We start from the raw sequence: 56,137 nt of genomic DNA on the forward strand, positions 1-56,137 counted from the left end.
ACTGACCGATCGCTATCGCGGGCAAGCCCGCTCCCACATTTTTAGATCGTGGCAGCCTTCAGGCATTTCAGCGCTTTGAAGTCGCTGCGCACGCCGTCAATTTTCTGCGTCAGCTTCAAGCGTTGTTGCGCGCTACTGTCTGCCATCAGGTCGACCAACAGACTGCGCGCTGCAGCCTCTGTCTGGGCATAAGCAGCGCGATACTCCGGGGTCCACAAGCTCTCCCGATCCACCAGCAACTGCTGCATTTTCTGCGGGAAGTCGGCGCTTGCACGGTGTTGCACGGCGTCGATGAATTGAGCCTGCCACTGCGCACGGTTGCCGATCCATTCCGTGTTCTGGTCTCCCAATGCGAGCGACCACGCCGTCACGCGATTCTGCTGACTGGCGCTGAGCGGGCCCATCCACGTATCCAGGCGCTTGCTCATGCGCTCGGCACGTTCTTGGATCTGCTTGGCCAGTGGCGGCTTCAGGTATTCATCCTGGCGCTTGCGCAGATCCTTGGCCAGCGCCTCGTTCATTTCCTTGACCTGCTGATCGTCCAGGCCCTTGAGCAGTTCGATGGCCGATGGCGTGATCTCACGGGCGACCTCGTCAATAGCCTGCTTGGCTTCGGCGGTACGGGTCTGCAAGGCGGCGTCTGTGACCTGGTTGTTGTCGACCATCTGTTGCAGGCGATCCAGCCAATCCAGATAACCCGGCAGCTGCGTGGTGCAGTGCCAGGCCAGGTGTTCCTTGAGTTTGTCGTTGAACCAGCTCTTTTGCCCGGCGTTCATGTCCAGGTAATCGTTGAGGGTCCAGGGGATGATCACGTCCAGGTTGCGGTAGGCCAGGCCCACGCGATTGCAGCCGGCGAGCATCAGGCTCACGGTCAGCAATACCACCAGTAATTTGAGCCGACGCAGCATGGGCGGGTCCTTCGCGGAATGGGGTGTCACATGTGAACCCGCGCTGGGCGCGACAGTTCAGCCCATTAATAAAACGTCCGCGCGGCCTTCAACGTCAACAGACCATCGCATTGCGAATTATGTCCGGAATACGCCGAGCAATCCCCGCCGCTCAGGCTGGAGTCGCTGTAGATCAGGTTCAGGTCAACGCCCATCCATTCCCGCGAGAATTGCACCGACCAGTCACTGAAGGCGCGGATGGAGCCGCCGTCCACCGAGACTGGAGCGCCCAACTGATGAGTGGTGTATTTCATGCTGACCCCAATGCCGAAAGGTTGGGTGCCGCCGAGGTCGGCAAACAGGGTGCTGTCCTGGCGGTCCGGATCGTTGCTGAAGGAGGCGCCAAAGCGATTGCCCAGCAGGTTCAGGCCGCCGTAGAACTCCTGGCTGTCGAGGGGGCTGAGCTTGGGGTAGCTGTAATGGATCAAGCCCACTTCGTAGCCCAGGGTCTGATCGAAGGGGTGCTTGAAGCCCATGTAGGAATCGACTTCGAGGGTGCTGGCCGAAGACAAGCCCATGTTCGGGGAAAACTGGCCGAAGTAGAGGCCGCTGTCGTGGCTCAGGTCCAACCCGCCATGGAACGAGTCGCTGCCAGGCGACGTTGGCTTGACCAAGCCCTGGGCCATGCTGCGGCTGGGGGTGGTGCCCAATTTCAAATCGAAATCGCCCAATTCGCGCTGAAAGATCTGCGCGTCGGCGAAGGGGCTGGCTACCAGGGCGCCGACCAGGAAAATACAGGGTTTGAGCATGCTTCACTCCATGAAAAGCGAGGAGCAGTGACGAAGGAAATCGGGCAGATGCCCGTGCTAGACGCGTGCAAGCATACCGGCGAATGCCTGTAGGTGAGGGCCGTTCGTCGATTCATGCAAAAATGTGGATGATTGGAGAGGGTATTTCGAGCTCTAGTCCTAGCGCCTTGAGGGCAAGACGCTTAGGGACCAGGTGTGTTGCGCGGTATTACTTTTTACCCAAGCTGATCTGCTTGGATGGGCCGAAAGTCTGGCCGCTCACGCCTTTGGCAATTTGCTGGATTTCGCCGCCGGACTTAAGGAACGCAGCGATCTGGCTGTTGATCGATTCGCTGGTTTCAACGGCTGGAGCTGGCTTTGCTTTGCTGTTGGATGCTTTTACACGCATGGCGGCCACTAACCTGTAGAAAATTAACTTGGCCAGGCATCGTACAGGAAATACTTGACAATTGCTTGGTAAATATCCCCCAGGAATAAGTGCTGCGCACGGAAATAGTAAAGTTTCATTTTTTGAAATAAGCCCCTAACTTACTGTTTTAATTCGAAACCATGGGGCGGTCGAGGGTTGGCGGCTTGAAAAAACTGGCCGATTGATCGGACGAGCGGGGCTGTGCGTTGGGCGATGCTATTGCAAGGCCACCTCAGCCCGCGTTTTTTCAGGCGCCCGCGCGTGGCGGGTCCAACTCGGGTAGAATGCCGCTCACGCAATGAGGGTATTTGGACATGGCTTTAGTCGGGCGCTACAACAGCTTGCAAGTGGTAAAACACACTAACTTCGGTTTGTACCTGGATGGTGCGCAAGACGGTGAAATCCTCTTGCCTAATCGGTATATCCCTAAAGATATTCCCAGCGAAGATGAAGACTGGCTTAACGTTTTCATCTATCTGGACAGCGATGACAAACTCATCGCCACCACTGAAAAACCGAAAGTTCAAGTGGGTGAATTCGCCAGTTTGAAAGTGGTGGAAGTCAACAGTATTGGCGTGTTCCTTGACTGGGGTTTGCCCAAGGATCTGTTGCTGCCTTACTCGGAAGAAAAACGCCAGATGACCGCAGGTGAATACTGCGTGGTGCACGTTTATCTCGACAAACACACCAAGCGCATCACCGCCACTGCGCGCCTGGATCGTTACCTGGACAAAACGCCTGCTAACTACCAGGTGGGCCAGGAAGTCGACCTGCTGGTGGCCGAAGCCACTGATATGGGCTTCAAGGCGATCATCAACAACAAGCATTGGGGCCTGATCCACAAGAACGAAGTGTTCAAGTTCCTGCGCCCGGGCAAGGAAGAAAAAGGCTTTATCAAAGAAATCCGCGCTGACGGCAATATCAGCCTGAGCCTGCAACCGGTCGGACAGGAAGCGGCCTCCAGCCTGAACTCGAAGATCCTCGCCAAGTTGCGTGAAAACAACGGCACCTTGCCGGTCAGCGACAAAAGCGACCCGACGGTGATCAGTAACTTGTTCGGCGTGAGCAAGGGCAACTTCAAGAAAGCCATTGGTGCGCTGTATAAGCAGGGCCAGATCGTGATTCACGCGGATCGAATTGAACTAAGCTGATCGCGCTTTGCTCTTCTGTAGGCGCCGTCCGGTGCCTACAGAGGTTGCATCAATGACCAAGAAAATGCTCTTCGCCTACCTCGGCACTCTGCTCGCGTTCCTGATCCTGGACGGCCTCTGGCTTGGCGTCCTCATGGGACCCACCTACAAATCCCTGCTGGGTCCACTGATGCTGGATCAGCCCCGCCTGTTGCCTGCGACACTCTTCTATCTCCTTTATGTACTGGGTTGCGTAGTGTTCGTGGTCTTGCCCAGCACAAGCTGGCAACGCGCCGCACGCCTTGGCGCCTTGCTTGGTCTGGTTGCCTACGGCACCTATGACCTGAGCAACTGGGCCACGCTGCAAGGTTGGTCCGCGCAATTGGCGATCATGGACATGGCCTGGGGCACCTTTCTGACGGCGGCGTGCTGTACGGTGGGCTACTTGTGTGCACATCGAGTGCACCGTTGATTGTGTACAGGATTGATGTGCACCGTAGCTGAGCGCGGTCCCCGCTTATAGACCTGTATCAATCTCTTTGGAACACCGTATCAAAGGGATTGCGCTCAATTGGCACGCATTCTGCTGACTGTCTCGTATACAAACCATGCCGCCTCCCGTATGCACCCCGTGACGGAAGCGCAGGCCGGTATTTCGAGGAGCCCAGCGATGACCGAACAATTGCCCAAAGGCTACAGCCCGCGCCTGTACAACAAGGACTTGGGCCCACTGCCGCAAAAGTGGACCTGGTACAACATCTTCGCCTTCTGGATGAGCGACGTGCACAGCGTTGGCGGTTATGTGTTCGCCGCCAGCCTGTTCGCCCTGGGGCTGGCCAGTTGGCAGGTGTTGATCGCCTTGCTCGCCGGTATTTGCATTGTTCAGTTGATCGCTAACTTGGTGGCCAGGCCGAGCCAGCAGGCCGCTGTGCCGTATCCCGTGATTTGTCGGCTGGCGTTTGGCGTGTTTGGCGCGAATATCCCCGCAGTGATTCGTGGCTTGATCGCCGTGGCCTGGTATGGGATTCAGACGTATTTGGCATCAAGTGCGTTGATCATCGTGGTGCTGCGCTTCTTCCCGCAGATGGCGGTGTATGCCGAACCGCACTTTGCAGGCCTGTCGTACCTCGGCTGGTTTGGATTCCTGAGCCTGTGGTTGCTCCAGGCGGCCGTGTTCTGGGCTGGTATGGAGTCTATCCGCCGCTTTATCGATTGGGCGGGGCCGGTGGTGTATGCGGTGATGTTTGCCCTGGCCGGCTGGATCGTGTGGAAGGCGGGCTGGTCGAATATCAGCTTCACCCTGTCAGAGAAATCCCTGTCGGGTTGGCAGGCGTTTGGCCAGGTGATCGTGGCCACCGCGCTGGTGGTGTCGTACTTCTCCGGGCCCACCCTGAATTTCGGTGACTTCAGCCGCTACTGTCGCAGCATGCAGGACGTACGACGCGGCAACTTCTGGGGGCTGCCGGTGAATTTCCTGGCGTTTTCCCTGGTCACCGTAGTCATCGTCTCGGGCACCTTGCCGGTGTTCGGCGAAATGCTGCATGACCCGATTGCCACGGTTTCGCGCATCGATAACAGCATGGCGGTGTTGCTCGGTGCCTTTGCCTTTGTCACCGCGACCATTGGTATCAATATCGTCGCCAACTTCGTTTCCCCGGCGTTTGACTTCGCCAACGTCGCGCCGAGCAAAATCAGTTGGCGTGCCGGCGGGATGATCGCCGCCGTGGCGTCGATCTTTATCACGCCGTGGAATCTGTTCAATAACCCGCTGATGATCCACTACACCCTGGATATCCTCGCCGCGTTTATCGGGCCACTGTTCGGGATTCTGTTGGTGGATTTCTACCTGATCAAAAAACAAAAGATCGACGTGGATGCACTGTTTGATGACAGCCCCAGCGGGCGCTACTACTTCGACGGTGGCGTGAACTGGACGGCGGTCAAAGCGCTTGTGCCCGCGACGCTGGTGGGTGTCGCGATCACCTTTACCCCGGCGTTGCAGTTTATGGCCAACTTCGCCTGGTTTACCGGCTGCTTCCTGGGTGGGCTGTTTTTCCTGGTGCTGGCTCGGCGTGAGCAGATTCATGTGCCTGCGCCGCTGGTTGTCGGCTGAGCAGCACCGAGCCCGCTATTAAAAGGCCCGCGCCGGCAATCACCAGCGCGGGTTGCAACCCGCCGCTGAGGTGGCTGCTGACCGACGCCAGCAACGGGCCGCTCAGTTGGCCGATGGCAAAGCTGGCGGTCAGCAGCCCGGTACTGCGCTGGTAGCCGTGGGGCGCGACGTCCCGCAGGCGGGCCATTACCAACTGCATGCAGGCCAGGAACGGCCCGCCACACAGCAGCACGCCCAGCGCTAAACCCCAGCCATTGCCGAACAAACAGGCGAATACGCCGGCCGCTTGCAGCCACAGCGTGGTCATCAGCCAACGGCGCGTGGTGTGCGGGTCCTTGCGGCGCAGACTCGCCACTCCCACGCCAATCGTTGCGGCCAGGCCAAAGCACGGCCAGAACAGATCGGCCTGCCAGGCGCCCTTGAACTGCGCGCTGGCCATCTGCGACAGGAAGGTTGCCGGAATGATGTAGCCAAGGCCGAACAGCACGTAGATCCAGCACAAATGCGCGATGCTGCCGTTGCTGCCTCCCTCGGTGTGGCTGGCAACCGCTGCGCCATCGGCATAAGGCCTGGGCAGGAAAGGCAGGATTGCCAACAACATCACCAACGCCACCACGCCATACACCAGCCATAACGTCGCCGAGTTTTGCCCCTGCAGGTTGGAGCCCAGCGCCAATAACCCGGTCAACAGAATCCCCAACCCTGGCCCGGCGAATACCAAGGCGCCCAGGCGCGGACGCCCGGCCGCAATCGCCAATGGTTGGCTGAGGCTGGTGATCATCACCAGGGCCCAGGCACTCGCGACACCGGTACCAAAGCGCAGTAATAGGTGCGGCCAGAACCCATGAGCCCAATACGACGCCAGCGTCAGCAACACACACAGCCATAAGCCGCCATACAAGCGCCCGCGCACGTGGTGGTGGCTGCGCGCAAAGATCGAATTCACCGCGCCGACGAAGTAGCCCAGGTAGTTGGCGGCAGCGATCAGGCCGGCGCCGGTCAGGTCGATCTGCCCTTCACTGAGCAGGTGCGGCATTTGTGGGGTGAGGGCGAAGCGGCCAATGCCCATCGCCATCATCAGGGCGACGAAGCTGGCAAGTAAGCGTATCAAGGGAGACATGGTCAAGTTTCCTGCGGGTAAGCGAATACCCTCAGGCTAAAGCTGATTGACTTTCTGTAAAATTGAATAATAGTGAGCAACTTGTTCAGTTTTGGAGAAAGTTATGGAGTTCAGTCAATTGCGCATTTTCCAGGCCGTGGCCGAAGAGGGCTCCATCACCCGCGCCGCCGAGCGTCTGCATCGGGTGCCGTCGAATCTGTCGACCCGGCTCAAGCAGATGGAGGAACAGCTCGGCGTCGAGCTGTTCGTACGTGAACGCCAACGCTTGCAGCTTTCTCCTGCAGGCAAGGTGTTGCTGGACTACAGCACCCGCCTGCTGGCGCTGCACGACGAAGCCCATGGCGCCGTGCAAGGCGGGCAACCGGCTGGGGATTTTGTGTTGGGCAGCATGTACAGCACGGCAGCGGTTCACTTGCCCAAGCTGCTGGCGCGCTATCACAAGGCTTATCCGATGGTGAACCTGCAAGTGCAATCGGCGCCCAGCGGTGAGTTGCTCGAAGGCTTGATCACCGGTCGTCTGGATGCTGCATTCGTGGACGGCCCCATCACCATCGCGTCCCTGGACGGAGTCGCCCTGTGCGAGGAACGATTGGTACTGATATGCGAGGCCGATCACCCGTCGGTGCGCGGGCCGCAGGATGTGGCCGGGCGTTCAGTGTTCACCTTCCGCCGCAGTTGCGCTTATCGCACTCGTCTGGAAACCTGGTTTTCCCACGAGCGTGTGGCCATGGGGCGGGCAATCGAGATTGAATCCTATCAAGGCATGCTCGCCTGCGTGATTGCTGGCTCCGGGGTGGCGTTGATGTCCGAGTCCATGCTCGACAGCCTGCCAGGCAAGGAAAATGTGTCCGTTCATCCGCTGACGGGGCCTTTTGCCACTGCAACCACCTGGCTGATGTGGCGAAAGGGTATGCTCGGCGCTAACCTCAATGCATGGATCGACCTTCAGCAAGAGGGCAAGGCAGAGGTCCTGCGAGGCGCACGCGCAATTGCTTGAACGATCCGTCAGGATTTGAATCAATTCAGTAATAGTTCGTTGTGGTTTCGTTCATGCATTACGTAGGACTTAGGGCTACTATCAGTGTAGGAAAAGGCGACAGAACTTGCGCCTACCAGCATTACCCTCAAGGGGGGCAACCATGAAAGAGAAAATTCAAAACTGGCTCCATGATCTGGGTGTTGCACTGGGCTTGATCGAGCCTCCGCTACAACCGGTGCCTATCCGCACAGATGATGAGCAGCGCCGCCCACGCCGCCGGTAAGTCCTGAAGCGCTCATGCGATCGACTCGTTGATCGTGCGGGCGCTTTGCAATGGGTTGTTATTCAGGGCGTGCTCGGTTCCCTGTCATTCGGGCGCAGCCGCAGTTTGTTCCCCGCCGCTTTACTGGATTATCTGATGAGGCCAGCGTTGTCGTCGGACCCTTCTTTTTATCCTGTCATCCGTACCTTTTTCCGGTTCGTCCTTCTATATTTTTGTCTTCACAAGGACGGAAGGGTAGTGGGATGTCGAGCATTGATGGCGAAGGTATGGTGATTTCCGACAGGGTTGAGCGTCGTCGGTTTCCATCGATTGAGCAGGGAGATATGCGTAGCGTGCGTGCCTTGGTGATTCACCAGACGGATGCCCCAACGGCACAGCACACCTTTAACGGTTATCTGTCCAAAGGCAACGGTGCGCACTTTCTGATTGAAAAAGATGGCCTCATCTACCAGACGGCCAGCCTGAAAAAACGCTGTTATCACGTTGGGCGCTACCTGCGCTCCAAGTGCCTGGCAGTTGATAAAACGACCTGTGATACCGCTCAAATCCAGTCGATTCAAGCGCTCACCTGGACGTTACAGATTCGCGCGCTGGACCGGCACGAACGCACCAAGGGCTATCCTGAACGATACCCGATGAATGCGGACTCCCTGGGTATCGAATTGGTCGGCAAACACCTGGATGCCACGCGTTATGAGCGGGTTACCGCACTGCAGAATCAGTCTCTGCAGTGGTTGGTGTCTGAATTGCGTGGTCATTTCCGTCTGACACCGGAAGACATCTACACGCACCCGCAAATCTCATACAAACATCCAGGTGAAGCCAGCAGTGCGGTGTGGCAATGACTTCAGCGCGATGGGCACTGGGCGTGTGGATGTTACTCGCCGGATGCGCGTCCACCCCGCGTGATGTTGAGGCTATCTCCATCGCGGGCTTCCATTCCGAAGAACCTGAGCGTTGCCGTCCCAGTGACGTTGCGCTGGATGAGCGGCAGGTAGCGGCCTTTTTCAAGCAGGCTGAACTTATTGATGGTCGTACGCTGCACGATGAGTATGACTGGGCGCCTTGTTACCTGGAGGGCACGCTGAAATATCAAGGCAAGGCATGCATTTGGCGGGTGAGGGCAGGCGCTACGGGGGAGATTGAGTGCCCGGCAACTGCGCAGTACTTTGGCTGCAAGGACTGCGGTGATGTGTTTGAAGGCGCCAAAAAATAGCGACGGGTTGAAAAGATAGAAGTGATATCTGAAGTCGTATCCGCTCTTGTTCACGGGATTTCGGGTGACTAGCCCGATTTCACGCATGTCAATCAGGTTTTGGCACTCATTTGTCGGAATTGGACTGCATGATTGTCAGAATCGGCTGGCTTATTTAATTATAAAGACACGCGTAGGTTGGGTTCCATTAGGGACCAAGGCAACTAGTCTCGGATAAAAACTAAGCGCATTTTCATCGCGCCCTAACTTTATTGAGTGCCTCGCTCTGAGGTACCAGTAAGTCAGAATTGGTTGGAGACAAAGCTATGTTGCTCTCTTCGGTTCCGCCCGTCGCTGCGTCACTCATTGCCATAACTGAAAACATTTTACATATCGCGCCTGTGTCGAGAGCCTGGAAGGCTGAGGCCCCCAGCAACGTAGTTTTTCTTCCCCCAACGTTAACTAAGCAAGCTCTGCTCATACAGATTGGGCTCCTGCGCCCATCAACGATAATTGTCGGCGACCAATCTATCGATGCAGACGTCATTGACCAATGGCGTATATCTCATCCTTTTGAAGACCTCTATCTGATCCGAAGAGGTACGAGTTTGGATAAAGTGCGGCTGGACCTGTGTAAATCTAACAGTATTCGGGTGATCAATACGCCTGGGGTCAATGCGCCGCATGTGGCTGCCTATATCACGCATTGGTTGAAACTGGCCGACGGCTCCTTACCCCATGATGTCCGTATATTGGGATACGGCAATGTAGGCAAAGAGCTGGTCAAGTTGTTGCTTGATCGAGATCCGGATGTTCGGATAAAGGTGTTGGTTCGACACTGTCGAGCGCCAGATAATAATGGGACAGCCTTTTCCGATAACCGGGTGACTTTTGTCGCAGACTGGTTCGAGGCGTTAGAGGGTGCCTCTGCTGTTGCCATATGTTTATCACTGAATGATGAGTCTACGTATCGCATTGATCAGGCCCTCATTGAATGTATGCACAAACAAGCTCGCCTGGTCTGTGTCGCCAAACCGGATGTCTTTAGCGATGATGCATTGCGAATGTTGGCGGCGGCTGGAGGCATCCAGCTTGTCGTCGATTACGGACCTACGACATTGGATGTGTTTCGGATGCGTACCCAAATGCTCGGCTGTAGTGTCTCCACGTGGCGTAAACCGGCGACGCTCACTGCACGGGCGGCAACCACCGAAGCCTGCCATTGCGACCTTGACTATGCGGTCGCAGTCCAACTGAGCTTAATGGCGTTGCGGGGTGTTGTCAGGCGCAAGCTTGCACAATCGTTAATGATCCCCTCTCAACACACACATGTCGGTGCGCCGCGCGTGTCGATCATCGGTAGAGGAATCAACGGTCTGCTCCAAGCCATGATGTTACGCCTGGCGAATTATCAGGTCGTCGTATACGGAGGAAATCGCGAGAGCAATGGAGCCAGTCATAAGCAGGTGAACATGCGCCATCTTTCCGCAACGGAGACAACTGCAAAGCCGCTGCATAATGACCATCTGACTCCCGGGAATCAGTGCTTTGCTGTTGCGTGCAACCGCGCAGGCATTGAGCTCTTTGAAAAGCTTCTGGCCGACAACCCATCGCTTGCACAATTCGCACAGGCGGGGATTGTACGAGCCTATAGGGTGGGTGCGAGTGGTGTAGAGGCCGCGATTCTTGAGCAGCGTGATATTGAAAGCAGGCGTTGGCCAAGTGGGAAGCCGGGATATGAACTCGCAGAGATCAGTCAACTGCAATTCCAGGCAAATTATGCAATCCCAGGGATTGGTCGGGCTATTGAGGTATCGGGCTACGATGTTGAGTTCATCCATTTAAAGAATGAGCTAGAGGCGCTTCTGCAGTGCTCTGGCATTCAGTTTCAGCCCCAGCATCTGAGTCCGGCCCAAATTACTGAGCTGAGCAGAGAGCACTTCGTCATCACAGCCATGGGGGTGGAGGAGTCAGAGGTAATCGCGATCATTGGCTGGTTTTTCAAACTGCGTGCTGTCGGTGATGAAGGCGTCGAAGTGCGCGGACTCAAGCTGCAGTACGATCTGCCCGTCGGCGTCATGAATTGCCGGTTGGATGGGGATTGCATACTTGTCTCCGGCGGGCAGGTTCCGCCTGATTCGACGTCGGAATGCAAGGAGCAGATATTGGCGGCGTGCCTGGCCGCTGTTTCTCGGCACTTTCCGATGTCCTACCGCAGGGCGATCGAAAGTGGCGACTTGCATATTATCGAATGTGCCAGGCCTTGCACCGCAGATGGACTGTCGATCGTTTATTGGTCGGCCTATCATCGAATCGCGGCTGGGGGAACTTACGCGGCGGGCACAACGCAGGGATTGGTATGGGCTTCTTTAGTTCAGGAAATCATCCAGCAAACTAACACTTGAGCGTTGAGTGATAAAAAAACGGGTGCGACATCCGACGTCGCACCCGCTGAAGAAACCGCTTTAAAGCTCGTTCTGCATCAAACCGCCGTTGCCACCGCCTCCGGCTTACGCGACAACAAACTCACCACGACAAAACTCACCAGCCCAACCGCCAGGCTGTAGTAAATCGGCGTGTTCGCATCCAGCCCATCCTTGAACATAAACACCAGTGCCGTCACAAAACCCAAGGTCATGGAGGTAATCGCCCCCGACGTGGTCGCGCGTTTCCAGAAGATCGCGCCAATCAGCGGAACCAGCATACCGCCCACCAGCAGGTTGTAAGCCAGGGTCAGTGCGCTGATCACGTCGTTCACCACCAGTGCGATCCCCAGCACGGCAATACCGGTCAGCATCGTGAACAAACGGTTGATCGCCAGGCTCGACTGTTTACCACCACGCAGGCGCGGCAGCAGGTCTTCGGTCAGGACGGTGGAGGCGGCCAACAAACCGGCGCTGGCCGTTGACATCATCGCCGCGAGAGCCGCGGCAATCACCAGGCCGCGAATCCCGTCGGGCAGCGATGCTTTCACGATCGCCGCGAAGGCGTTGTTGACGTTATCCAGGTCCGGAATCAGCACATGCGCCGCCATGCCGATCAGTGCACAGGCCAGGCCGTAGAGGATGCAGTAGAAACCGGCGAAAGTGCCTGCGTACTTGGCGACTTTTTCGTCACGGGCGGTGAATACCCGTTGCCAAATGTCTTGGCCGATCAGGATGCCGAAGAAGTAGATCATGAAGTAGGTGATGATCGTGTCCCAGCCGATGGCGGTAAAGCTGAAGCTCGACGCCGGCAGCTTGGCCACCAGCTCGTCCCAGCCGCCCACGCGGTACAGGCAGATCGGCAGCAGGATAAACATCAGGCCAACGGTCTTGATCACGAATTGCACGATATCGGTCAGCGTCAGCGACCACATGCCACCGATGGTCGAATACACCACCACCACGCCACCGCCGAGCAGCACCGAGATCCAGAACGGCAGGCCGAACAGCACTTGCAACACCGTGCCGATGGCCAGGATCGAGGTCACGCCGATCATCAGCGCATACGCCAGCATGATCACCGCACTGGCCTGGCGGGCCATGGGGTTGTAGCGCTTTTCCAAGACCTGGGTGACGGTGAAGATCTTCAGCTTGAGCAGCGGCTTGGCGAGGAACAGGTTCAGCGCGATGATGCCCATGCCCAGCGCGGCACACAGCCAGAAGCCGGAGATGCCATGCACATAACCCAGGCGCACGGTGCCGACGGTCGATGCGCCGCCCAGTACTGTGGCCGCCATGGTGCCCATGTACAGCGATGGGCCCAGGTTGCGCCCGGCCACCAGGTAGTCTTCATGGGTCTTGGCGCGACGCATGCCGTAATAGCCGAGCACGAGCATGCCGGCGGCGTAGATGAGTACGACGAATAAATCCAAAGCCATGACGGCGAGTCTCCAATTATCTTTTTATTGTGGTGAAGGTGCTTGCTGTGGCGAGGGAGCTTGCTCCCGCTGGGCTGCGAAGCGGCCCCACCTTCGCTGTCGAACGGGAGCAAGCTCTCTCGCCACAACGGTCGGGCCGTAGACAGCCGTCGGTTCCGGAAACGCACGCAGCAAGGTCAGGTACACCACCGACGCCAACCCCAGCGTGACCGGCAGGCTGATATCAATGCCATCGGCCAGGTTGCCCAGCGGACCGACAAACTGCCCCGGCAGGTTGACAAAGCACAGGCCCACCAGCGCACTCGGAATCCACGCCCCCAGCCCGCGCCAGTTCCACCCATGGCTGAACCAGTAGCGGCCGCCGGTTTCGCCGCGCGTAAACACCTGCAGGTCATCCGGGCAGTAGAAGCCGCGACGCACAATCAGCCCGATGATCATCATCACCATCCATGGGGTGGTGCAGGTGATGATCAGCACGGCGAAGGTCGACACGCTCTGCACCAGGTTGGCGGCGAAACGTCCGATAAAGATGAAGGCAATCGACATCACCCCGATCAGCAGCGTGGCCTTGACCCGCGACAACAAGCGCGGAAACACGCTGGACATGTCCAGCCCGGTGCCATACAGCGAGGTGGTGCCGGTGGACATGCCGCCGATCACCGCGATCAAACACACCGGTAGGAAGAACCAGGTGGGCGCCACCGCCAGCAAACCGCCGACATAGTTATTCGCCGCGATGTAGTCCGGCGCCTTGATCGCCACGATGGTCGCGGTGGCCAGGCCGAACAGGAACGGGATCAAGGTGGCAATCTGCGCCAGGACCACCGCCAGCATGATGCGCATTTTCGACGTCTCACGCGGGATGTAGCGGGACCAGTCACCGAGGAACGCGCCGAAGGAAATCGGGTTGCTCATGGCTACCAGCGCGGCGCCGATAAAGGCCGCCCAGAAACCGGTCTGTCCCATCGCTACGGTGCCGGCAAAATGGCGGTCGAAAGCCGGGGCAAAAGCGAAGATCCCCAGCAGAAACAGCAGGCTCGCCGCCCACACCGCAATGCGGTTGACCCACAACATGAAGCGAAAGCCGTAGATGCACACCGTCAGTACGAGAATGGCGAACACACCGTAGGCCAGGCCCAGGCTCAGGTCGGTTTCCGGCAGGCCGATCAGACGTTTCGCACCCCCCACCAGCGCATCGCCCGAACTCCACACCGACAGTGAGAAGAAGGCAATCGCGGTAAGGAGCGAGAGAAACGAGCCGACAATCCGCCCGTGCACGCCGAAGTGCGCACCGGAAGACACCGCATTGTTGGTGCCATTGATCGGCCCGAACAGGCCCATGGGCGCCAGGATCAGCGCACCCACCAGCACGCCCAGCACAATCGCCCAGACGCCGGCCTGGAATGACAAACCGAACAGCACGGGGAAAGAGCCCAGCACAGCGGTGGCAAAGGTATTGGCTCCGCCGAAGATCAGCCGGAACAGATCCTTGGGTGTGGCGGTGCGTTCGTGGTCCGGGATCTGCTCGACCCCGTTGGTTTCTATCTTGCGAATATTTTTATCGTTGTTTTTATTATTCATGATCAGCTCCGATCACATTGGCTAAGGGGGCGGCAGCCCTTCCGGCATAGCGGACAAATGTTCGTGACAGGCCAGCCACAGGCCTTGTTTTTGTTGTGTGCCAGACCCTTGCCGTTTAAAGACAATGGTCTCGCGCTCCTGGCTAAAGAATTGCTCCCCTTGCATGCGCAGCTCGGTGGCCACGTCGTGCATGAATATCGCCACGTCGCCTTGCAGGCTGACAAAGGCATTGCTCGAGGTGCACGACAGCACCTCGAACCCCTCGTCCCGGCGCCAGCTGTCCCACAACACCTGGTAGGCATCGCGACTCAGCAGTGGCTGGGGGAGGGTGTAGAACACAAAGCTGGCATCGGCCGTGAACGCGCCGAAGTACGCGGCGCGGTCATTGCGGGCAAAGGCCGCCACTAGGTCGGCGGCGGCTTGCAGCACGTCGTGCGTGCTCATCAGCGGTGCGCCACGCCTGGCAGTACGCAGAGCATTTCGTACAACAGGTTGGCGCCCAGCAGTGAGGTGTTACCGGTGGTGTCGTAGGGCGGCGAAACTTCTACCAGGTCGCAACCAATCAGGTCGAGGCCCTGGCAGCCGCGGATGATTTCGATGGCCTGGATGGTGGTCAGCCCGCCGATTTCCGGGGTGCCGGTGCCTGGCGCCCAGGCCGGGTCGATGCCGTCGATATCGAAGCTCAGGTACACCGGGCCACCGCCGACTTTTTCACGCACTTCGGCCATCAACGGCGCGAGGGAGTGGTGCCAGCATTCTTCGGCCTGGACCACGCGGAAACCTTGCTTGCGGCTCCAGTTGAAATCTTCGGCGGTGTAGCCCTGAGCGCGCAGGCCGATCTGTACCACACGGTCGCAATCGAGCAGGCCTTCTTCCACGGCGCGGCGGAAGGTGGTGCCGTGGGCGATTTTCTCGCCGAACATATGGTCGTTGACGTCGGCGTGGGCATCGATGTGCACCAGACCGACCTTGCCGTGTTTTTTATGGATCGCCCGCAGGATCGGCAGGGTGATGGTGTGGTCGCCACCCAGCGTCATCGGGATCACGCCATGCTCGAGGATCTCGTCATAGGCTTCTTCGATGATGCGCACGGCGTCGAGCAGGTTGAAGGTGTTGATCGCCACGTCGCCGATGTCGGCAACCGACAGCGAATCAAACGGGGCGGCGCCGGTGGCCATGTTGTACGGGCGGATCATCACCGATTCGGCGCGGATTTCACGCGGCCCGAAACGGGTGCCGGCACGCAGCGAGGTGCCGATGTCCAGCGGCACGCCGACAAAAGCGGCGTCCAGGCCCTTGGCCGATTGCAGGTGGGGAAGACGCATCATGGTGGCGATGCCGGCAAAGCGCGGCATTTCGTTGCCGCCCAGTGGTTGGTGAAAAATCTTGTCCACGGGAGTGCCTCATCGTTGTTTTGTTTATTAGGGGCCGATTCTGCGAAATCCCTGGAAACGAAAGAATCGCCAGGGGCAAATACTTAGTTCAGATTTTTCTAAACTAATGGCTGAGGTAGACTCGGTTCAAATGTAGGATTTTGTGTGTGCCTTCGGAGACCCCATGGCCAATGCTCTGCCCGACCTGAAACTCTTGCGCATCTTCGTCAGCGTCGTGCGGCACCAGGGGTTCGCCAATGCCCAGCACGAACTCAACCTGTCGACGTCGGCCATCAGCACCTACATGAGCCAGTTGGAATCGGCGCTGGGGCTGGTGTTGTGCCATCGCGGCCGGGGCGGCTTCAGCCTGACCAGCAAGGGCGAGTTGTTCCATCAGGAAACCCTGCGCCTGCTCGGTGAGTTGGAAGGGTTCGAACAATACGCGGCGGCGTTGAAGGGCGAACTGCGCGGTACCCTCAAGCTCGGCGTGCTCGACTCCACCGTCAGCGACAAAGCCCTGCCGTTCGCCGAAGTCATCGGCGCCTACAGCCAGGAACACCCGGCGGTGCACCTGCATTTGTCGGTGATGAGCCCTTACGAATTGCAATTGGGCGTGCAGGACAATCGCCTGGACCTGGCCATCGGTGCTTTCTCCAACCGCATGAGCGGGCTGATCTACATGCCGCTGTATCGCGAGCAGCATTGGTTGTATTGCAGCACCCGGCATCCTTTATTCAATGAACGGCGTATCCCCGAGCAAGTCATCACCCAACAACGCATGGTCGGTCGTGGCTATTGGAGCCAGGCCGAACTGGCGCGCCACGGTTTCAAGCACAGCGCCGCGACCGTGGAAAGTATGGAAGCGCAGTTGATCCTGGTGCTGTCCGGTGCCTATATCGGCTATTTGCCCGAGCACTACGCCCAGGCCTGGGCCGACAAGGGCGACCTGCGCGTGCTGCTGCCGGCGACCTTCGGCTACCAGGCGCCGTTCTCGATGATCATGCGCCGCGGCCGCAGCCGTGAACCACTGATCCAGACCTTCCGCGACTTGCTCAAAGCCCAGCTCAACCAGGCCTGAAACCCATATGTCCAGACCCCAATGCTCCCGCTGCTTGCGGCCTACTCCCCACTGCCTGTGCGCGCTGATCCCCAGCCTCGACAGCCGCACCCGCGTATTGCTATTGCAGCACCCGAGTGAGGTCAACCATGCGCTGAATACTGCGCGTTTAGCGGCGTTGGGGTTGAACAATGCGCAATTGGTGGTGGGGGAGGTGTTTGATGACTTGCCTACCTTGCTGAATCCGCCCGGCTACCAAGCGCGACTATTGTTTCCTGCTGACGATGCTCAGTTGCTGCAAGGCTATGCACCCAGCGATCAACCGCTGTTGCTAGTGGTCCCCGACGGCACCTGGCGCAAGGCGCGCAAACTGCTGCACCTCAATCCATTGTTGGCGGCGTTGCCCCGGGTAACGTTGGCCGAGGGTGCCGTTTCCCGCTATCGGCTGCGCAAGGCGCCAGGGCCGGGTGCCTTGTCCACCGTGGAAGCCATCGTGCAGGCATTGCAAGTGCTGGAGGCACCCACCTCATTCGAGCCGTTGCTCAAGCCCTTCGACGCCTTGATCGAAGGCCAGATTGCGGCGATGGGGGACGCGGTTTTTCAGCGAAACCATGGCGACGGTCGGCATGGCTAGCAGGCTGACCGATGCGCGGCCATCGCAGCCAAGCGAGCTCCCACAGAAGCGCGCATTTCAAGTGTGGGAGCGGGCATGCCCGCGATAGCATCCTCCCAGGCAACACATTCTGTGCTTATGCCTTTAAGCCATAAGCACCGCACTTTGCGTGATATGGCCCGCCGGCCTTTCCCGGTATGATGTCCGCCCCCGCAGTCTGGATTGCGAATACGCCATGACCTTGCAGTACCCTACAATCGCCGATTGCGTCGGCAACACGCCCCTGGTCCGCTTGCAACGCATGGCGGGCGAAACCAGCAATACCTTGTTGCTCAAGCTCGAAGGCAACAACCCGGCCGGCTCCGTCAAGGACCGTCCGGCGTTGTCGATGATCACCCGCGCCGAGTTGCGCGGGCAGATCAAGCCGGGCGACACCCTGATCGAAGCCACCTCGGGTAACACCGGGATCGCCCTGGCCATGGCCGCCGCGATCAAGGGTTACAAGATGGTGCTGATCATGCCCGACAACGGCAGCGCCGAGCGCAAGGCGGCGATGACCGCCTATGGCGCCGAGCTGGTGCTGGTGACCCAGGAAGAAGGCATGGAAGGCGCGCGCGATCTCGCTGAACGCATGGCCGCCGAAGGCCGTGGCCAGGTGCTGGACCAGTTCGCCAACGGCGACAACCCCGAGGCGCACTACACCACCACCGGCCCGGAAATCTGGCGCCAGACCGGGGGCACCATCACCCATTTCGTCAGTTCGATGGGGACCACCGGCACCATCATGGGCAATTCGCGCTACCTCAAGGAGCAGAACCCCGAGATCCAGATTATCGGCCTGCAACCGATGGAAGGCTCTGCCATCCCGGGCATCCGCCGTTGGCCCGAAGAGTATCTGCCGAAGATCTACAACGCGACCCGCGTGGACCGCATCATCGACATGGCCCAGCGTGAAGCCGAAGACACCACCCGCCGCCTGGCCCGTGAAGAAGGCATCTTCTGCGGTGTGTCCTCCGGTGGCGCTGTGGCCGGTATGTTGCGCTTGTCCAAAGAAGTGGAAAACGCGGTGATCGTCGCGATCATCTGTGACCGAGGCGACCGTTACCTGTCGACCGGCATCTTCGACGAACCCAACTGATGGCCAAGCACGAGAGGGGGCTGCGCTTCCAACCGACGGGCGGCAGCCGAGCCCCGCAGATCCCCGTGGGCAAGAAACAACGCCTGACCATCGAGCGCCTGGCCAATGACGGGCGCGGCATCGTGTTCTTTGAGGGCCGCACCTGGTTTGTGAATGGTGCGCTGGCCGGCGAAGAAGTCGAAGCACGGGTACTGGGCGCCCACGGCAAGATCGTCGAAGCGCGCACCGAACGTGTGTTCACCGCCAGCGAACTGCGTCGCCCGGCACCGTGCGCGCACGTTGGCCGCTGTGGCGGTTGCAGCGTGCAGCACTTGCCCCATGCCGAACAACTTGCCCTGAAACAGCGCATGCTCGCCGAGCAACTGTCCCGTGTGGCGGGTGTCGAACCGCAAGAGTGGGCTGCACCTTTGAGTGGCCCGGAATTCGGCTACCGACGCCGCGCCCGCGTGGCGGTGCGTTGGGATGCCAAGGCGAAGCGTCTGGAAGTCGGTTTCCGCGCCGTGGCCAGCCAAGACATTGTCGCCATTGATGATTGCCCGGTGCTGGTACAGGCCTTGCAACCGATCATGCAGCGTCTGCCTGGCATGCTGCGCCGCCTGAGCAAACCTCAGGCCCTGGGGCATGTGGAGTTGTTCAGCGGTACGTCCATCGCCGTATTGCTGCGGCACATGGCACCGTTGTCGGAGGCGGACCTGCTGATCCTTAAAGAATTCTGCAGTTTCCATGAAGCCCAATTGTGGCTGCATGGCGAGGGCCAGCCGGAGCCGGTCGAAGCCGATTCGGTGTTGGGGTTTCGATTGGAACAGTGGGACCTGGAGTTGGCCTACCGGCCGGGTGACTTCGTGCAGGTCAACGCCGGGGTCAACGCGGCGATGGTCGCCCAGGCCCTGGAATGGCTGGCGCCGCACCCCGACGAGCGGGTGCTGGATCTGTTTTGTGGCCTGGGCAACTTTGCCCTGCCACTGGCGCGCCAGGTGCGTGAAGTAGTGGCGGTGGAAGGTGTGCAGGCCATGGTAGAGCGGGCTGCCGCCAATGCCGTCAGCAACGATTTGCATAATGCGCAGTTTTTTCAGGCCGATTTGTCCCAGCCTTTGACTGACGCGGAATGGGCCAAACAGGGCTTTTCTGCGGTACTCTTGGACCCACCGCGCGATGGTGCCCTGGAGGTTGTGCGCAAGCTTGCGACCCTCAAGGCCAAGCGTCTGGTGTATGTGTCCTGCAACCCAGCCACGCTGGCGCGGGACACGGTTGAGTTGGTCAAGCAAGGCTACCGGCTAAAACGTGCCGGGATCCTCGATATGTTTCCGCAAACCGCGCATGTCGAGGCCATGGCGTTATTTGAAGCGGGCTAGGATGCCCGTTTAATCCGACTGGCCTGCATTCTTCAGGGCCGTGAACTGCCAGGGAGCTTGCAGCAAAGGTCGGGATGATTTTTGGCGCACCCAAGGTGCGTCGTAGGGAAGGTAAGCAAGATGGTACAGGTGAGAGCACACCAGCCGATCAACACCGACGGCAGTATCAATCTCGAGGCATGGCTGGATCATGCCATCAGTGTCGACCCGGCACTGGACCGTGAAGCCTTGAAAGCAGCCTGCGAGTTCGCTCGTGAGTCTGAGCAGCAAGACAATGCGGCCAAGAACCTGTGGGCCGAAGGCACGTCAAGCTTTCGCACCGGGTTGGAAATCGCCGAGATCCTCGCCGATCTCAAGCTGGACCAGGATTCGCTGATCGCCGCCGTGCTGTATCGCGGCGTGCGGGAAGGGCACATTCAGTTGGCGACCGTTGGCCAGCGTTTCGGCTCGGTAGTGGCCAAGCTGATCGACGGCGTGCTGCGCATGGCCGCGATCAGCGCCAGCCTCAGCCCGCGTCAGTCCCTGGTGCTGGGCACTCAGGGCCAGGTCGAAAACCTGCGCAAGATGTTGGTGGCAATGGTCGACGACGTACGCGTCGCGCTGATCAAGCTGGCCGAGCGTACCTGCGCGATCCGTGCGGTAAAAACCGCCGACGACGAGAAGCGTAACCGCGTCGCCCGCGAAGTCTTCGATATCTACGCGCCGCTGGCGCACCGCCTGGGTATCGGCCATATCAAGTGGGAGCTGGAGGACTTGTCCTTCCGCTACCTCGAACCCGATCAATACAAACAGATTGCAACGTTGCTGCACGAGCGGCGGCTCGACCGTGAGCGTTTTATCGCCGACGTGATGAACCAGTTGCGCTCCGAGTTGCAGGCCACCGGTGTCGAAGCCGACATCAGCGGCCGCGCCAAACACATCTATTCCATCTGGCGCAAAATGCAGCGCAAAGGCCTGGCTTTCAGCCAGATCTACGACGTGCGAGCCGTGCGTGTGCTGGTGCCGGAAATGCGCGACTGCTACACCGCGCTGGGTATCGTCCACACGCTGTGGCGGCACATCCCCAAGGAGTTTGACGACTACATCGCCAACCCCAAGGAAAACGGCTATCGCTCGCTGCACACCGCCGTGATAGGCCCCGAGGGCAAGGTACTGGAAGTGCAGATCCGCACCCATGCCATGCACGAAGAGGCCGAGCTGGGGGTTTGTGCGCACTGGCGCTACAAGGGCACGGACGTCAAGGCCGGGTCCAACCAGTACGAAGAGAAAATCTCCTGGCTGCGCCAAGTGCTGGAATGGCACGAAGAACTCGGTGACATCGGCGGCCTGGCCGAGCAGTTGCGGGTGGATATCGAACCGGACCGGGTCTATATCTTTACCCCCGACGGCCACGCCATCGATCTGCCGAAGGGCGCCACGCCGCTGGATTTCGCCTACCGCGTACACACTGAGATCGGCCACAACTGCCGGGGCGCGAAGATCAACGGGCGCATCGTGCCGCTCAACTACAGCCTGCAGACCGGTGAGCAGGTCGAGATCATCACCAGCAAGCACGGTACGCCGAGCCGCGACTGGCTGAACCCGAACCTGGGCTACATCACCACGTCGCGGGCGCGGGCGAAGATCGTCCATTGGTTCAAGTTGCAGGCGCGTGACCAGAACGTCGCCGCCGGTAAAACCTTGCTTGAACGCGAACTGGCACGCCTGGGCCTGCCGCAGGTGGACTTCGACAAGCTGGCCGAAAAAGCCAACATGAAGATTGCCGAAGACATGTTCGCCGCCCTCGGTGCTGGCGATTTGCGCCTGGCGCAACTCGTCAACCTGGCGCAGCAACTGGTCGAACCGGAACGCGGCAGCGAACAGCTGGAGCTGATCCCACGCAAAGCCACCGGCTACAAGCCTGGCAAGCGTGGCGATATCCAGATCCAGGGCGTGGGCAACCTGATGACGCAAATCGCCGGTTGCTGCCAGCCATTGCCGGGGGATGCCATCGTCGGCTATATCACCCAGGGCCGTGGCGTTAGCATTCACCGTCAGGATTGCGCCTCGGTGCTGCAATTGGGCGGGCGTGAGCCGGAGCGGATCATCCAGGTCAGTTGGGGCCCGGTGCCGGTGCTGACCTACCCGGTGGATATCATCATTCGCGCCTACGACCGTTCCGGTTTGCTGCGTGACGTGTCGCAAGTGCTGCTCAATGAGCGGATCAACGTGCTGGCGGTCAACACCCGCTCGAACAAAGAGGACAACACCGCGTTGATGTCCCTGACCATCGAGATTCCGGGGTTGGACGCACTGGGGCGGTTGCTGGGGCGGATTTCCCAGTTGCCGAATATCATCGAGACGCGGCGTAATCGCACGCCATGAACATCTGGATGAACGCGGTCTGAAAATGTGGGAGCGGGCTTGCTCGCGAATGCGGTGGATCAGCCAATGCATCTGGAACTGACACACCGTATTCGCGAGCAAGCCCGCTCCCACATTTGAGCGGCGGCGTTCCAACTTGATCAGGCACAAATTGATGTATTCACTCGAAGACCTGCTGCACCTGATGAACCGTCTGCGCGACCCGCAATACGGCTGCCCGTGGGACATCAAGCAAACCTACGCGACCATCGTCCCGCACACCTTGGAAGAAGCCTACGAAGTCGCCGACGCCATCGAGCGCGGCGATTTTGATCACCTGCAAGGCGAGTTGGGCGACCTGTTATTCCAGGTGGTGTATTACAGCCAGTTGGCGCGGGAGGAAGGGCGCTTCGAATTTGCCGGGGTGATCGACAGCATCACGCGCAAGCTGATCCGTCGCCATCCCCACGTATTCCCCACCGGCGATCTGTATGCACCGCTGGATATCCCGCAGCTGAGCGAAGAGCAGGTCAAGCAACGCTGGGAGCAGATCAAGGCCGAGGAGCGCGCGGAAAAATCCGACGCACCAGAGCAACTCTCCCTGCTGGACGATGTACCCACCGCCTTGCCATCCCTGTCCCGTGCCGCCAAGTTGCAAAAGCGCGCCAGCCAGGTTGGCTTCGATTGGCCATCGGCCTTGCCGGTGGTGGATAACGTGCGCGAAGAGCTCGATGAAGTGCTCGAAGCCATGGCCGATAACGACTCGGCGGCCATTGCTGACGAGGTCGGCGACCTGCTGTTTGCGGCGGTCAACCTGGCCCGCCACCTCAAGGTCGACCCGGAAACCGCACTGCGTGGCGCCAATGCCAAGTTCGAACGACGTTTCCGATTTATCGAACAGGCATTGCGCGATACCCATCGTCCCATAGAAGATTGCACCCTCGAAGAATTGGACGCCCTGTGGGGCGAAGCCAAACGTCAGGAAAAGAACATGTCCAGCTGCGGTTGAGCGGCTGCCTAAGTGAGTAAGCACCATGAGCATTTCCCTTCGCGATCAGTTACTCAAAGCAGGTCTGGTCAACCAAAAGCAGGCCAAGCAGGTCGGCAAAGACAAACAGAAGCAGCAGCGCCTGGTCCACAAAGGCCAGATCGAGGCTGACGACACCCAGGCCCGCCTGGCAGCCGAGGCAAAGGCTGAGAAGATCAAGCGCGACCAGGAGCTGAACCGCCAGCAGCAGGAAAAAGCCGAGGCCAAGGCCCGCACGGCCCAGGTCAAGCAACTGATCGAGACCTCGCGCCTGCCCAAGCTGACCACCGAGGACTACTACAACTTCGTGGATGACAAGAAGGTCAAGCGCCTGTCGGTCAACACCTTGATGCGCAACAAGCTGAGCAACGGATCCCTGGCGATCGTGCATCACGGCGGCAGCTATGAGGTGATCCCGCGCGAAGCAGCGCTGAAGATCCAGGAGCGCGCACCGGAGCGTATCGTGCAGCTCAACATCCTGACGGAGAGCCAGGTGCCGGATGAGGATGATCCGTACGCCGCCTACCAGATCCCGGATGACCTGATGTGGTAAGGCTTTAAAAATGACAAACCCCGCTCAAAAGGCGGGGTTTGTCGTTTGTAGTGAGCGGGCTTGTCGAATCGTCGCACCGCCCGCGCTGGGTGGCGAAGCCGCCCCAAACCAGGCGACGTGACTCTACCTGGAAATGCACGGTGTCTTTATTAGGGCGGCTTCGCCACCCAGCGCGGGGCAAGCCCGCTCACTACAGATATGTCTTCAGGAATCTTGCGCCTGGCGTCTCATCTCAAGGGTTTCGAGCTCGTTCTTATAATTTTGAGCGTCGCTCTCGTTGTGAAACATGCCGACCAGCAGGTCTTGTTGGTGTACGTCCCAGATGTGAATCCCATGGCCCAAGGCTTCGTGGGACATATGTTCGTCGTCGCGTTCAGTTACTTTTACAGTCATCTGCTTGCTCCAATCTCTGGTGGGTCTGCGGCAAGTCGTCGCAGGCTTTTGTTATATGTTTTGTTAGCTTGCTAAGTAAACCGACTTTTCGCGCAACAATTCATTGCAGCCGCTGCAACAGTCCTGCAGGCCGCGTAAATCGGGGCATTGCGTCGCAGGGTGTTGAGTTTTATGACAAAAGTTTCATGTTGGCATAAGGCTTCAGCCTTGTATTGACTGGGCCGCCGCTATCGCAGGCTTCAACACAAAACCTCCAGACGAAAAAAAGCCCCGCATTCGCGAGGCTCTTTGTTCCATCTACCGATCAGCTACCTTTGACAGCCTTACCGTCAACGGTGCCGTCCAGCAGCATGATGTTGTATTCCTTGCCGTCGGTCTCAACCTGGCGCAGGGCAACCAGGATGCCGCCCTGGTCCTTGGCAAACCACATCTGGGTGATGCGCTTGCTCTGCGACGGGTCGCGCACACGCTCGACCTTGATCGCGTCGATGGAGCCTACCTTGGTCTGGACCTTTTCAGGGCCGATGACGCGGAAGTCATAGGTATCGACGTCCGTGCCTTCGACCACACGGTAGCTCATGCTTTTCTTGCCGGCAGCCACGTCACGCTGGAGGGCGAGTTGGTAAGTCGACTTGTCGAGCATGCCACTTTCAAGGGTGACGTTGACCGGGTCTTTGTTTTCAAAACCGGTAACTTTCTTGGCGGATTGGTCGAAATCCAGATTGATCTTCTTCGCCTTCCCCAAGCCGCCGCGTTCGAAGGTGTAGCTCTTCGGTTGCAGTGTGTCCTTGTCGAACACGATCGCACTGGTTTCGGTCAGGCTGGCGATCATCATGGACGCCTTGAAGTTCAACGTCCAAGTGCCGTCGCTGTTCTTGGTCAGGCTGCGTTCTGCCGAACCACTCATGGGCAACTGTTTCCAGTCAGCGGTGTAGCTGGCGGAGAAGGGGTGAAGGTCTGCTGCTTGCACGGCAGGCAAGGCGAACAGCGCAAAAGCGAAGAGCAAGGCGCGACGCATAAAATCTCCTAGGTTCGAATCAAGTGGCCGCTGGCCGCGAGTAACTGACCGTCCAATAATGCACCCTGGTCGCCAAGAATCAACCGACCTTCGGCAAACCAGCGAACGGCCAGCGGGTAAATCCTGTGTTCCTGGGTGTGAACCCGTTGCGCAAGGCTCTGCGCCGAGTCGTCAGACTCTACCGGAACCACTGCCTGTACGACCAGAGGCCCGCCATCGAGTTCCTCGGTGACGAAGTGCACGCTGCAGCCATGCTCGCTGTCGCCGGCGTCTAGCGCACGCTGGTGCGTGTGCATGCCTTTGTACTTGGGCAGCAGGGAAGGGTGGATATTCAGCAGGCGCCCTTCGTAATGCCGTACGAAATCAGCGCTGAGGATGCGCATGAAGCCGGCCAGTACCACGAGTTTGGGGTTGAAGGCGTCAATCAGTTCGATCAAGGCGTTATCAAAGGCCTCGCGACCTTCAAAAGCCTTGTGATCCAAGGAGCGGGTGTCGATACCCGCGTCCCTGGCGCGTTGCAGGCCGTAGGCGTCGCTGCGGTTGGAGATCACCGCAGCGATGCGCACCGGGCTGTCGCCGGTGCGCGTGCTGTCGATCAGGGCCTGCAAGTTACTGCCGGTGCCGGAAAGCAGCACCACGACATCACAGGTCTGAGGCATCAGTGAGCCTTGAGGTTCTTCAGTTCAACCTGTGCCGCGCCTTCTGGGGCGGTGGCGATCTGGCCGATGACCCAAGGCTGCTCGCCGGCTTCACGCAGCACGTTCAGCGCGGTTTCAACGTGCTCTTGGGCCACGCAGATGACCATGCCCACGCCGCAGTTCAGCACGCGGTGCATTTCGGTTTCATCGACGTTGCCTTTCTCTTGCAGCCAGTCGAAGACCGCAGGACGCTGCCAGCTGGCCACGTCGACGATCGCCTGGGCGCCTTTTGGCAGGACGCGCGGGATGTTATCCAGCAAACCGCCGCCAGTGATGTGGGCCATGGCTTTGACTGCGCCAGTGTCCTTGATCAGCTTGAGCAGAGGCTTGACGTAGATGCGCGTCGGGGCCATCAGCAGGTCGGTCAGCGGCTTGCCGTCGAGCTGGATGTTCTCGATGTCGGCGCCGGACACTTCGATGATCTTGCGGATCAGCGAGTAGCCGTTGGAGTGCGGGCCGGAGGATGGCAGGGCCAGCAGGGCATCACCGGCAGCCACTTTGGAGCCGTCGATGATTTCGGCTTTTTCTACAACGCCGACGCAGAAGCCGGCCAAGTCGTAGTCTTCGCCTTCGTACATGCCTGGCATTTCAGCGGTTTCGCCGCCAACCAGGGAGCAACCCGACAGTTCGCAGCCAGCGCCGATGCCGGTCACCACCTGGGTCGCGGTTTCGACATTGAGCTTGCCGGTCGCGTAGTAGTCCAGGAAGAACAACGGCTCAGCGCCGCACACCACCAGGTCGTTGACGCACATGGCAACCAGGTCGATGCCGATGCTGTCGTGCTTGTTCAGGTTCAGCGCCAGGCGCAGCTTGGTGCCCACGCCGTCGGTGCCGGAAACCAGTACAGGCTGCTTGTAGCCGGCCGGGATTTCGCAGAGGGCGCCAAAACCGCCCAGGCCGCCCATGACTTCGGGGCGCGCAGTGCGCTTGGCGACGCTCTTGATGCGTTCGACCAATGCTTCACCGGCGTCGATGTCTACACCGGCGTCCTTGTAGCTCAGGGAGGGTTGCTTGCTCATGATCCAGGCCTTTAGGGGGGATTCAGGGGTAACGACCGAGCGGGCAGGCGCTTTTGGTAAAAGGCCCAGCCGTTGACGGTCTGCGAAGGCGCGCGATTTTATCAGGCTTGAGGGGCAGCGGCCATCCTCGGGCCGACGGGCAGGGCCATATAGGTCAAAAAAGCGGGTTAAAAAAATGCTAATCGACTCTGCTTTGGCACGTATTAAGGTATAGCCTTTAACCCGCTATCGTTATGACAGTACAAAAACTGCCATGACCCGGTGAATGTTTTACCGGTGGCTGTGGTCACAGCCTTGCCAAACCGAGTTCACGCGGTCTGTTGCAGCCGCTAAATTTGTCGTTCGGGAATCTTCCATGCGTCTGTGTAACTTCTTCTTTGTAGGCTGCTTGTCGTTGGTCAGCCTGGCGAGTCATGCCGAAACACTCAATGGCCTTTATCAAGTACTTGAGCCTGTCAGCAGCCAGTCCCCGCAAGAGCGCGACCAGGCTACCCAGCGTGCCGTGCAAACCCTGGTGATCCGCCTGACCGGTGATGCCAAGGCCGCCGAAGGCCCGGGCCTGGCGGCGATTCGCAAGGATCCGCAACAAATCATCACGCAATATGGGTACGACGCTGGTCCGCCGGAAAGCCTGCAAGTGGATTTTGATCCGGTCAGCACTGACCGCGCCTTGCGCGATGCGGGCCTGTCGATCTGGGGCAGCAATCGCCCCTCGATCCTCTGTTGGTGGTTGAACGACTCTACTGAAGGCAGCAGCCTGGTAGGCGACGGCCAAACCGTCGCCCAGGCGCTGCGCCGCGCTGCGCAACACCGTGGCCTGCCGTTGCGTCTGCCGCTGGGGGACCTGGATGAGCAGGTGGTCGCCACCGCGCCGAACTTGGAAAGTGCCGATGCCACACCGTTGCGCGCCGCCTCCGAGCGTTACGGCGCCGACGCCCTGCTGGCCGTGCATGCGCGCCAGGAAGGCAGCCAATGGCAGGCCAAATGGCGCCTGTGGCTGGGCGACAAGAACGAGCAGGGCACTGCGCAAGGCGCCGACACTGCTGCCGTGGCCGATGCGGTGATGCTGGCGGTCAGCCAGAAATTGGCGCCGCGTTTTGCGGTTAAGCCTGGCGTGAGCACCGAGCAATTGCTGGAAGTGCAAGGCATGACCCTTGAGCGCTACGCCGCGCTGGGTCATCTGCTTGAGCCCTTTGGCGGCCAGCCCCAACGGGTGGATGGCAATCGCATCGTGTACCGCGTCAACGGCAGTGCCGATCAGTTACGTACCCAGCTAAGCCTGGCCAAGTTGCAGGAGATTCCTGCCGGTGAGGCACCGGTCCAACAGCCTGTAACAGATGGCGCTCAGCCTGCAATCGCACCTGAACCTCAAGCACAGCTGCGTTTTCGTTGGTAGCAGTTTTCTTCTTTATATAGATGGAGTGGTTTATGGCGGATACGCGTCGTTGGGTGTGGCTTGGCGGGATTGTCCTGCTGTGCGTCTTTGTGTTCCTGCTGCATTCGATCCTGACGCCGTTCCTGGTTGCGTTGCTGCTGGCGTATCTGTTCGATCCCGTCGTGGATCGCCTGGAAAAGGCTGGCTTGTCGCGTACCCTGGGGGTAGTGGCAGTGTTTGCGCTGTTTACCTTGATCATCACGGCATTGGTATTGGTGCTGGTACCCATGCTGGCCAAGCAGCTGTATCGCTTGTATGAACTGGCGCCGCAGATGCTCGATTGGCTGCAACACACGGCAATGCCGTGGGCCCAGGCCAAGCTCGGGCTGTCGGACGGCTTCTGGAAGTTCGACAAGGTCAAGGCGGCGATCAGCGAACACATGGGCCAGACCACCGATATCGTCGGTGTCATCCTCAGCCAGGCAACTGCGTCCAGCCTGGCGCTGATCGGTTGGTTGACCAACCTGGTGCTGATCCCGGTCGTGGCGTTCTACCTGCTGCGCGACTGGGACATCATGATGGCCAAGATCCGCAGCCTGCTACCGCGCGATCGTGAGGAGCGCATTGTTTCCTTGGCAGGCGAGTGTCATGAGGTGTTGGGCGCGTTTGTGCGTGGCCAACTGCTGGTGATGCTGGCGCTGGGCATCATCTATGCTGGCGGCTTGATGGCGATCGGTCTGGAGCTGGGCTTGTTGATCGGCCTGATCGCCGGCCTGGCCGCTATCGTGCCGTACATGGGCTTTGTGATCGGTATCGGCGCGGCGCTGGTGGCCGGGCTGTTCCAGTTTGGCGGTGACCTGTACCCGATGCTGGGGATTGTTGCGGTGTTCATGGTCGGCCAGGCGCTGGAAGGCATGGTGCTCACGCCCTTGCTGGTGGGCGACCGGATTGGCCTGCACCCGGTGGCGGTGATCTTTGCAATCCTGGCGGGCGGTGAGCTGTTCGGGTTTACCGGCATCCTGCTGGCTCTGCCGGTGGCGGCGGTGATCATGGTGCTGGTGCGCCATATGCACGATCTGTACAAGGATTCGGATGTGTATACCGGCGTTGAAGACCCCGAGCTGTAACCGCTTCGTAACAAACCCGGCCAAGGCCGGGTTTGTTGTTTCTGGAGCGGCGGCGCCAAACAATCTGCACAAATCCAACAAGTTAACGCAAACCTTTGATTTTGCTTGCGGTCTGCTGCATTGTGCGCCCGGCGTCACGGGTATAAACTTTGCAAACTTTACACAGAGGCCACTAACGGTTCGTTTGGAGCCGTTCAGTCAGCATGAAACCGATTCAGCTGCCCTTGGGTGTGCGTCTGCGTGATGACGCCACCTTTATCAACTACTACCCAGGCGCCAATGCCGCTGCACTCGGCTATGTCGAGCGGCTCTGCGAAGCCGACGCCGGGTGGACCGAAAGCCTGATCTATCTGTGGGGCAAGCACGGCGTAGGGCGTACTCACCTGTTGCAGGCCGCGTGCCTGCGTTTCGAGCAGATGGGCGAGCCAGCGGTTTACCTGCCCCTGGCTGAGTTGATGGACCGTGGCATCGGCATCTTCGACCACCTCGAGCAATACGAGCTGGTGTGCCTGGACGATCTGCAAGCGATCGCCGGCAAGGCAGACTGGGAAGAGGCGCTGTTTCACCTGTTCAACCGCCTGCGTGACAGCGGTCGGCGTTTATTGATTGCCGCCTCGACTTCCCCACGTGAACTTCCGATCAAGCTGGCTGACCTCAAGTCGCGTCTGACCCTGGCGCTGATCTTCCAGATGCGCCCGCTGTCCGACGAGGACAAACTGCGCGCCTTGCAATTGCGCGCGTCGCGTCGCGGCCTGCATCTCACCGACGAGGTGGGGCATTTCATCCTTACCCGTGGCACACGCAGCATGAGCGCCTTATTCGATTTGCTCGAGCAACTCGATCAGGCTTCCTTGCAGGCTCAACGAAAATTGACGATCCCTTTCCTGAAAGAAACGTTGGGCTGGTAACCCATTGAATTGACGGGGTTCGGCAATTTTCAGGCGCCAGAAAACCTGCGTTTGAACCGTATTGGTCACGCATTTCAATCGATAAATGGAATTACGGCTTAGATGGCATAGTCCAATCCGGAAGTCACATAGACCACGATTGAATTTGCAAATCGATGTGATAGAAGGCATAGTCTCGGCTTCTTTACATACCAGCCACGGTCGTGCCCATGCTAAATCGCTTCGCACCCCTCGTGCCTCTCGCACTCGTTACCCTGTTGTTTGGTTGCGCCTCCCACCCTCAACAGGTGGCAGTACAGCAAAAACCACAGGTTCAAAACCAGGCCAAATTTGTTGCTGCACAGTCTGCTTCTGTTTACGAAGAAGAGCTGGCCACTGAAAAAGAACTGGCCGATTTCTCCGGCAGCAAGCCTTACCAGCTTCCAGTTCTCGCCGACAGCATCCTCGAACGCGGCATGTCCCTGATCGGTACCCGTTACCGTTTCGGCGGTACCTCCGAAGCCGGTTTCGACTGCAGCGGTTTCATCGGCTACCTGTTTCGTGAAGAAGCGGGCATGAACCTGCCACGCTCCACTCGCGAAATGATCAACGTGAATGCACCGTTGGTCGCGCGAAACAACCTCAAGCCCGGTGATCTGCTTTTCTTTAGTACGGCAGGTCGTGGTCGCGTCAGCCATGCCGGTATCTACTTGGGCGATAACCAGTTTATCCACTCCAGCAGCCGTCGCAGTGGCGGTGTTCGAGTCGACAACCTGGGTGATAGCTACTGGAGCAAAACCTTCATCGAAGCCAAGCGCGCACTCGCCATGGCCCCGACGACGGTTACCGCTAGCAAGTAAACTTAAAGTGATACTTGAAGTTTGACGTGTAAGCGCTAGAATCCCTGGACATTGTTGTAATCCGTTCGCGCGAGCTTTGCTTGCGCGTTCTGGTTTTCAGCGTTCGGCAGCGAAAAGCCGCATCCAGACCAGGATTGTTCTGCACATGTCGACCTCGGCCCGCCTGATTCTTATTGTTTGCGCCGCGCTGCTCAGCGCCTGTGCAAGCCGCCCACCGCCGCCCGCGCCTGTCGCGGTGAAGCCTAAGCCGGTGTTCAACTACTCCACCCAGAATTTCTCGCCTGCGGCTGAAGATGTGCTCTTCCGCGCGCTGGGCCTGGTCGGCACGCCTTATCGTTGGGGCGGCAACACGCCGGACTCCGGGTTTGATTGCAGCGGTTTGATTGGTTTTGTGTTTCGCGACGCTGCCGGCATCTCATTGCCGCGTACTACGCGTGAACTGATCGTAATGCGCGCCCAGGACGTCAGCGAGCAGAACCTGCAGACCGGCGACCTGCTGTTCTTCGCCACCGGTGGTGGTTCACAGGTCAGCCACGCCGGGATCTACGTGGGGGAAGGGCGCTTTGTGCACGCGCCGCAAACGGGCGGTACGGTGAAGCTGGATACCTTGTCCAAGGCGTATTGGCAGAATGCGTACCTGAGTGCCAAGCGTGTGTTGCCGGCGAATCTGGCGCGTAATCCCTAGCGGCAGCTACGAGCTGTCAGCTGCAAGAAGGCGCAATGCCTGCTTGCAGCTTCAAGCGTGAGGCTTGCTGCTCCGCTATCTAGCGGCCGACACCCGCCATACCTTATTCCCCACATCATCGGCCACCAGCAAATCCCCCTGCTGGTCAATCACCACGCCCACCGGGCGGCCCATGGCTTTCTCGTCCTTATCGAGGAACCCCGTCAGCACGTCCACCGGCGGCCCTTTAGGCTGCCCACCCTCGAACGGCACGAAGATCACCTTGTAGCCACTGTGCGGCTTGCGATTCCACGAACCATGCTGGCCGATAAACGCGCCGTTACTGAACTGCGCAGGGAGTTTGCTGCCCTCGGCAAACGTCAGCCCCAGGGATGCGGTGTGCGGGCCTACCGCGTAATCCGGCGCGATCGCCTTGGCCACCAAGTCCAAATTCTGCGGATTGACCCGCACATCCACATGCTGCCCGTAGTAGCTGAACGGCCAGCCATAGAAGCCGCCATCCTTGACCGAGGTGATGTAGTCCGGCACCAGGTCGCTGCCGATTTCGTCACGCTCGTTGACTGCCGTCCACAACTTACCGCTCTGCGGCTCCCACGCCATACCGTTCGGGTTGCGCAGGCCGGAGGCGAAGATGCGATGCTCGCCGCTGGCGCGATCGACTTCCCAGATCGCCGCCCGGCCTTCTTCCGCTTGCAGGCCGTTTTCACCGACGTTGCTATTGGAACCCACGCTCACGTACAGCTTGGTGCCGTCCTTGCTGGCCACCACGTTTTTCGTCCAGTGGTGGTTCAGAGGCCCGCCCGGCAGGTCGACGACGTTGGTGCCGGCTTGCTTGATCGCAGTGTCACCCGGTTGATAGGGGAAACGCAGCAGCTTGTCCGAGTCAGCGACGTACAGGTCGTTGCCGACCAGTGTCATGCCAAACGGCGAATTGAGATTCTCCAGGAATACCGTGCGCGTCTCCGCGACGCCGTCGTGGTCGGCGTCACGCAGTAGCGTGATGCGATTCGGGCTCGGCACCCCGGCGCCAGCGCGGCCCATGACTTTCTCCATGACCCAGCCACGAACGCCCTTGGAGTCATCCGGCTTGGGCGGCGCGTTGGTTTCCGCTACCAGCACATCGCCATTTGGTAGCACATACAGCCAGCGCGGATGGTCCAGGCCTTCGGCAAACGCCGCAACCTGGGTGCCGGCGGCGGCCGTTGGCTTCACGCCCTCGGGCCAACCGATGGCGGGGGCGATATTGACGATGGGGATCAGGGTTTTGTTCGGTTCCGGCAACTTGGGCGAAGGCCCGGTACCGTCGGAGACCTGGAGGGTGGAGCTTTCACCGCAGGCGGCGAGGGTGCCGGCGACCAGGATGAGTAGGGCAAGTCTTGTTTTATGCATGGTGTTCTCCTTAATACCTGTAAGGGTAGAGGAGGTCGGCGGTGCGATGGTTCAAGTGCACGGTCAGCTTTCATTGACGCTCCACCCCCAACCCACTAACCTTCGCGGCTTGTTCCAGGTGCTCTGTGACCAATGGGTCGACCGAGTGAAACAGGGAAGCCGGTGAGTGAGCGCACTTGTACACAGTGCTGCCGCGATTCCGGCGCTGCCCCCGCAACGGTAAATGAGTCAAGACGCTGCCTTTTGCCACTGTATCGCCAGCGATATGGGAAGGCGTAGCGTTGGCCTGCGCGCTCTCTATACGAGGGCAACGGCGCCACTCATGAGCCCGGAGACCGGCCTGTTACATCCAACAGCATCACGGTGGGCGATGCTTGGCTGTCTGTTTTTCTTTTTTCCTGCCCGCCGTTTTTGTCCAGCCCCAACGGAGAGCTGTCATGACCGATTCCCCCGACCGCGACGAACGCCACCTGGCGCGCATGCTGCGCAAAAAAGCCGTGATCGACGAACGCATTGCCAATTCCCCCAACGAGTGCGGCTTGCTGCTGGTGCTCACCGGCAACGGCAAAGGCAAGAGCAGCTCCGCGTTCGGCATGCTGGCCCGGGCCATGGGCCACGGCATGCAGTGCGGCGTGGTGCAGTTCATCAAGGGGCGTCACAGCACCGGTGAAGAGTTGTTCTTCCGCCGATTCCCCGAGCAAGTACGTTTCCACGTCATGGGCGAAGGCTTCACCTGGGAAACCCAGGATCGCCAACGTGACATCGCCGCGGCCGAAGCCGCCTGGGCTGTGTCCTGCGAACTGCTGCAAGACCCGAGCATCGGCATGGTCGTGCTGGATGAGCTGAACATCGCCCTCAAGCACGGCTACCTCGAACTGGACCAGGTGCTCAGTGACTTGCAGGCCCGCCCGCCGATGCAGCACGTGGTGGTCACCGGCCGTGGCGCCAAGCCTGAGTTGATCGAAATGGGTGACACCGTCACCGAAATGGGCATGCTCAAGCACGCGTTCCAGGCCGGTATCAAGGCACAGAAGGGCGTCGAACTTTGAATCAGCCCCGTCATTGCCCGGCCGTATTGATCGCCGCACCGGCGTCCGGCCAGGGCAAAACCACCGTCACCGCGGCGCTGGCCCGATTGCACCGCAACCTGGGTCGCAAGGTGCGCGTGTTCAAATGCGGCCCGGATTTCCTCGACCCGATGATCCACGAGCGCGCCAGCGGTGCGCCGGTGTATCAATTGGACATGTGGATGGTGGGCGAGCAGGAAAGTCGCCGCCTGCTGTGGGAAGCGGCGGGCGAGGCCGACTTGATCCTGATCGAAGGCGTGATGGGTTTGTTTGACGGCACCCCTTCCAGCGCCGACCTGGCGCGACACTTCGGCGTGCCGGTACTGGGCGTTATTGACGGCACGGCCATGGCCCAGACCTTTGGCGCCTTGGCCCTGGGCCTGGCGCGTTATCAGCCGGACTTGCCGTTCGCCGGGGTGCTGGCCAACCGCGTTGGCACGCTGCGTCATGCGCAATTGCTGGAAGGCAGCCTCACCGAAGGCCTGCGCTGGTACGGCGCGTTGTCCCGCGAGACCGGTATAGAGCTGCCTAGCCGTCACCTGGGCCTGGTGCAAGCCAGCGAACTGAATGACCTTGATGTGCGCCTTGACGCCGCCGCCCAAGCCTTGGGCAGCAGTTGCGAAGTGGCCTTGCCGCCGCCGGTGACCTTTGCTGCACCGGAAGTGATCGAGGCCGAGCCACTGCTCAAGGGCGTGTGTATTGCCGTGGCCCGCGACGAAGCCTTCGCTTTTACCTACGGCGCCAGTCTTGATCTGCTGCGGGCCATGGGCGCCGAGCTGAAGTTTTTCTCGCCCATTCACGATCGCGCATTGCCTGATGCCGACAGCCTCTACCTGCCCGGCGGTTACCCGGAACTGCACCACCAGGCGCTGTCGGAAAACACCCCAATGCTCGACGCGATCCGCGCTCACCATGCGGCCGGCAAACCCTTGCTCGCCGAATGCGGCGGCATGCTCTACCTGCTGGACTCGCTCACCGATGTCGACGGCACCCGCGCCGAACTGGTGGGCCTGTTGCAGGGCGATGCGGTGATGCAAAAGAAACTGGCGGCCCTGGCGCTGCAAAGCGTCGAGTTGCCGGAAGGCACACTGCGTGGTCACACCTATCACCATTCGCTGACCAGCACCGACTGGCAGCCGATTGCCAGGGGGTTGAGCCCCAATGGTGGGCGCGGGGCTGAGGCGGTTTACCGTCAGGGGCGGATGACGGCTTCTTACGTGCATTTTTATTTCCCGTCGAATCCAGCCGCTGTAGCCGCACTGTTTGCGCCAGACCGTGATGTCGCTATCGCAGGCAAGCCAGCTCCCACATCGACAGTGTTCACAGATCAAAATGTGGGAGGGGCGGTGCGACGATTCGACTTGCCCGCGAAGAGGCCATGACGGACAACGCCTTCCCCCAGGCCGACCGCGACGCCGTCTACCGCGCCATCGCCGAACGCCGTGACATGCGCCACTTCAGCGGCGGCGCTGTCGCCCCCGAATTGCTGCACCGTCTGCTCCAGGCCGCGCACCAGGCCCCCAGCGTCGGCCTGATGCAGCCCTGGCGCTTCATCCGCATCAGCGATCGCCAACTGCGTGGGCAGATTCAGCAGTTAGTAGAAGAGGAGCGCGTACGCACCGCCGAAGCCCTGGGCGAGCGCTCCGACGCGTTCATGAAGCTCAAGGTCGAAGGCATCCACGACTGCGCCGAAGTGCTGGTGGCGGCGCTGATGGATGACCGTGAGCGGCACATCTTCGGCCGTCGTACCTTGCCGGAAATGGACATGGCCTCGCTGGCCTGTGCCATCCAGAATCTGTGGCTGGCCGCGCGTGTCGAGGGTCTGGGCATGGGCTGGGTTTCGTTGTTCGAACCCCAGGCCCTGGCCGATCTGCTCGGTTTGCCGCCCGGCGCGAAACCCCTGGCCGTGTTGTGCCTGGGGCCGGTAACCGAGTTCTACCCGGCACCGATGTTGCAACTCGAAGGCTGGACCGAGCCTCGGCCGCTTAGTGACATGTTGTATGAGAATGTGTGGGGAGTGAGTCAATGAGTGTGGCCTTGCTGTGCGTCGCTGCAGTGGCGCTGGATGCGCTGCTGGGCGAACCCAGGCGCTGGCATCCGCTGGTGGCATTCGGCAATTTCGCCGGGCGCATCGAGCAACGTTTTAACTCCGGTGGCCGTGGCTGGCGCAGCCATGGCGTGACCGCTTGGTTTATCGCCGTAGTGCCGCTGACCCTGCTGGCCACGGCGTTGTCGTGGGCGCCGTATATCGGCTGGGTAGTGGAGATTCTGGCGCTGTATTGCGCCCTCGGCATGCGTAGCCTTGGCGAGCATGTGATCCCGGTGGCCCAGGCCCTGCGCAGCGATGACCTGGAGGCAGCCCGCAAGCGCGTCAGCTACTTGGTCAGCCGCCAGACCAGCGAACTGGACCGCACCGAAGTCGCCCGCGCCGCGACCGAATCGGTGCTGGAAAACGGCAGCGACGCAGTCTTCGCCGCGTTGTTCTGGTTTGTGGTGGCGGGCGTGCCGGGCGTGGTGCTTTATCGCCTGAGCAATACCCTCGACGCCATGTGGGGTTATCGCAACGAACGTTTTGAGCGCTTTGGTTGGGCCGCGGCAAAAATCGACGATGTGCTGAACTACATTCCGGCACGCTTGGTCGCCTTGACCTATGCCGTGCTCGGCAAGACCCGTCTGGCGCTCAAATGCTGGCGCACCCAAGGCCCGACCTGGGACAGCCCCAACGCCGGCCCGGTGATGGCTGCCGGTGCAGGCGCGCTGGGCGTTGAACTGGGCGGCGCGGCGATCTATCACGGTGAAGTGCACCAGCGCCCGCCGCTGGGCGAGGGCCCGGCGGCGGATGCGGACGCCATCGACCGGGGCTGGCAACTGGTGCAGCGCGGCGTATGGTTGTGGCTGCTGATCTTATGCGTCGGGGGGCAATTTTATGCTTGAGCACGGTGGCCGGCTGCGCAAGGCAGCGATTCAGTACGGAATTGCCGAAGCTGACTGGCTCGACCTGTCCAGCGGCCTGGCGCCCTGGCCCTGGGCGATCCCCGAGATCCCGCTGCGCGCCTGGGCGCGTCTGCCGGAAACCGATGACGGCCTGGAGCAGGCCGCCAGCGAGTATTACGGCGCAGCGCATCTGTTGCCAGTAGCTGGCTCCCAGGCGGCGATTCAGTTGCTGCCACGTCTGCGTCGCGCCGGCAAGGTCGGGGTATTGTCGCCGTGCTATGCCGAACACGCCGAAGCCTGGCGCCGTGCCGGTTACGTGGTGCGCGAAGTGCTGGAGCAGGAAGTCGACTTCTTTCTTGATGGCCTTGACGTGCTGGTGGTGGTCAACCCCAACAATCCCACCGGCCTGAGCCTGAACCCGCAACGCTTGTTGGACTGGCACTCGCGGCTGGCCCAGCGCGGCGGCTGGCTGGTGGTGGACGAAGCGTTCATGGACGTGACTCCGGAATTGAGCCTGGCGGGCCAGGCGCATCAGGTCGGCCTGATTGTGCTGCGCTCGTTCGGTAAATTCTTCGGCCTGGCCGGTGTGCGACTGGGCTTCGTACTGGCCGAACGCAAGCTGCTCAAGTTGCTGGCCGAGCAGGTTGGCCCTTGGGCGGTCAGCGGGCCGACGCGGGTACTGGGCCGAGTCTGCCTACGCGACACTGCCGGGCAGGCGCAGCAACGCGCGCGCTGCATCGAGGCGAGCCAGCGCTTGTTTACCGCGCTCGAGCGCCACGGCTTTCAACCTCAGGGCGGCTGCGCCTTGTTCCAGTGGCTGATCACGCCGCACGCCGAACGCATGCATGAATTCATGGCCCAGCGCGGCATCCTGCTGCGCCTGTTTGTCCATAACAGCAGCCTGCGTTTTGGCCTGCCGGATACCGACGCCGACTGGCAACGCCTGGACGAAGCCCTGGCCGCCTATAAGGACGCGACATGAGTACGTTGATGGTGCAAGGCACGACGTCCGACGCCGGCAAAAGCACCTTGGTGACGGCGCTGTGTCGCTGGTTGGTGCGCCAGGGCGTGCCAGTGGTGCCGTTCAAGCCACAGAACATGGCGCTCAACAGCGCCGTGACGGCCGAGGGCGGCGAGATCGGTCGTGCGCAAGCGGTGCAGGCCCAGGCGGCCAACCTGGCGCCGCACACCGATATGAACCCGGTGCTGCTCAAGCCCAACAGCGACACCGGTTCCCAAGTGATCATCCACGGCCGCGCTGTTACCAGCATGAACGCGGTGGCCTATCACGACTACAAAGCCATCGCGATGCAGGCGGTGCTGGCCTCCCACGCACGGTTGAGCCAAGCCTACCCCGTCGTGATGGTGGAAGGCGCTGGCTCCCCGGCGGAGATCAACCTGCGCGCCAATGACATCGCCAACATGGGCTTCGCCGAAGCAGTGGATTGCCCGGTGCTGCTGATCGCCGATATCAATCGCGGCGGGGTGTTTGCCCATCTGGTCGGCACCCTGGAACTGCTTTCGCCCAGCGAGCAGGCACGGGTCAAAGGCTTCATCATCAACCGATTTCGCGGCGACATTGCGTTGTTGCAACCGGGGCTGGACTGGCTGGAAGCGCGCACCGGCAAACCGGTGGTGGGCGTATTGCCTTACGTGATGGACCTGCATCTGGAAGCTGAGGACGGCATCGATCAGCGCCAAATCGATAAGGCTGCGCAGGTACTCAAGGTGGTGGTGCCGGTGCTGCCGCGCATCAGCAACCATACGGATTTCGACCCGTTGCGTTTGCATCCCCAGGTGGACTTGCAATTCATCGGGCCAGGCCAGCCGATCCCTGCTGCCGACCTGATTATCCTTCCAGGCTCGAAAAGCGTGCGCAGCGACCTGGCTTATCTGCGTGCCAACGGTTGGGACACCGCCGTGGCGCGGCACTTGCGCTACGGCGGCAAGGTGCTCGGCATTTGCGGCGGCTTGCAGATGCTCGGCGAGCAGGTGCATGACCCGTTGGGCCTGGAAGGGCTTGCGGGCTCCAGCGATGGCCTTGGGTTATTGGCGTTCAGCACCACCTTGGAAGAAGAGAAACAGCTGCGCAACGTACGCGGTCGCCTGTTACTGGAAGATGCCGACGTCAGCGGTTATGAGATCCATGCGGGCGTGACGTCTGGCGATGCCTTGTCGAACGCCGCTGTGCGCCTCGATGACGGCCGCAGTGATGGCGCGCAAAGTGCAGACGGGCAGATCCTCGGCACTTACCTGCATGGCTTGTTCGAAACCCCGGCCGCGTGCAGTGCGCTGCTGCGTTGGGCGGGGTTGCAGGATGTGCAGGAGGTCGACTACCACGCCTTGCGCGAGCGCGATATCGAGCGCCTGGCCGACTTGGTGGAAAACCACCTGGACACCGAGCTGTTACGCAAACTGTGCGGGATTTGATGGTGTGTGAATGCGCTGACTATTCAACTGGTGCACTGCGATCCAATTGTGGGAGCGGGCTTGCTCGCGAAGGCGTTGTTTCGGTGTACATATCCGTTTCTGCGGTAACGGCTGCTTATGGTTCCGCTCTTACAGCGGCTCACTTTTGGAGAGGCCCAAAAGTAAGCAAAAGGCCTTCGCCCCACCACTCGGCACCTCGCCTAGGCTCGGTGTGCCCTCACTCCGGCTTTGGAGCGTGGGCCGCCGCGATGGGCCATCCTTGGCCCAGCGCGGCTAACCCGGCGTCCTGCCGGGTTGCCCACGCTCCAAAGCCTGCGTTCGGCCAGCGTGGTTTTACGGGGCGCCTGAGATCAAAATCAAAAGCCAAATCAAAAGCTGATCTGCTTTTCTGTGGGAGCTGGCTTGCCTGCGATAGCATCAACCGGGTCTCCCTGATACACCGAGGTGACTGCATCGCAGGCAAGCCAGCTCCTACATTTGACCGCGTTGTAAAAAAAGGTGTGACGCTATGCTCCAACTGATCCTCGGCGGCGCCCGCTCCGGCAAAAGCCGTCTTGCCGAAAAGCTCGCCAGCGACAGCGCTTTGCCGGTCACTTACATCGCCACCAGCCAACCTTTGGATGGCGAGATGAATGAGCGTGTCGCCTTGCATCGTCAACGTCGCCCCGACCATTGGGGCTTGGTCGAAGAGCCTATCGAACTGGCGCGGGTGCTGCGCGAAAACGCGGCTGCCGAGCGCTGCCTGCTGGTGGATTGCCTGACCCTGTGGCTGACCAATCTGCTGATGCTGGAAGACCCGGAGCGCTTGGCTTTGGAGCGCGATCAACTGCTGCAAACCCTGGCCTCGCTGCCGGGTGAAATCATTTTTGTCAGCAACGAGACCGGTCTGGGTGTCGTGCCGCTGGGCGAATTGACTCGCCGCTATGTGGATGAAGCCGGTTGGCTGCATCAAGCCTTGGCCGAGCAATGTCAGCGTGTGGTCCTGACCGTTGCCGGCCTGCCCCTGACTTTGAAAGGTACTGCGTTATGACTGACACCTGGTGGCTCAACCCGTGTAAGGCGAGCGACGCTCAAGCGTATGAACACGCCCTGGCGCGCCAGCAGCAATTGACCAAGCCGGCCGGTTCCCTCGGCCAGTTGGAAGCGCTCGCGGTGCAATTGGCCGGCTTGCAGGGCCAAGTCAAACCGTCGGTGGATCAGCTATGGATCGCCATCTTCGCCGGTGACCATGGCGTGGTCGCGGAAGGCGTGTCGGCGTTCCCACAGGAAGTCACCGGGCAGATGCTGCATAACTTTGTCACGGGTGGCGCGGCCATCAGCGTGTTGGCGCGGCAGCTGGGGGCGCAGTTGGAAGTGGTCGACCTTGGCACGGTGAATCCGTCCCTGGACCTGCCCGGTGTACGCCACCTGAATATTGGCGCGGGCACCGCAAACTTTGTCAACGGCCCGGCGATGACCGAGGTCCAGGGGCAATTGGCCCTGCAAGCCGGCCGCGACAGCGTGCATCGTGCATCGGTAAACGGTGCGCAGTTGTTTATCGGCGGCGAGATGGGTATCGGCAACACCACCGCTGCCAGTGCGCTGGCGTGTGCCTTGCTCGACTGCCAGGTCAGTGATCTCACGGGGCCGGGCACCGGATTGAATGCCCAGGGCGTCAGCCACAAGGTGGCCGTGATCGAACGTGCACTGGCGTTACACGCCGGACAGCGCGGTGATGCGTTGCACACCCTGTTCAATCTCGGCGGCTTTGAGATTGCAGCCCTGGTGGGCGCGTATCTGGCGTGTGCTCAAGAGGGCATCGTGGTGCTGGTGGATGGGTTTATCTGCACTGTCGCCGCACTGGTCGCGACGCGCTTGAACCCAACTTGCCGGGAGTGGCTGATGTTCGGCCATCGTGGTGCCGAGCCAGGTCATCGTCATGTGCTGCAAAGCCTCGACGCGCAACCGCTGCTGGACCTGGGCCTGCGCCTGGGCGAAGGCAGTGGCGCAGCGCTGGCCGTGCCGTTGTTGCGCCTGGCCTGTGCGCTGCACGGGCAGATGGCGACCTTCGCCGAAGCCGCCGTGGCAGACCGCCCGGCATGACCTTGCGCCTGGACCTGCTGCGACACGGCGAAACCGAACTGGGGGGCGGCTTGCGTGGCAGCCTGGACGACGCACTCACCGTCAAGGGTTGGGCGCAGATGCGCGCGGCGGTAGCGGAGCAGGGGCCGTGGGATCGCGTGGTCAGTTCGCCGCTGCAACGGTGCGCGCGGTTTGCCGATGAATTGGGGGCTCAGCTCAATTTGCCGGTAACGCTGGAAAAGGCGTTGCAAGAGCTGCACTTTGGCGCCTGGGAAGGGCAGAGTGCGGCAGCCTTGATGGAGACCGACGCCGAAGGGCTGGGCCTGTTCTGGGCCGATCCCTACAGTTTCACGCCGCCGGAAGGGGAGCCTGTCAGTGAATTTTCCGAGCGCGTTTTGGGTGCTGTCGCACGCCTGCACCAGGCTTATGCGGGTGAGCGCGTGCTGTTGATCAGTCATGGCGGCGTGATGCGTCTGTTATTGGCACAGGCACGCGGTTTGCCCCGGGAGCAACTCTTGAATGTCGAAGTCGGCCACGGTGGGTTATTCAGCCTGCAAGTTTGCGCTGACGGCGTGCTGAAGGCGCTGGAGTGATCATGCTGCCATTCTGGATCGCCCTGCAATTTCTCAGCAGCCTGCCGATTCGTCTGCCGGGCATGCCGCAGCCTCAGGAGCTGGGACGTTCACTGCTGTTTTATCCGGTGGTGGGGCTTTTGTTCGGCGTGCTGTTGTGGGCCTTGAACACGGTATTGATGGGCGCGCCGCTGTTGCTGCATGCCGCGCTGTTGCTGACGGCCTGGGTGTTGCTCAGCGGCGGCCTGCACCTGGACGGTCTTGCGGACAGCGCCGATGCCTGGTTGGGCGGTTTCGGCGACCGCGAGCGTACGCTCACGATCATGAAGGACCCGCGCAGCGGGCCGATTGCCGTGGTCACCCTGGGGTTGGTGCTGCTGCTCAAGTTCACCGCCTTGGTGGCGTTGATCGAGCAACATGACGGTGCAGCGCTGATCCTGGCGCCGCTGATCGGACGCGCATCGATGCTGGCGCTGTTTCTGACCACACGCTATGTGCGTGCCGGAGGATTGGGCCAGGCGTTGTCGGATCATTTACCGAGGATCGTCGGCCAACAGGTACTGATCCTCAGCGGCCTGGCCTGCATCCTGATCGGCGGCTTCAGGGGTGGGCTTGCGGTATTGCTCGCTGCACTCTGCTTCATGGGCCTGCGCCAACTGATGGTCAATCGCCTGGGCGGCACCACGGGTGACACCGCTGGCGCCTTGCTGGAGCTGCTGGAAGTCGCGGTTCTGGTCGCTCTGGCGCTGTAACACTTTCTTGCATTTCCTTAATCGCGGGTATATACACGTTCCATGCTTGCCTCCCAGTGTTTATGTACCAACCTGCGACGTGCCGCCCGTGGCGTCAGCAGGCATTACGACGGCGCCCTTGATGGCTTCGGGATCAACGTCGCCCAGTATTCGTTGCTGTGCAACTTGCAGCGGCTCGATCAACCGAGCATCTCCAGCCTGGCGGAAGCCATGGGACTTGACCGCAGCACCTTGGGGCGCAACCTTCGGGTGTTGGAAGGCGAAGGCCTGGTGCAACTGGTGGAAGGCGATGACCTGCGCAATCGCCTGGTGATGCTGACGGCGGACGGTGAAGCACGACTCGCTGCAGCTTTACCCGCCTGGGAGGCGGCGCAGCAAAAATTGATCGATCAACTCGGCGCGGAAAAACGCGAAACCTTGTTGGCCTTGCTGGACGAACTCGCCTGAACGCGGGTTTGTTCGACTATAAGCGGGTATATACCCGCGAGCGGAGAATAAGAAATGACTTCCATGTGGCGCACCAGTGGCTGGATTCTTGTGGGGAGTGCGCTGATCCTGGCACTGTCGTTGGGTGTGCGGCACGGTTTCGGCCTGTTCCTGGCGCCGATGAGCAGCGAGTTCGGCTGGGGCCGCGAGACCTTTGCCTTCGCCATCGCCTTGCAGAACCTTATCTGGGGCCTGGCACAGCCGTTTACCGGCGCCCTGGCCGATCGGTTTGGCGCCACCAGAGCGGTGTTTGTCGGCGGCGTTCTTTACGCGGTGGGCCTGGTGCTGATGGGCATGTCCGATTCGGCGTGGTCGCTGTCCCTCAGTGCCGGCCTGCTGATTGGTATCGGCCTGTCCGGCACCTCGTTCTCGGTGATTCTCGGCGTGGTCGGCCGCGCCGTGGCCCCGGAAAAACGCAGCATGGCGATGGGAATCGCGAGTGCTGCCGGTTCGTTCGGTCAGTTCGCCATGGTGCCGGGCACACTGGGTTTGATCAGCTGGTTGGGCTGGTCCGCCGCATTGCTTGCGCTGGGCTTGATGGTGGCACTGATTCTGCCACTGGTCGCCATGCTCAAGGACCGGCCACTGCCGGTGATGACCGGTCAGCAAACCTTGCGCGAAGCCTTGAAGGAAGCGTGCTCTCACTCCGGGTTCTGGCTGTTGGCCTTTGGCTTTTTTGTTTGCGGTTTCCAGGTGGTGTTTATCGGCGTGCACCTGCCGGCGTATCTGGTGGATCAGCACTTGCCAGCCACCACAGGCACCACGGTGCTGGCACTGATCGGGCTGTTCAATATCTTCGGTACCTACACTGCTGGCTGGCTCGGCGGGCGCATGTCCAAGCCGCGTTTGTTGACAGGGTTGTACCTGCTGCGTGCGGTGGTGATCGTGGTGTTTCTTTGGGCGCCGGTTACCGAAGTTACGGCCTACGTGTTCGGCATGGCCATGGGCTTCTTGTGGCTGTCCACTGTGCCGCTGACCAACGGCACAGTCGCGACGCTGTTTGGTGTGCGAAACCTCTCCATGCTTGGTGGGATAGTGTTCCTGTTCCACCAACTCGGTTCGTTCCTGGGGGGCTGGTTGGGTGGGGTGGTCTATGATCGAACCGGTAGCTACGATTTGATCTGGCAGGTGGCAATTCTGTTGAGCCTGCTCGCCGCGGCCTTGAATTGGCCGGTGCGTGAGCGGCCAGTGGCGCGATTGCAGGCGCAGATGGAGGCGGCATGAGCATAGCGATACGTGGTTTAGTCGTTATCGCGGGGTTGATCCTGGTGCTGCTGGCCTGGTGGGGCTGGCAGAACGGCGGTCTCGCGTTGATGCAGTTGGGTATGTCGATCTGTTAACTTCATGGTCTGATTATTTTCAAGGACACACGACATGCAGATGCGTTGGCTCGCTGTACCCGTCTTGATGGCTGTCGGCAGTGCCGCCCTGGCTGCCAGTTGCCCGCCGCTGCTGGAAGGCCAGTTGCCCAAGCTGCGCGCCAAGGAATCCATCGACCTGTGCGAGCGGTTTGCCGGCAAACCCTTGGTCATCGTCAACACGGCGAGCTTCTGTGGGTTCGCCCCACAGTTCAAAGGTCTCGAAGCCTTGTACCAACGCTACAAGGGCGAAGGGCTGGAAGTGATCGGCGTGCCCTCCGATGACTTCAAGCAGGAAGCCAAGACCGGCGAAGAGACGGCTAAAGTCTGCTATGTGAATTACGGCGTGACCTTCACCATGACCGAACCACAGAAGGTCAAGGGGCCGGATGCGGTACATCTGTTCAAGGTGTTAGCGCAGCAGACCGACGCGCCGCCGAAGTGGAACTTCTACAAGTACGTGGTGGATCGGCAGGGCAAGGTGATTGCCAATTTCTCCAGCCTGACCAAGCCGGACAACCCGGACCTGATCAAGGCGGTGGAAGAGGCGATTGCTTCCAAGCCTTGATTGTCAGCCGTTAAAAAGCCCCGCCTCCTTTGCAGGAGAGCGGGGCTTTTTTACACCTGTCTGGATCAGAAGGTGTAGGTCATGCCCAGGCCGAAACCATTGGCACTGTTTTCGTACTTGGCGCGGTAGCTCGCCGTCGACGGTGCATCAGCGGTCTGGTTGACCTTGATGTCTTCTTCTTTCAGGTAGGAGTAAGCCAGGTCGACGGTCATGTTATCCATGACTTTGTAGCCCAGGCCAACGCTGAAAATCGTACGGTCGCCAGTCGGGATGCGCGGCGAGCGGTCAGTATTGTTGGTGGGCGACTGGTCGAACGTCAGGCCGGTACGCAGCACCACTTGCTTGGTCAACTGGTAGGAGGTACCCACCGCGTAGGCCCAAGTGTCGTGCCAGTTTTGTTCTTCGGTGATGGAAGTGAGTTGGCTTGTTGCCAAAGCGCCGCCAGCGGCTGTAACGCCTTCGTTGTTGACGGTGATTTCCTTCAGGCGGCTCCAGCGCGTCCAGGTAGCACCGCCATACAATTTCCAGGCATCGGTCAGGTCTTGAGTGACCGACAGGTCGTAGGACTCAGGCGTGTCGATTTTCAGCGAAGCATCGTAACGGTTGTTTCGCAAAAACGGTTGAGTCGCCGTAGGGCCGCTGACGGTGGTGTGGCCTTCAAGCTTGTACTTGACCTTCGAGTGGTAGGTCAGGCCGACACGGGTGGTATCGGTGGCCTGGACCAGTACGCCGACGTTGAAGCCCAGCGCGGTATCGTCACCCTTGATCTTGACGTTGGTATCGCTGACGGCAGGGTTCAGCGTCCTGTCCGATTCCAGTACACCGGAAATCCGGTTGATGGTCGGGCCAAAGCCGATGGATACGCGGTCGTTGAAGGCATAGCTGACAGTTGGCTGGAAGGTCATGACCTTCACTTCGCTCTTGCTGCCGAAGCCACGGCCCTGGAAGCCGTTTTCATAGTCGGTCACCAGGCCAAACGGTGCATATACACCGAAGCCGATGGCCCACTGATCATTGAGTTTGTTGGTGTAGAAACCGAATGGCACCGCGGTGAACGGGACCATGTCGCCTTTATTCGAGCCGCGCGAGTTGCCGCCGGTGTCGCTGATGTCAGTCGAGGCATCAATTGCTGCAACGCCACCCGTGATTTGCTGGCCATTCAGGCGAGCCATACCGGCAGGGTTACCGTAAACAGTGCTTGCATCATCGGCAGAAGAAGAGCGACCCGCGAAACCGGTACCCATCCCGCTCACGCTTTGTTCGTTCAGCGCGAAACCGCTTGCAAACAGTTGGGAGGAGGCCATGGCAACGGCGAGGCTAAGTGTGGTCTTGAGCATTACTTTTTTCATTATTAGAACTCCGAGTGATCACCGCTGCGGAAAGTATCAATAAATTTAACATCGCGCTATAGGCTGAAACGTAGGAGATAGAGCGGTTTTGTAGGACAATCCGACCAGAATTCAGGTTTATTGACGAATCTTGCAAATTGCCCGGTCAGCAAACCACGTGATTCATGGGTGAAACACAGGTTTGCCAGGCTTGAGTGAAATCGCGCAGACGTCCCTGAGGGTGAAAAATTTCTTTCCAGATACGCGCCATACCCAGCACATCACCCGGCGGGGGCAGTGCGAGAGTGTGTTGTTCGACTAAAAGCCAGGCAATGGCCGTGGCGTAGCGCAGGTTAACCGTCAGTTCGAGTTGCGGCGCGCTGAGGAACGCATGCTGGCTGGCCAGGCCGCGCACTAGGCTCGCGCGATCGGGGTCCAGCGCGAGGTAATCGTCCCACAAGGCGCGATGGCGAGGTTCGGTGATGCTGTACAGGCCGTGTCCACGCCGGTCATGCAAGGCGGAACCCAATTCCGATTGGCTGGCGGCAATGCCCAGCAGCAAGGACTCAGCCGTTTGGTTATGGCGGCCGAGGTAAAGCAAGGTCGGCCGGATCACATAACGACACAATTCGCTGGCAGCGATACCCATACACGCCTCAATCCGTGAAAGTGGTCGGCGAGTCCTGAGAAGGGGGCTTGGCAGCGTTGGATCGGGTCTCAGGCCCGCCGGAAGCGGATCAAGCCGCTTGAGTTGAAGTGTAGTGTCATATTCGTGATGTAAAGGACTGTTTTTAAAACATCTTCTGCATTTAGTTATAACGGTTATATCTATTTGAACTTAGGGCAAAAGGTTGATACTCAAATCGCAGGCAATAAAAAACCCTGCTTTTTGAGCAGGGCCTTTTGTGTTTCAGCGACTCGGGTCGATCAGGCAACCAGTGCCTGACGGGTACGCTCGATCACGGCCTGCAGCGGTTCTGCGCTGGAGTATTGATCGGGGTACAGGCGTTCGCTGTGACGTGCGATGCCGTGTTCGTTAACCAGGGTGAAGCTGAAGCAGCCTTTGCGAGCGGCCATGATCAGGCAGTTCATTGGGGCAAAAGCGTTGGTGAGGGTGCGAATGGCATCCTGAGTATGGATTTGAGCGTTCATCTTATGGGTGTTCCTACAAATGACACGGATTAAGAGCCGTGCCTTATTAAAACGTTCCAGTGACGTTGATCACTATTGATCAAACGAAGAACCCGACTGGAACAAAGCAGCCAGTTTGAAGCGCTAATAATTTAGGCGCGCTTGGGCTGGCAGGTAGGTACTTAGGAGGGCAGGCAACACAACAGGGGCAAAGGTTCTGGGCCCGGGGTGAAGATCCTGATCAATTTGCAGGCTGGTTCGGTCAGAGTATTGAAACTTCGCGACACCCTTTGCTTGTTCAAAGGCCGTGTCGTCGCAAGTGATACCTGGAAACCATCGAGGTGGTCGATCCCGTGTTGTTCAGGGGAGTTGTTCGACCAGAATTGACTTTCAGCTTGGTACTAACGCCGCGGATAGTAACGGATTGAATCAGGTAAGGGAAGTGTGTTGGCCAAAAAACTTCAATTAACCGCCCAGCAGGCCTCGATAGAACAACACGGTGATCGCCGCTGCCAGCGAGCAGCCCAGTCCGTAGGCGGCGAGCGTCAAGCGCAGGGACTGGCCGGTCTCGACCACCTTCATCACATCGGCCATGTCATTGATGCGGCCTTCGCCCAATTCAATGCACAGGCTCACGGCAGTGAAAGCCGCCGACAGCAGGATAGCGATGGCAAATAGCGCGCCATCCGGGGAGGGCAGTGCCGCATTGATTCCCAGGGAAGCGGAGCAGATGGCCAGTAGCAACACGGCGAACAACAGCATTCCTTTCATCGACTCACCCACCGTTGCGTTTTAGGGCGGGGAGTGTGGCGAGCCAGCAAAGATTTGAAAAGTCCCTGTTTTGCCCTGGCGGTAACATTATTGCGGCGAATTGCTTCAAGAAAAGCCGGCGATATAACCAGCGGATGGGTACTTGTGCACATTAGTTGCGGGGTGTGTAACCGCGCTGTCAACTGCACTGCAGAGCCACCAGTTGCCTGCAATGGAAATTTAAGTCAATGAAAAATCTGGCTTTTTTTTATTGGTGAAAAAATCGTCAGTTTGACTGCGACCCCCATGCCATGGGGCTTTGCGCGAGTTAAAGCAGGGTTGTCCACTGAGTTATCCACAGCTTCTGTGGATTGTCCCGAGCGCTTGCTCTAGAACGGGCGTACAGAGTTTTTTCAGCTTTACCTGTACGAAAAAAAGAGTAGAGTGGCGCGCCTTCCGTTCTGTCCCACAGTGCTTTATGAAGTTTCGCTCAGTATCACCTTCTGTTACCGACACTCCTCAAACTGTTACCGCTCCCAAACGCTTCTCCTTGAAAGTTGCCTTGTGGTTGCTCGACAGCCCCCGCCTGGGTCACAACACCAACGTCAAACGCTTCGCCGGGCGTTTGCTCAAGCAGCCGGCCCGTGAAGGCGTGGTTGCCGCCCAAAGCCGCCTGGGCCAACTGATGTGCCGTGAGTGCGGAAATGCCCGCGACCGCCGCATCGGCCACGACCTGCTGCGCCTGGCGGCCCGCGCCGGTGACCGCCGCGCCCAGCGTGAACTGGGCCAGGTCGAAGACTGAGCTGTCCTCAGGCCCTGTGCTCCGCTAACCTTGCTTTTTTTCGGTGATGGCAGACATGTCTATGGTTTTTGACTGGACCAGTATTGCCCTGGGCCTTGCTGGCGCAGCTGTGCCTTTATTGGCCGTGTGCTGGCAGCTTCAGCGCCGGCTGACCGCGCGCATGACCGGCTGGGAACTGCTCGAAGAGCGCCTGGCGACCGCGCAACTGGCCCAGGAAGGCCTCGCCGCACAGTTGGATGCCAGCCGCGATGAGATCAGCGATCTGAGCCAGGCCAACGCGGCCAAGCAGGCTGACTTGGCCGCTGTGCGCCGCGAAGTCGAACTGCTGCAGATCGACCGCGACAACGCGCGCGACGCCGCCCACGCCTGGAACCTCGACCGCAGCGCCAGGGAGACGGAGCTCCGCCGCCTCGATGCGTTGTCGGCCGCTTTGCGCGCAGAACTGCGTGAACAGCAGGATAGCCATCAACAACGCCTAGCCGACCTGCAAGGCTCTCGGGATGAACTGCGTGCACAGTTCGCCGAACTGGCCGGCAAGATCTTCGACGAGCGTGAACAGCGCTTCGCCGAAACCAGCCAGGAGCGCCTGGGCCAACTGCTCGACCCATTGAAAGAGCGCATCCAGTCCTTCGAAAAACGCGTGGAAGAGAGCTATCAGAGCGAGGCGCGCGAGCGTTTTTCCCTGGCCAAGGAGCTTGAGCGCCTACAGCAACTGAACCTGCGCCTGTCAGACGAGGCCACCAACCTGACCCGCGCGCTCAAGGGCCAGAAAACCCAAGGCAACTGGGGCGAACTGATCCTTGAGCGGGTGCTGGAGCATGCGGGCCTGGAGAAAGGCCGCGAGTACCAGACCCAGGTCAGCCTGAAGGGCCCGGACGGCGAGCGTTTCCAGCCCGACGTGCTGATCATGTTGCCCGGCGACAAGCAGGTGGTGGTGGATTCCAAGGTCAGCCTCACCGCGTATCAACAGTACGTGGCCGCGGATGATGATGTGATCGGCCAGGCGGCGTTGAAGCAACACGTGCTGTCGCTGCGTAATCACGTCAAAGGTTTGGCCGGTAAGGATTACAAACGCCTGGAAGGCCTGCACAGCCTGGATTTCGTGTTGCTGTTCGTGCCGATCGAAGCAGCGTTTTCCGCTGCGTTGCAGGCCGAACCGAATCTGTTCCAGGAAGCGTTCGACCGCCATATCGTGATCGTCAGCCCGACCACGTTGCTCGCTACCCTGCGCGTGATCGACAGCCTGTGGAAGCAGGAGCGCCAGAGCCAGAACGCGCGAGAAATCGCCGAGCGTGCGGGGTGGCTGTATGACAAGTTCGTGCTGTTTATCCAAGACCTGGATGAAGTAGGTAACCGCTTACAACAGCTGGATAAGGCTTACAGCTCGGCGCGAAACAAGCTGACAGATGGACGCGGAAATCTGGTCAGCCGGACCGAGCAATTGCGGTTGCTTGGTGCTCGGGCCAGCAAGAGCTTGCCGGCGGATTTGTTGGAGCGGGCGATGACCGATTCAGACGGTGTTGCCCATCTACCTGAATAAGATGCGGTGGGTGTGGGAGCTGGCTTGCCTGCGATAGCGGTCGTGAAAGATCCACCGTTATCGCAGGCAAGCGAGCTCCCACATTTGACCCAGTCGGACCGGCCTACAGCGGCAAATGCCGACTCAGCAAAGCCCGCAACGCCGCCGGCTTGACCGGTTTAGCCAAATAATCCAGCCCCGCCGCATGCACCTCGGCCATCATCTCCGGGCGGCCGTCGGCACTGATCACCACGCCGGGAATCGGCTCCGCCAATTGCGCGCGCAGCCATCCCATCAACTCAGTACCGGTTTCGCCATGGTCCAGGTGGTAGTCCACCAGGGCCAGTTGCGGGCGCACGCCATCCGCCAGCAACGCCGCGCATTGCGCCTGGTCCGTCGCGGTCCACACTTCACACCCCCACCGCGTCAACAGGCTGCGCATGCCGATCAGAATGCTCTCTTCGTTATCCACGCACAGCACCTGAGCACCGCTCAGCGGCAGGCCGGTTTCCTGTGGTGTCTTGACCTGCGGGCTGGCCTGGTTGCGCGCCAGTGGCACGCGCACACTGAATACGCTGCCTTTGCCAGGCCATGAGCGCACGCTCAGGCGATGGCCCAGCACACGGCACAGGCCGTCTGCGATGGCCAGGCCAAGCCCCAGGCCTTTCTCCGCGCGGGTCTGGTGGCTGTCCAAACGCTTGAATTCTTCAAAGATCACTTGCTGTTTATCCAACGGTATCCCGGGGCCACGGTCCCACACTTCCAGGCACAGTTCGCCCTTGCGTCGACGTACGCCCAGCAGCACCGGGCCGTCGGCATAACGGAAGGCGTTGGTGAGAAAATTCTGCAGGATTCGCCGCAGTAACTTGATGTCGCTGTCGACACGCACTCGACTGCCGCGCAGGCGGAAGCGCAGACCCTGCTCCTGGGCCAGCGCCTTGAACTCTGCCCCCAAAGTGTCGAACAGCTCGTTGAGTACAAAAGGCTGGCGCTGCGGATTGATCTTGCCGTTTTCCAGGCGTGAGATATCCAGCAGGTCGCTGATCAGGTCTTCGGCGGAGCGCAGCGAGCTGTCCAGGTGCTGCACCAATTGCCGGGCTTCGCCGGACAGGCCTTCGTTCTGGTGCGAGAGGGCGGCGGAGAACAGGCGTGCAGCGTTCAAGGGCTGCATCAGGTCATGGCTGACCGCCGCCAGGAAGCGCGTCTTCGACTGGCTGGCGGACTCGGCCACGCCCTTGGCGTCGGTGAGCGCTACGTTGAGCTGCGACAGCTCATGGGTGCGCTCGGTCACCCGTCGTTCCAGGCCTTCGTTGGCCTCCGTGAGTGCCTGCTCGGCTTCGCGGAAGGCGGTAATGTCAGTGAAACTCATGACGAAACCGCCGCCGGGCATCGGGTTGCCGATCAGCTCGATCACCCGCCCATTGGGGAATAAACGTTCAGAGGTGTGCGCACGGCCCTGGCGCATCCAGTGCAGGCGGCGCGCCACGTGAACCTCGGCTTCGCCCGGCCCGCACAGGCCGCGTTCGGCGTTGTAGCGGATGATGTCGGCAATCGGCCGACCGACGCTGATCAGCCCGTCCGGGTAGTTGAACAACTCCAGGTAACGCCGGTTCCAGGCCACCAATTTGAGGGACTGATCGACCACGCTGATGCCCTGGGTGATGTTCTCAATAGCACCTTGCAGCAATGCGCGGTTGAACTGCAGCACTTCCGACGCTTCATCGGCGATGCGTACTACGTCCTCCAGCTGCATCTCGCGCCCTTCGATGGCGGCTTTCACCACCGCCCGGGTCGACGATGCGCCGAGTACACCCGCCAGCAACCGCTCCGTGTGGGCGATCCACTCGTTGTCTGCGTTCTGATTGGGGTTGAAGCCTTTACCCTGGCGATAGGCAAAGCGGATGAAGCTTTGCTGTGCCCGTTCCTCACCCACGAAGCGTGCGGCCAGGCTGAGCAAGTCGCTGATCTGCACCGACAGCATCGAGCGTGCGGTGGCGCGCTGGCTGATTTCCTGGCCGATAAACCGCCCGGCTTGCCAATGCTCGGAAACCCGCGTGCGGGACAGCATCGACACCCACACAAACAGCGTAAAGTTACCCGCCAGGGAGAACACCGTGCCCAAGGTCAATGAGGTGACGGACAGACCCAGCGGGTGCGAATGCATCCACGTCAGTCCTGGGAAAAGGCTAAGGGACCAACCCAGGCTTTTCGCCGTAACCGGTAGGACCAAGGTGTAGAACCACAGGAAAGTGCCCGCAGCGAGCCCCGCGAATACACCGCGTCGGTTGGCTTGCTTCCAATACAGTGCGCCGAGCATCGCCGGCGCCAGTTGGGTGACGGCGGCAAAGGCGATCTGGCCGATGGTCGCCAGGCTCGCGGTTGAGCCCAACAGGCGATAGCTCACGTAGGCCAACAGCAGGATGATCACGATGCTGACCCGGCGTACCGACAGCATCCAGTGGCGGAACACTTCGAACGGTCGCTCGGCGCCGGAACGGCGCAGCAGCCAGGGCAGCAGCATGTCGTTGGACACCATGGTCGACAAGGCAATGCTCGCCACGATCACCATGCCGGTGGCCGCTGAAGCGCCGCCGATAAACGCCAGTACGGCGAGTGCGGGATGGGCTTCGGCCATCGGCAGGCTGATCACGTAGGAGTCGGGCATTACCGAGCTGGGCAGCATCATCTTGCCGCCCAAGGCGATCGGTACTACAAACAGCGCGGCAAGAATCAGATACGCGGGAAACACCCATTTGGCCAGGCGCAGATCCTGAGGGTCGATGTTCTCCACCACCGTGACATGGAACTGCCGAGGCAGGCAGATGATCGCCATCATCGCGACACCGGTCTGCACCACCATGGACGGCCAGTTGACGGTCTCTTTCCAGTATTCATCCAGGCGGGGGGCGAGCATCGCTTGGCTGAAAAGGTCGCCGAATCCGTCGTACAAGCCGTAGGTCACAAACGCGCCGACCGCGAGAAACGCGAACAGCTTGACGAGGGATTCAAACGCAATCGCCAGCACCATACCGCGGTGGTGCTCCGTGGCGTCGAGGTTGCGTGTACCGAAGACAATCGTGAACAGCGCCAACACCAGTGACACGATCAGCGCGGTGTCTTGAGCACGAGTGCCGGTGGTGTCGGCGCCAGCGCCGATCAGCAGATTGACGCCCAGCACGATGCCTTTGAGTTGCAGCGCGATGTAGGGCAGTACCCCCACCAGGCAGATCAACGCGACCACCACCGCCAACGATTGGGATTTACCGTAGCGCGCGGCGATAAAGTCGGCGATGGACGTGATGTTTTCCTGCTTGCTGATCAAGATCATCTTTTGCAGGACCCAGGGTGCCAACACCAGCAACAGCACCGGTCCCAGGTAGATCGGTAAAAATGCCCACAACTGTTCGGCGGCCTGACCTACAGCACCGAAGAATGTCCAACTGGTGCAATACACGGCCAGCGACAGGCTATACACCCAGGCACGCATGCGCGGCGGCAGTGGCGCACGGCGACGGTCACCATAGAAGGCGATGGCAAACATTATGGCCATATAGGCCAGGGCAACGGCGGCGATCAGCCCGCTGGACAGCGTCATGGTAACTCCGAGCATGGGAACACCCGGGCATTCCAGGCCCGGTTGGACAGTCTCGCATGATGCTCGGGGTTAGTCAGTGTCGACCAAGGTCGGGTGAGTGGTTCGTGTGGGCGCCCGCGGTGCGACGCCACGACTTGCCCGCAACGCAGCGACGCGTCCTCTGAATGAACCTGCGGTGTATCTACACATTTTCAATGTCATAGCACGTAGCAGCTGTCGAGCCCCGGCGAGGCTGCGTTGGCGGCCTGTCTGACACACCGCTGACGCAGCCTCGCCGAGGCTCGACAGCTGCTACGCAGAGGACTTGCTCGCAGGCAAGCCAGGCGCCGCCGTTATCGAGGCGGCAGGGTCTTTTGGCGCAGGATGTAGATCGTCACCAGCACGGCACTGGTCAACATGAAGCCACGTGCCCACGGCAATGGCACCAGGTAGCAGGACACACTGATGCTCAACCACATCAAGCCGATGGCGTAGACCTTGCCTTTAAGAGGGATACCGTTGCCGTCCAGGTAGTCGCGGATCCACGGACCCAGGCGCGGGTGTTGCACCAGCCAATGGTAGAAGCGTGGGGAGCTTCGGGCGAAGCAAGCGGCGGCGAGCAGCAGGAAGGGCGTTGTCGGCAAGACCGGTAGGAAGATGCCGATCACCCCCAGCGCTACGCTCAACCAGCCGATGGCCAGCAGCACGTAGCGCAGGAGCAGCGAACGATTGCCCATGGGTGTCACGGGCAAGCGACTCAGTGGTGACGTGGCTTGAGGATCGCCGGTTTTTCGTCAGGGGCGTTGCACAGCAGGTACAGCGCGGTGAGGGCTTCCGGGATCTGTACGATCATGTCGTCCATCAGGTTGGCGTCGGCGGCGATATCGGCGAACTCCGGCTGGTCGTCGAACAGGCCCGACCCCACCATGATCGGCAGCAACATTTCGCTCACTTCTTCCTCGGCAGTTTCGAACCAGGCGGCTTCGCGCAGGAACACGCCTTCCATGAAACCGATGCACCAGCCGCGCAGGTCGGAGTCGTCCGGCTCTTCGCCCAGGTCCAGTTCGCATGGCAGCTCGAATTCTTCGTCCGACGCCAGTTGGCGACCGATGTGGGCCTTGAGGGCCAACAGGGTGGATTCGATTTCTTCGCGTTGCGCGTCGTCGGCGTAGTGCGGCTCTTCGGCGAACAGGGCGTCGATCCATTCACGGTCGGGTACGACCTCGGCGCAGATCGACAGGGCGGTCAGATAGCCGTGGGCGGCCACGTAGTCCAGCGCCTCGTCATGCAGCTCATCGGCGTCGAGGAAGGCTTGCAGGCGGGTTAGTTGCTCAGCGAAGGACATTGAAGGACTACCTTGGAAATAAACGATGCTGAATTCTAGGCTTTCTTGAGCGCCCAGGCCAGCCGCCATGCAGATTTGCCCGCTTTTAGAGACGGGCTGCAATTCGTCAGTGGCGCCCTTTGCCGGGTATCGCTCGGGTATACTGCCGCGTTTTGTGATGCCCTTGCAGGCCAAACCCAGCGCGC

The 56,137-nt window shown here is 60.1% G+C and carries 55 protein-coding genes and 1 riboswitch; of the genes, 34 read left to right on the plus strand and 21 right to left on the minus strand.

All coding sequences use genetic code 11. The features are described from left to right. Window positions 1-41: 41 nt before the first annotated feature. The 3 genes from JBO08_RS16060 to JBO08_RS16070 all read right to left on the minus strand — a co-directional run bounded on the left by JBO08_RS16060 (window position 42) and on the right by JBO08_RS16070 (window position 2,084). Window positions 42-908: a DUF6279 family lipoprotein gene (locus tag JBO08_RS16060; protein WP_065873813.1), complete on the minus strand. Its 867-nt coding sequence runs from the start codon at window positions 906-908 to the stop codon at window positions 42-44. A gap of 65 nt (window positions 909-973) precedes the next feature. Next, window positions 974-1,696, minus strand: a complete 723-nt coding sequence (locus JBO08_RS16065) for a TorF family putative porin (RefSeq protein WP_220074781.1) — start codon at window positions 1,694-1,696, stop codon at window positions 974-976. A 208-nt stretch (window positions 1,697-1,904) separates the two neighbouring features. After that, the gene (locus JBO08_RS16070) at window positions 1,905-2,084 is read right to left on the minus strand and encodes a hypothetical protein (protein WP_003193095.1); all 180 of its coding nucleotides are present in this window, start codon (window positions 2,082-2,084) and stop codon (window positions 1,905-1,907) included. A 335-nt stretch (window positions 2,085-2,419) separates the two neighbouring features. On the opposite strand from JBO08_RS16070, the gene JBO08_RS16075 reads away from it, so the two are divergent. From JBO08_RS16075 to JBO08_RS16085, 3 genes are all read left to right on the plus strand, one after another. Then, window positions 2,420-3,256 (plus strand): S1 RNA-binding domain-containing protein, encoded by an 837-nt coding sequence (locus tag JBO08_RS16075; RefSeq protein WP_049712084.1) that lies wholly within the window; start codon window positions 2,420-2,422, stop codon window positions 3,254-3,256. Window positions 3,257-3,308: 52 nt separating this feature from the next. Then, window positions 3,309-3,707 (plus strand): DUF2177 family protein, encoded by a 399-nt coding sequence (locus JBO08_RS16080; protein WP_065891100.1) that lies wholly within the window; start codon window positions 3,309-3,311, stop codon window positions 3,705-3,707. A gap of 198 nt (window positions 3,708-3,905) precedes the next feature. Then, window positions 3,906-5,348, plus strand: a complete 1,443-nt coding sequence (locus tag JBO08_RS16085) for an NCS1 family nucleobase:cation symporter-1 (protein WP_065891099.1) — start codon at window positions 3,906-3,908, stop codon at window positions 5,346-5,348. On the opposite strand, the gene JBO08_RS16090 is transcribed toward JBO08_RS16085, so the two are convergent. Next, on the minus strand, window positions 5,260-6,468 hold the full coding sequence (locus JBO08_RS16090) for an MFS transporter (RefSeq protein WP_220074780.1): 1,209 nt from the start codon (window positions 6,466-6,468) through the stop codon (window positions 5,260-5,262). The two genes, JBO08_RS16085 and JBO08_RS16090, sit on opposite strands and share 89 nt — an antisense overlap. A gap of 103 nt (window positions 6,469-6,571) precedes the next feature. Between JBO08_RS16090 and JBO08_RS16095 the strand changes: the two genes are divergently transcribed. The 3 genes from JBO08_RS16095 to JBO08_RS16100 all read left to right on the plus strand — a co-directional run bounded on the left by JBO08_RS16095 (window position 6,572) and on the right by JBO08_RS16100 (window position 8,575). Then, complete coding sequence (locus JBO08_RS16095; protein WP_220074779.1) at window positions 6,572-7,465, plus strand: putrescine utilization regulator PtrR; 894 nt, start codon at window positions 6,572-6,574, stop codon at window positions 7,463-7,465. Between the two features lie 142 nt (window positions 7,466-7,607). Then, a complete protein-coding gene (locus JBO08_RS28180) occupies window positions 7,608-7,730 on the plus strand; it encodes a PA1414 family protein (RefSeq protein WP_003193089.1) in 123 nt (40 codons plus the stop codon). 242 nt (window positions 7,731-7,972) lie between these two features. Beyond that, window positions 7,973-8,575 (plus strand): peptidoglycan recognition family protein, encoded by a 603-nt coding sequence (locus JBO08_RS16100; RefSeq protein ID WP_065873806.1) that lies wholly within the window; start codon window positions 7,973-7,975, stop codon window positions 8,573-8,575. Window positions 8,576-8,607: 32 nt separating this feature from the next. On the opposite strand, the gene JBO08_RS16105 is transcribed toward JBO08_RS16100, so the two are convergent. Beyond that, window positions 8,608-9,000, minus strand: a complete 393-nt coding sequence (locus JBO08_RS16105; RefSeq protein WP_175405795.1) for a hypothetical protein — start codon at window positions 8,998-9,000, stop codon at window positions 8,608-8,610. Window positions 9,001-9,251: 251 nt separating this feature from the next. Between JBO08_RS16105 and JBO08_RS16110 the strand changes: the two genes are divergently transcribed. Further along, on the plus strand, window positions 9,252-11,330 hold the full coding sequence (locus tag JBO08_RS16110; protein WP_220074778.1) for an NAD(P)-dependent oxidoreductase: 2,079 nt from the start codon (window positions 9,252-9,254) through the stop codon (window positions 11,328-11,330). 77 nt (window positions 11,331-11,407) lie between these two features. On the opposite strand, the gene JBO08_RS16115 is transcribed toward JBO08_RS16110, so the two are convergent. From JBO08_RS16115 to speB, 4 genes are read right to left on the minus strand one after another with little or no spacing between them, the layout of a single operon-like run. Next, window positions 11,408-12,787, minus strand: a complete 1,380-nt coding sequence (locus tag JBO08_RS16115) for a sodium:solute symporter (RefSeq protein WP_065946222.1) — start codon at window positions 12,785-12,787, stop codon at window positions 11,408-11,410. Window positions 12,788-12,811: 24 nt separating this feature from the next. Then, window positions 12,812-14,368, minus strand: coding sequence for a cytosine permease (locus JBO08_RS16120; RefSeq protein WP_220074777.1), 1,557 nt, complete (start codon window positions 14,366-14,368; stop codon window positions 12,812-12,814). A gap of 21 nt (window positions 14,369-14,389) precedes the next feature. Then, window positions 14,390-14,812 carry a nuclear transport factor 2 family protein gene (locus JBO08_RS16125; protein ID WP_065873801.1) on the minus strand — a complete coding sequence of 141 codons (423 nt, stop codon included), beginning with the start codon at window positions 14,810-14,812 and terminating at the stop codon, window positions 14,390-14,392. Beyond that, the gene (gene speB, locus JBO08_RS16130) at window positions 14,812-15,762 is read right to left on the minus strand and encodes an agmatinase (protein WP_049712093.1); all 951 of its coding nucleotides are present in this window, start codon (window positions 15,760-15,762) and stop codon (window positions 14,812-14,814) included. The genes JBO08_RS16125 and speB overlap by 1 nt, the downstream gene beginning before the upstream one ends. 163 nt (window positions 15,763-15,925) lie before the next feature. Between speB and JBO08_RS16135 the strand changes: the two genes are divergently transcribed. The 7 genes from JBO08_RS16135 to JBO08_RS16165 all read left to right on the plus strand — a co-directional run bounded on the left by JBO08_RS16135 (window position 15,926) and on the right by JBO08_RS16165 (window position 23,824). Beyond that, window positions 15,926-16,819, plus strand: a complete 894-nt coding sequence (locus tag JBO08_RS16135) for a LysR family transcriptional regulator (RefSeq protein WP_049712094.1) — start codon at window positions 15,926-15,928, stop codon at window positions 16,817-16,819. A 7-nt stretch (window positions 16,820-16,826) separates the two neighbouring features. Further along, window positions 16,827-17,432, plus strand: a complete 606-nt coding sequence (locus tag JBO08_RS16140) for a tRNA-uridine aminocarboxypropyltransferase (protein ID WP_065873800.1) — start codon at window positions 16,827-16,829, stop codon at window positions 17,430-17,432. A gap of 214 nt (window positions 17,433-17,646) precedes the next feature. Then, complete coding sequence (gene cysM / locus JBO08_RS16145; RefSeq protein WP_065873799.1) at window positions 17,647-18,549, plus strand: cysteine synthase CysM; 903 nt, start codon at window positions 17,647-17,649, stop codon at window positions 18,547-18,549. After that, window positions 18,549-19,901 carry a 23S rRNA (uracil(1939)-C(5))-methyltransferase RlmD gene (rlmD, locus tag JBO08_RS16150; protein WP_220074776.1) on the plus strand — a complete coding sequence of 451 codons (1,353 nt, stop codon included), beginning with the start codon at window positions 18,549-18,551 and terminating at the stop codon, window positions 19,899-19,901. The genes cysM and rlmD overlap by 1 nt, the downstream gene beginning before the upstream one ends. Window positions 19,902-20,021: 120 nt before the next feature. After that, entirely contained in the window at window positions 20,022-22,265 is a 2,244-nt protein-coding gene (relA, locus tag JBO08_RS16155; RefSeq protein WP_049712098.1) for a GTP diphosphokinase, read from the plus strand. A 154-nt stretch (window positions 22,266-22,419) separates the two neighbouring features. Further along, window positions 22,420-23,253: a nucleoside triphosphate pyrophosphohydrolase gene (gene mazG, locus JBO08_RS16160; RefSeq protein WP_065873797.1), complete on the plus strand. Its 834-nt coding sequence runs from the start codon at window positions 22,420-22,422 to the stop codon at window positions 23,251-23,253. 25 nt (window positions 23,254-23,278) lie between these two features. After that, window positions 23,279-23,824: a DUF2058 domain-containing protein gene (locus JBO08_RS16165; protein ID WP_065873796.1), complete on the plus strand. Its 546-nt coding sequence runs from the start codon at window positions 23,279-23,281 to the stop codon at window positions 23,822-23,824. A 204-nt stretch (window positions 23,825-24,028) separates the two neighbouring features. Here the strand turns inward: JBO08_RS16165 and JBO08_RS16170 are convergent, their stop codons facing one another. The 4 genes from JBO08_RS16170 to purM form a co-directional block, all read right to left on the minus strand. Beyond that, complete coding sequence (locus JBO08_RS16170) at window positions 24,029-24,217, minus strand: hypothetical protein (RefSeq protein WP_065873795.1); 189 nt, start codon at window positions 24,215-24,217, stop codon at window positions 24,029-24,031. Between the two features lie 304 nt (window positions 24,218-24,521). After that, window positions 24,522-25,235 (minus strand): DUF3108 domain-containing protein, encoded by a 714-nt coding sequence (locus tag JBO08_RS16175; RefSeq protein ID WP_065873794.1) that lies wholly within the window; start codon window positions 25,233-25,235, stop codon window positions 24,522-24,524. An 8-nt stretch (window positions 25,236-25,243) separates the two neighbouring features. Next, window positions 25,244-25,894 (minus strand): phosphoribosylglycinamide formyltransferase, encoded by a 651-nt coding sequence (purN, locus tag JBO08_RS16180; protein ID WP_065873793.1) that lies wholly within the window; start codon window positions 25,892-25,894, stop codon window positions 25,244-25,246. Next, a complete protein-coding gene (gene purM, locus JBO08_RS16185; RefSeq protein ID WP_065873792.1) occupies window positions 25,894-26,952 on the minus strand; it encodes a phosphoribosylformylglycinamidine cyclo-ligase in 1,059 nt (352 codons plus the stop codon). The genes purN and purM overlap by 1 nt, the downstream gene beginning before the upstream one ends. A 355-nt stretch (window positions 26,953-27,307) precedes the next feature. Here purM and JBO08_RS16190 point away from each other — a divergent pair, with 355 nt between their 5' ends. From JBO08_RS16190 to JBO08_RS16210, 5 genes are all read left to right on the plus strand, one after another. Beyond that, window positions 27,308-28,348, plus strand: a complete 1,041-nt coding sequence (locus JBO08_RS16190) for a DUF2066 domain-containing protein (RefSeq protein WP_220074775.1) — start codon at window positions 27,308-27,310, stop codon at window positions 28,346-28,348. Between the two features lie 32 nt (window positions 28,349-28,380). Then, window positions 28,381-29,454 (plus strand): AI-2E family transporter, encoded by a 1,074-nt coding sequence (locus JBO08_RS16195; RefSeq protein ID WP_065873790.1) that lies wholly within the window; start codon window positions 28,381-28,383, stop codon window positions 29,452-29,454. A gap of 203 nt (window positions 29,455-29,657) precedes the next feature. Continuing rightward, a complete protein-coding gene (hda, locus tag JBO08_RS16200; protein WP_025855817.1) occupies window positions 29,658-30,362 on the plus strand; it encodes a DnaA regulatory inactivator Hda in 705 nt (234 codons plus the stop codon). A gap of 209 nt (window positions 30,363-30,571) precedes the next feature. After that, on the plus strand, window positions 30,572-31,201 hold the full coding sequence (locus tag JBO08_RS16205) for a C40 family peptidase (RefSeq protein WP_220074774.1): 630 nt from the start codon (window positions 30,572-30,574) through the stop codon (window positions 31,199-31,201). A 145-nt stretch (window positions 31,202-31,346) separates the two neighbouring features. Further along, window positions 31,347-31,886 carry a C40 family peptidase gene (locus tag JBO08_RS16210; RefSeq protein WP_046036011.1) on the plus strand — a complete coding sequence of 180 codons (540 nt, stop codon included), beginning with the start codon at window positions 31,347-31,349 and terminating at the stop codon, window positions 31,884-31,886. Window positions 31,887-31,961: 75 nt separating this feature from the next. On the opposite strand, the gene JBO08_RS16215 is transcribed toward JBO08_RS16210, so the two are convergent. Beyond that, the gene (locus JBO08_RS16215; RefSeq protein ID WP_220074773.1) at window positions 31,962-33,275 is read right to left on the minus strand and encodes a sorbosone dehydrogenase family protein; all 1,314 of its coding nucleotides are present in this window, start codon (window positions 33,273-33,275) and stop codon (window positions 31,962-31,964) included. A gap of 99 nt (window positions 33,276-33,374) precedes the next feature. Then, window positions 33,375-33,634, plus strand: a riboswitch (cobalamin riboswitch). Between the two features lie 78 nt (window positions 33,635-33,712). On the opposite strand from JBO08_RS16215, the gene cobO reads away from it, so the two are divergent. The 13 genes from cobO to JBO08_RS16280 all read left to right on the plus strand — a co-directional run bounded on the left by cobO (window position 33,713) and on the right by JBO08_RS16280 (window position 45,503). After that, window positions 33,713-34,324 carry a cob(I)yrinic acid a,c-diamide adenosyltransferase gene (gene cobO, locus JBO08_RS16220; RefSeq protein WP_065873787.1) on the plus strand — a complete coding sequence of 204 codons (612 nt, stop codon included), beginning with the start codon at window positions 33,713-33,715 and terminating at the stop codon, window positions 34,322-34,324. Further along, complete coding sequence (locus JBO08_RS16225) at window positions 34,321-35,724, plus strand: cobyrinate a,c-diamide synthase (protein ID WP_065873786.1); 1,404 nt, start codon at window positions 34,321-34,323, stop codon at window positions 35,722-35,724. The genes cobO and JBO08_RS16225 overlap by 4 nt, the downstream gene beginning before the upstream one ends. After that, complete coding sequence (gene bluB, locus JBO08_RS16230; protein ID WP_065873785.1) at window positions 35,721-36,371, plus strand: 5,6-dimethylbenzimidazole synthase; 651 nt, start codon at window positions 35,721-35,723, stop codon at window positions 36,369-36,371. Before JBO08_RS16225 ends, bluB begins: the two co-directional genes overlap by 4 nt. Beyond that, entirely contained in the window at window positions 36,368-37,276 is a 909-nt protein-coding gene (gene cbiB / locus JBO08_RS16235; protein ID WP_065873784.1) for an adenosylcobinamide-phosphate synthase CbiB, read from the plus strand. The genes bluB and cbiB overlap by 4 nt, the downstream gene beginning before the upstream one ends. Then, window positions 37,269-38,258: a threonine-phosphate decarboxylase CobD gene (gene cobD / locus JBO08_RS16240; RefSeq protein ID WP_065881191.1), complete on the plus strand. Its 990-nt coding sequence runs from the start codon at window positions 37,269-37,271 to the stop codon at window positions 38,256-38,258. The genes cbiB and cobD overlap by 8 nt, the downstream gene beginning before the upstream one ends. Then, complete coding sequence (locus tag JBO08_RS16245) at window positions 38,255-39,706, plus strand: cobyric acid synthase (protein WP_065873782.1); 1,452 nt, start codon at window positions 38,255-38,257, stop codon at window positions 39,704-39,706. The genes cobD and JBO08_RS16245 overlap by 4 nt, the downstream gene beginning before the upstream one ends. A gap of 508 nt (window positions 39,707-40,214) precedes the next feature. After that, window positions 40,215-40,736 carry a bifunctional adenosylcobinamide kinase/adenosylcobinamide-phosphate guanylyltransferase gene (gene cobU / locus JBO08_RS16250; protein WP_065881187.1) on the plus strand — a complete coding sequence of 174 codons (522 nt, stop codon included), beginning with the start codon at window positions 40,215-40,217 and terminating at the stop codon, window positions 40,734-40,736. Next, window positions 40,733-41,788, plus strand: a complete 1,056-nt coding sequence (gene cobT / locus JBO08_RS16255) for a nicotinate-nucleotide--dimethylbenzimidazole phosphoribosyltransferase (protein ID WP_065873780.1) — start codon at window positions 40,733-40,735, stop codon at window positions 41,786-41,788. The genes cobU and cobT overlap by 4 nt, the downstream gene beginning before the upstream one ends. Beyond that, window positions 41,785-42,360: an alpha-ribazole phosphatase family protein gene (gene cobC / locus JBO08_RS16260; RefSeq protein WP_065881186.1), complete on the plus strand. Its 576-nt coding sequence runs from the start codon at window positions 41,785-41,787 to the stop codon at window positions 42,358-42,360. Before cobT ends, cobC begins: the two co-directional genes overlap by 4 nt. Window positions 42,361-42,362: 2 nt before the next feature. Further along, on the plus strand, window positions 42,363-43,091 hold the full coding sequence (locus JBO08_RS16265; protein WP_065881184.1) for an adenosylcobinamide-GDP ribazoletransferase: 729 nt from the start codon (window positions 42,363-42,365) through the stop codon (window positions 43,089-43,091). 42 nt (window positions 43,092-43,133) lie between these two features. Further along, complete coding sequence (locus JBO08_RS16270) at window positions 43,134-43,538, plus strand: MarR family winged helix-turn-helix transcriptional regulator (protein ID WP_065873777.1); 405 nt, start codon at window positions 43,134-43,136, stop codon at window positions 43,536-43,538. A gap of 63 nt (window positions 43,539-43,601) precedes the next feature. Beyond that, window positions 43,602-44,801, plus strand: a complete 1,200-nt coding sequence (locus JBO08_RS16275; RefSeq protein WP_175405798.1) for an MFS transporter — start codon at window positions 43,602-43,604, stop codon at window positions 44,799-44,801. Between the two features lie 150 nt (window positions 44,802-44,951). Next, complete coding sequence (locus JBO08_RS16280; RefSeq protein ID WP_065873775.1) at window positions 44,952-45,503, plus strand: glutathione peroxidase; 552 nt, start codon at window positions 44,952-44,954, stop codon at window positions 45,501-45,503. Between the two features lie 65 nt (window positions 45,504-45,568). Here JBO08_RS16280 and JBO08_RS16285 read toward each other — a convergent pair whose 3' ends face one another. The 4 genes from JBO08_RS16285 to JBO08_RS16300 form a co-directional block, all read right to left on the minus strand. Beyond that, a complete protein-coding gene (locus JBO08_RS16285; protein ID WP_065873774.1) occupies window positions 45,569-46,852 on the minus strand; it encodes an OmpP1/FadL family transporter in 1,284 nt (427 codons plus the stop codon). Window positions 46,853-46,997: 145 nt separating this feature from the next. Further along, entirely contained in the window at window positions 46,998-47,480 is a 483-nt protein-coding gene (locus JBO08_RS16290; protein ID WP_065873773.1) for a hypothetical protein, read from the minus strand. Window positions 47,481-47,758: 278 nt separating this feature from the next. Beyond that, entirely contained in the window at window positions 47,759-47,983 is a 225-nt protein-coding gene (locus JBO08_RS16295) for a hypothetical protein (protein ID WP_003175353.1), read from the minus strand. A gap of 444 nt (window positions 47,984-48,427) precedes the next feature. Continuing rightward, window positions 48,428-48,733 (minus strand): hypothetical protein, encoded by a 306-nt coding sequence (locus JBO08_RS16300; protein ID WP_065881181.1) that lies wholly within the window; start codon window positions 48,731-48,733, stop codon window positions 48,428-48,430. A gap of 457 nt (window positions 48,734-49,190) precedes the next feature. On the opposite strand from JBO08_RS16300, the gene JBO08_RS16305 reads away from it, so the two are divergent. Both JBO08_RS16305 and rmuC read left to right on the plus strand, forming a co-directional pair. Next, window positions 49,191-49,514: a hypothetical protein gene (locus JBO08_RS16305; RefSeq protein WP_065881179.1), complete on the plus strand. Its 324-nt coding sequence runs from the start codon at window positions 49,191-49,193 to the stop codon at window positions 49,512-49,514. A 175-nt stretch (window positions 49,515-49,689) separates the two neighbouring features. Next, complete coding sequence (rmuC, locus tag JBO08_RS16310) at window positions 49,690-51,054, plus strand: DNA recombination protein RmuC (RefSeq protein WP_175402990.1); 1,365 nt, start codon at window positions 49,690-49,692, stop codon at window positions 51,052-51,054. Window positions 51,055-51,157: 103 nt separating this feature from the next. On the opposite strand, the gene JBO08_RS16315 is transcribed toward rmuC, so the two are convergent. The 3 genes from JBO08_RS16315 to JBO08_RS16325 all read right to left on the minus strand — a co-directional run bounded on the left by JBO08_RS16315 (window position 51,158) and on the right by JBO08_RS16325 (window position 55,952). After that, window positions 51,158-54,628, minus strand: a complete 3,471-nt coding sequence (locus JBO08_RS16315; RefSeq protein ID WP_065873770.1) for a hybrid sensor histidine kinase/response regulator — start codon at window positions 54,626-54,628, stop codon at window positions 51,158-51,160. A gap of 332 nt (window positions 54,629-54,960) precedes the next feature. After that, a complete protein-coding gene (locus tag JBO08_RS16320; RefSeq protein ID WP_065873769.1) occupies window positions 54,961-55,344 on the minus strand; it encodes a YbaN family protein in 384 nt (127 codons plus the stop codon). 20 nt (window positions 55,345-55,364) lie between these two features. After that, window positions 55,365-55,952: a YecA family protein gene (locus JBO08_RS16325; RefSeq protein ID WP_049712128.1), complete on the minus strand. Its 588-nt coding sequence runs from the start codon at window positions 55,950-55,952 to the stop codon at window positions 55,365-55,367. Window positions 55,953-56,137 lie beyond the last annotated feature (185 nt).

Source organism: Pseudomonas sp. LAP_36, assembly GCF_019456785.1.
GTDB lineage: Bacteria > Pseudomonadota > Gammaproteobacteria > Pseudomonadales > Pseudomonadaceae > Aquipseudomonas > Aquipseudomonas tritici.

Coding starts and splice junctions, on each gene's coding strand:
- JBO08_RS16060 (WP_065873813.1), bottom strand. CDS start 908: ATGCTGCGTCGGCTCAAATTACTGGTGGTATTGCTGACCGTGAGCCTG.
- JBO08_RS16065 (WP_220074781.1), bottom strand. CDS start 1,696: ATGCTCAAACCCTGTATTTTCCTGGTCGGCGCCCTGGTAGCCAGCCCC.
- JBO08_RS16070 (WP_003193095.1), bottom strand. CDS start 2,084: ATGCGTGTAAAAGCATCCAACAGCAAAGCAAAGCCAGCTCCAGCCGTT.
- JBO08_RS16075 (WP_049712084.1), top strand. CDS start 2,420: ATGGCTTTAGTCGGGCGCTACAACAGCTTGCAAGTGGTAAAACACACT.
- JBO08_RS16080 (WP_065891100.1), top strand. CDS start 3,309: ATGACCAAGAAAATGCTCTTCGCCTACCTCGGCACTCTGCTCGCGTTC.
- JBO08_RS16085 (WP_065891099.1), top strand. CDS start 3,906: ATGACCGAACAATTGCCCAAAGGCTACAGCCCGCGCCTGTACAACAAG.
- JBO08_RS16090 (WP_220074780.1), bottom strand. CDS start 6,468: ATGTCTCCCTTGATACGCTTACTTGCCAGCTTCGTCGCCCTGATGATG.
- JBO08_RS16095 (WP_220074779.1), top strand. CDS start 6,572: ATGGAGTTCAGTCAATTGCGCATTTTCCAGGCCGTGGCCGAAGAGGGC.
- JBO08_RS28180 (WP_003193089.1), top strand. CDS start 7,608: ATGAAAGAGAAAATTCAAAACTGGCTCCATGATCTGGGTGTTGCACTG.
- JBO08_RS16100 (WP_065873806.1), top strand. CDS start 7,973: ATGTCGAGCATTGATGGCGAAGGTATGGTGATTTCCGACAGGGTTGAG.
- JBO08_RS16110 (WP_220074778.1), top strand. CDS start 9,252: ATGTTGCTCTCTTCGGTTCCGCCCGTCGCTGCGTCACTCATTGCCATA.
- JBO08_RS16115 (WP_065946222.1), bottom strand. CDS start 12,787: ATGGCTTTGGATTTATTCGTCGTACTCATCTACGCCGCCGGCATGCTC.
- JBO08_RS16120 (WP_220074777.1), bottom strand. CDS start 14,368: ATGAATAATAAAAACAACGATAAAAATATTCGCAAGATAGAAACCAAC.
- JBO08_RS16125 (WP_065873801.1), bottom strand. CDS start 14,812: ATGAGCACGCACGACGTGCTGCAAGCCGCCGCCGACCTAGTGGCGGCC.
- JBO08_RS16135 (WP_049712094.1), top strand. CDS start 15,926: ATGGCCAATGCTCTGCCCGACCTGAAACTCTTGCGCATCTTCGTCAGC.
- JBO08_RS16140 (WP_065873800.1), top strand. CDS start 16,827: ATGTCCAGACCCCAATGCTCCCGCTGCTTGCGGCCTACTCCCCACTGC.
- cysM (WP_065873799.1), top strand. CDS start 17,647: ATGACCTTGCAGTACCCTACAATCGCCGATTGCGTCGGCAACACGCCC.
- rlmD (WP_220074776.1), top strand. CDS start 18,549: ATGGCCAAGCACGAGAGGGGGCTGCGCTTCCAACCGACGGGCGGCAGC.
- relA (WP_049712098.1), top strand. CDS start 20,022: ATGGTACAGGTGAGAGCACACCAGCCGATCAACACCGACGGCAGTATC.
- mazG (WP_065873797.1), top strand. CDS start 22,420: ATGTATTCACTCGAAGACCTGCTGCACCTGATGAACCGTCTGCGCGAC.
- JBO08_RS16165 (WP_065873796.1), top strand. CDS start 23,279: ATGAGCATTTCCCTTCGCGATCAGTTACTCAAAGCAGGTCTGGTCAAC.
- JBO08_RS16170 (WP_065873795.1), bottom strand. CDS start 24,217: ATGACTGTAAAAGTAACTGAACGCGACGACGAACATATGTCCCACGAA.
- JBO08_RS16175 (WP_065873794.1), bottom strand. CDS start 25,235: ATGCGTCGCGCCTTGCTCTTCGCTTTTGCGCTGTTCGCCTTGCCTGCC.
- purN (WP_065873793.1), bottom strand. CDS start 25,894: ATGCCTCAGACCTGTGATGTCGTGGTGCTGCTTTCCGGCACCGGCAGT.
- purM (WP_065873792.1), bottom strand. CDS start 26,952: ATGAGCAAGCAACCCTCCCTGAGCTACAAGGACGCCGGTGTAGACATC.
- JBO08_RS16190 (WP_220074775.1), top strand. CDS start 27,308: ATGCGTCTGTGTAACTTCTTCTTTGTAGGCTGCTTGTCGTTGGTCAGC.
- JBO08_RS16195 (WP_065873790.1), top strand. CDS start 28,381: ATGGCGGATACGCGTCGTTGGGTGTGGCTTGGCGGGATTGTCCTGCTG.
- hda (WP_025855817.1), top strand. CDS start 29,658: ATGAAACCGATTCAGCTGCCCTTGGGTGTGCGTCTGCGTGATGACGCC.
- JBO08_RS16205 (WP_220074774.1), top strand. CDS start 30,572: ATGCTAAATCGCTTCGCACCCCTCGTGCCTCTCGCACTCGTTACCCTG.
- JBO08_RS16210 (WP_046036011.1), top strand. CDS start 31,347: ATGTCGACCTCGGCCCGCCTGATTCTTATTGTTTGCGCCGCGCTGCTC.
- JBO08_RS16215 (WP_220074773.1), bottom strand. CDS start 33,275: ATGCATAAAACAAGACTTGCCCTACTCATCCTGGTCGCCGGCACCCTC.
- cobO (WP_065873787.1), top strand. CDS start 33,713: ATGACCGATTCCCCCGACCGCGACGAACGCCACCTGGCGCGCATGCTG.
- bluB (WP_065873785.1), top strand. CDS start 35,721: ATGACGGACAACGCCTTCCCCCAGGCCGACCGCGACGCCGTCTACCGC.
- cbiB (WP_065873784.1), top strand. CDS start 36,368: ATGAGTGTGGCCTTGCTGTGCGTCGCTGCAGTGGCGCTGGATGCGCTG.
- cobD (WP_065881191.1), top strand. CDS start 37,269: ATGCTTGAGCACGGTGGCCGGCTGCGCAAGGCAGCGATTCAGTACGGA.
- JBO08_RS16245 (WP_065873782.1), top strand. CDS start 38,255: ATGAGTACGTTGATGGTGCAAGGCACGACGTCCGACGCCGGCAAAAGC.
- cobU (WP_065881187.1), top strand. CDS start 40,215: ATGCTCCAACTGATCCTCGGCGGCGCCCGCTCCGGCAAAAGCCGTCTT.
- cobT (WP_065873780.1), top strand. CDS start 40,733: ATGACTGACACCTGGTGGCTCAACCCGTGTAAGGCGAGCGACGCTCAA.
- cobC (WP_065881186.1), top strand. CDS start 41,785: ATGACCTTGCGCCTGGACCTGCTGCGACACGGCGAAACCGAACTGGGG.
- JBO08_RS16265 (WP_065881184.1), top strand. CDS start 42,363: ATGCTGCCATTCTGGATCGCCCTGCAATTTCTCAGCAGCCTGCCGATT.
- JBO08_RS16270 (WP_065873777.1), top strand. CDS start 43,134: ATGCTTGCCTCCCAGTGTTTATGTACCAACCTGCGACGTGCCGCCCGT.
- JBO08_RS16275 (WP_175405798.1), top strand. CDS start 43,602: ATGTGGCGCACCAGTGGCTGGATTCTTGTGGGGAGTGCGCTGATCCTG.
- JBO08_RS16280 (WP_065873775.1), top strand. CDS start 44,952: ATGCAGATGCGTTGGCTCGCTGTACCCGTCTTGATGGCTGTCGGCAGT.
- JBO08_RS16285 (WP_065873774.1), bottom strand. CDS start 46,852: ATGAAAAAAGTAATGCTCAAGACCACACTTAGCCTCGCCGTTGCCATG.
- JBO08_RS16290 (WP_065873773.1), bottom strand. CDS start 47,480: ATGGGTATCGCTGCCAGCGAATTGTGTCGTTATGTGATCCGGCCGACC.
- JBO08_RS16295 (WP_003175353.1), bottom strand. CDS start 47,983: ATGAACGCTCAAATCCATACTCAGGATGCCATTCGCACCCTCACCAAC.
- JBO08_RS16300 (WP_065881181.1), bottom strand. CDS start 48,733: ATGAAAGGAATGCTGTTGTTCGCCGTGTTGCTACTGGCCATCTGCTCC.
- JBO08_RS16305 (WP_065881179.1), top strand. CDS start 49,191: ATGAAGTTTCGCTCAGTATCACCTTCTGTTACCGACACTCCTCAAACT.
- JBO08_RS16315 (WP_065873770.1), bottom strand. CDS start 54,628: ATGACGCTGTCCAGCGGGCTGATCGCCGCCGTTGCCCTGGCCTATATG.
- JBO08_RS16320 (WP_065873769.1), bottom strand. CDS start 55,344: ATGGGCAATCGTTCGCTGCTCCTGCGCTACGTGCTGCTGGCCATCGGC.
- JBO08_RS16325 (WP_049712128.1), bottom strand. CDS start 55,952: ATGTCCTTCGCTGAGCAACTAACCCGCCTGCAAGCCTTCCTCGACGCC.